Annotated in this window: 55 protein-coding genes, 1 tRNA gene and 1 pseudogene (2 of these 57 running past the window's edge); 37 read left to right on the forward strand and 20 right to left on the reverse strand. The window is 38.7% G+C overall.

Translation table 11 applies throughout. The annotated features are described in order from the left end of the window. From C7H19_RS07760 to C7H19_RS07785, 6 genes are all read left to right on the forward strand, one after another. Nucleotides 1-377, forward strand: the final stretch of a protein-coding gene (locus C7H19_RS07760) for a hybrid sensor histidine kinase/response regulator (RefSeq protein WP_106456311.1). The gene continues 760 nt to the left of window position 1, outside the view; only the last 377 of its 1,137 coding nucleotides appear in the window; the start codon falls outside the window, past its left edge; the stop codon is at nucleotides 375-377. A gap of 3 nt (nucleotides 378-380) precedes the next feature. After that, nucleotides 381-1,367, forward strand: a complete 987-nt coding sequence (holA, locus tag C7H19_RS07765) for a DNA polymerase III subunit delta (protein WP_106456312.1) — start codon at nucleotides 381-383, stop codon at nucleotides 1,365-1,367. 318 nt (nucleotides 1,368-1,685) lie between these two features. Further along, nucleotides 1,686-2,927: a lipid-A-disaccharide synthase-related protein gene (locus tag C7H19_RS07770; protein ID WP_106456313.1), complete on the forward strand. Its 1,242-nt coding sequence runs from the start codon at nucleotides 1,686-1,688 to the stop codon at nucleotides 2,925-2,927. A 64-nt stretch (nucleotides 2,928-2,991) separates the two neighbouring features. Next, nucleotides 2,992-3,064, forward strand: a tRNA-Phe gene (locus tag C7H19_RS07775). Between the two features lie 114 nt (nucleotides 3,065-3,178). Beyond that, nucleotides 3,179-3,883, forward strand: a complete 705-nt coding sequence (locus C7H19_RS07780; RefSeq protein ID WP_106456438.1) for a HEAT repeat domain-containing protein — start codon at nucleotides 3,179-3,181, stop codon at nucleotides 3,881-3,883. A 41-nt stretch (nucleotides 3,884-3,924) separates the two neighbouring features. Further along, nucleotides 3,925-4,431, forward strand: a complete 507-nt coding sequence (locus C7H19_RS07785; RefSeq protein WP_106456314.1) for a phycobiliprotein lyase — start codon at nucleotides 3,925-3,927, stop codon at nucleotides 4,429-4,431. 12 nt (nucleotides 4,432-4,443) lie between these two features. Here the strand turns inward: C7H19_RS07785 and C7H19_RS07790 are convergent, their stop codons facing one another. Continuing rightward, a complete protein-coding gene (locus C7H19_RS07790; RefSeq protein ID WP_106456315.1) occupies nucleotides 4,444-5,466 on the reverse strand; it encodes a cysteine hydrolase family protein in 1,023 nt (340 codons plus the stop codon). A gap of 219 nt (nucleotides 5,467-5,685) precedes the next feature. Here C7H19_RS07790 and C7H19_RS25300 point away from each other — a divergent pair, with 219 nt between their 5' ends. Then, nucleotides 5,686-6,975: a calcium-binding protein gene (locus C7H19_RS25300; protein ID WP_146136499.1), complete on the forward strand. Its 1,290-nt coding sequence runs from the start codon at nucleotides 5,686-5,688 to the stop codon at nucleotides 6,973-6,975. A gap of 96 nt (nucleotides 6,976-7,071) precedes the next feature. On the opposite strand, the gene C7H19_RS07800 is transcribed toward C7H19_RS25300, so the two are convergent. The 3 genes from C7H19_RS07800 to C7H19_RS07810 form a co-directional block, all read right to left on the reverse strand. Continuing rightward, entirely contained in the window at nucleotides 7,072-9,267 is a 2,196-nt protein-coding gene (locus tag C7H19_RS07800) for a lytic transglycosylase domain-containing protein (RefSeq protein WP_106456317.1), read from the reverse strand. 80 nt (nucleotides 9,268-9,347) lie between these two features. Further along, nucleotides 9,348-9,611 carry a CopG family antitoxin gene (locus C7H19_RS07805; protein ID WP_245927367.1) on the reverse strand — a complete coding sequence of 88 codons (264 nt, stop codon included), beginning with the start codon at nucleotides 9,609-9,611 and terminating at the stop codon, nucleotides 9,348-9,350. Further along, the gene (locus C7H19_RS07810; RefSeq protein ID WP_106456318.1) at nucleotides 9,596-9,880 is read right to left on the reverse strand and encodes a BrnT family toxin; all 285 of its coding nucleotides are present in this window, start codon (nucleotides 9,878-9,880) and stop codon (nucleotides 9,596-9,598) included. The genes C7H19_RS07805 and C7H19_RS07810 overlap by 16 nt, the downstream gene beginning before the upstream one ends. 126 nt (nucleotides 9,881-10,006) lie before the next feature. Between C7H19_RS07810 and trpC the strand changes: the two genes are divergently transcribed. From trpC to C7H19_RS07830, 4 genes are all read left to right on the forward strand, one after another. After that, nucleotides 10,007-10,894 (forward strand): indole-3-glycerol phosphate synthase TrpC, encoded by an 888-nt coding sequence (gene trpC / locus C7H19_RS07815; RefSeq protein ID WP_106456319.1) that lies wholly within the window; start codon nucleotides 10,007-10,009, stop codon nucleotides 10,892-10,894. A gap of 45 nt (nucleotides 10,895-10,939) precedes the next feature. After that, on the forward strand, nucleotides 10,940-11,227 hold the full coding sequence (locus C7H19_RS07820; protein WP_106456320.1) for a DUF5340 domain-containing protein: 288 nt from the start codon (nucleotides 10,940-10,942) through the stop codon (nucleotides 11,225-11,227). Between the two features lie 92 nt (nucleotides 11,228-11,319). Beyond that, the gene (locus C7H19_RS07825; protein WP_106456321.1) at nucleotides 11,320-12,465 is read left to right on the forward strand and encodes a pyridoxal-phosphate-dependent aminotransferase family protein; all 1,146 of its coding nucleotides are present in this window, start codon (nucleotides 11,320-11,322) and stop codon (nucleotides 12,463-12,465) included. Between the two features lie 74 nt (nucleotides 12,466-12,539). After that, nucleotides 12,540-13,181 (forward strand): Uma2 family endonuclease, encoded by a 642-nt coding sequence (locus C7H19_RS07830; protein ID WP_106456322.1) that lies wholly within the window; start codon nucleotides 12,540-12,542, stop codon nucleotides 13,179-13,181. 34 nt (nucleotides 13,182-13,215) lie between these two features. On the opposite strand, the gene C7H19_RS07835 is transcribed toward C7H19_RS07830, so the two are convergent. Both C7H19_RS07835 and C7H19_RS07840 read right to left on the reverse strand, forming a co-directional pair. After that, a complete protein-coding gene (locus tag C7H19_RS07835) occupies nucleotides 13,216-13,443 on the reverse strand; it encodes a BolA family protein (protein ID WP_106456440.1) in 228 nt (75 codons plus the stop codon). 83 nt (nucleotides 13,444-13,526) lie between these two features. Continuing rightward, a complete protein-coding gene (locus C7H19_RS07840; RefSeq protein WP_245927368.1) occupies nucleotides 13,527-14,153 on the reverse strand; it encodes a tetratricopeptide repeat protein in 627 nt (208 codons plus the stop codon). Between the two features lie 151 nt (nucleotides 14,154-14,304). Here C7H19_RS07840 and C7H19_RS07845 point away from each other — a divergent pair, with 151 nt between their 5' ends. Next, the gene (locus tag C7H19_RS07845; RefSeq protein ID WP_106456323.1) at nucleotides 14,305-15,396 is read left to right on the forward strand and encodes a Vgb family protein; all 1,092 of its coding nucleotides are present in this window, start codon (nucleotides 14,305-14,307) and stop codon (nucleotides 15,394-15,396) included. 52 nt (nucleotides 15,397-15,448) lie between these two features. Here C7H19_RS07845 and C7H19_RS07850 read toward each other — a convergent pair whose 3' ends face one another. Both C7H19_RS07850 and C7H19_RS07855 read right to left on the reverse strand, forming a co-directional pair. After that, nucleotides 15,449-16,513, reverse strand: coding sequence for a hypothetical protein (locus C7H19_RS07850; protein WP_106456324.1), 1,065 nt, complete (start codon nucleotides 16,511-16,513; stop codon nucleotides 15,449-15,451). Nucleotides 16,514-16,649: 136 nt separating this feature from the next. Then, nucleotides 16,650-17,546 (reverse strand): alpha/beta fold hydrolase, encoded by an 897-nt coding sequence (locus C7H19_RS07855; RefSeq protein ID WP_106456325.1) that lies wholly within the window; start codon nucleotides 17,544-17,546, stop codon nucleotides 16,650-16,652. Between the two features lie 434 nt (nucleotides 17,547-17,980). Between C7H19_RS07855 and ilvB the strand changes: the two genes are divergently transcribed. Together ilvB and C7H19_RS07865 are read left to right on the forward strand one after the other, a co-directional pair. Next, nucleotides 17,981-19,843, forward strand: coding sequence for a biosynthetic-type acetolactate synthase large subunit (ilvB, locus tag C7H19_RS07860; protein WP_106456326.1), 1,863 nt, complete (start codon nucleotides 17,981-17,983; stop codon nucleotides 19,841-19,843). 101 nt (nucleotides 19,844-19,944) lie between these two features. Beyond that, nucleotides 19,945-20,277, forward strand: coding sequence for a DUF6883 domain-containing protein (locus C7H19_RS07865; RefSeq protein WP_245927371.1), 333 nt, complete (start codon nucleotides 19,945-19,947; stop codon nucleotides 20,275-20,277). Here the strand turns inward: C7H19_RS07865 and C7H19_RS07870 are convergent. Beyond that, nucleotides 20,210-21,454, reverse strand: coding sequence for an RNA-guided endonuclease InsQ/TnpB family protein (locus C7H19_RS07870; protein ID WP_106456327.1), 1,245 nt, complete (start codon nucleotides 21,452-21,454; stop codon nucleotides 20,210-20,212). The two genes, C7H19_RS07865 and C7H19_RS07870, sit on opposite strands and share 68 nt — an antisense overlap. 174 nt (nucleotides 21,455-21,628) lie before the next feature. Between C7H19_RS07870 and C7H19_RS07875 the strand changes: the two genes are divergently transcribed. Next, nucleotides 21,629-21,847, forward strand: a complete 219-nt coding sequence (locus tag C7H19_RS07875) for a DUF4926 domain-containing protein (RefSeq protein WP_106456328.1) — start codon at nucleotides 21,629-21,631, stop codon at nucleotides 21,845-21,847. A 136-nt stretch (nucleotides 21,848-21,983) separates the two neighbouring features. Here the strand turns inward: C7H19_RS07875 and C7H19_RS07880 are convergent, their stop codons facing one another. Then, complete coding sequence (locus C7H19_RS07880) at nucleotides 21,984-23,621, reverse strand: iron uptake porin (protein ID WP_425428880.1); 1,638 nt, start codon at nucleotides 23,619-23,621, stop codon at nucleotides 21,984-21,986. A 232-nt stretch (nucleotides 23,622-23,853) separates the two neighbouring features. Beyond that, on the reverse strand, nucleotides 23,854-25,257 hold the full coding sequence (locus C7H19_RS07885) for a uracil-xanthine permease family protein (protein WP_106456330.1): 1,404 nt from the start codon (nucleotides 25,255-25,257) through the stop codon (nucleotides 23,854-23,856). Nucleotides 25,258-26,023: 766 nt separating this feature from the next. On the opposite strand from C7H19_RS07885, the gene C7H19_RS07890 reads away from it, so the two are divergent. The 5 genes from C7H19_RS07890 to C7H19_RS07910 all read left to right on the forward strand — a co-directional run bounded on the left by C7H19_RS07890 (nucleotide 26,024) and on the right by C7H19_RS07910 (nucleotide 31,076). After that, entirely contained in the window at nucleotides 26,024-26,848 is an 825-nt protein-coding gene (locus C7H19_RS07890; protein ID WP_106456331.1) for a hypothetical protein, read from the forward strand. Nucleotides 26,849-27,038: 190 nt separating this feature from the next. Further along, nucleotides 27,039-27,836, forward strand: coding sequence for a YoaK family protein (locus C7H19_RS07895; protein WP_106456332.1), 798 nt, complete (start codon nucleotides 27,039-27,041; stop codon nucleotides 27,834-27,836). Nucleotides 27,837-27,894: 58 nt separating this feature from the next. Beyond that, on the forward strand, nucleotides 27,895-28,401 hold the full coding sequence (locus C7H19_RS07900; RefSeq protein ID WP_106456333.1) for a citrate synthase family protein: 507 nt from the start codon (nucleotides 27,895-27,897) through the stop codon (nucleotides 28,399-28,401). Nucleotides 28,402-28,586: 185 nt separating this feature from the next. Continuing rightward, nucleotides 28,587-30,146, forward strand: coding sequence for a cation:proton antiporter (locus C7H19_RS07905; protein WP_106456334.1), 1,560 nt, complete (start codon nucleotides 28,587-28,589; stop codon nucleotides 30,144-30,146). Between the two features lie 132 nt (nucleotides 30,147-30,278). After that, entirely contained in the window at nucleotides 30,279-31,076 is a 798-nt protein-coding gene (locus C7H19_RS07910) for an MlaE family lipid ABC transporter permease subunit (protein ID WP_425428874.1), read from the forward strand. Here the strand turns inward: C7H19_RS07910 and C7H19_RS07915 are convergent. From C7H19_RS07915 to C7H19_RS25545, 4 genes are all read right to left on the reverse strand, one after another. Further along, entirely contained in the window at nucleotides 31,073-32,089 is a 1,017-nt protein-coding gene (locus C7H19_RS07915) for a WD40 repeat domain-containing protein (protein WP_106456336.1), read from the reverse strand. The two genes, C7H19_RS07910 and C7H19_RS07915, sit on opposite strands and share 4 nt — an antisense overlap. Beyond that, on the reverse strand, nucleotides 32,086-33,450 hold the full coding sequence (locus C7H19_RS07920) for an MlaD family protein (protein WP_106456337.1): 1,365 nt from the start codon (nucleotides 33,448-33,450) through the stop codon (nucleotides 32,086-32,088). The genes C7H19_RS07915 and C7H19_RS07920 overlap by 4 nt, the downstream gene beginning before the upstream one ends. A 42-nt stretch (nucleotides 33,451-33,492) precedes the next feature. After that, a complete protein-coding gene (locus C7H19_RS07925; RefSeq protein ID WP_106456338.1) occupies nucleotides 33,493-34,266 on the reverse strand; it encodes an ABC transporter ATP-binding protein in 774 nt (257 codons plus the stop codon). A gap of 200 nt (nucleotides 34,267-34,466) precedes the next feature. Next, nucleotides 34,467-36,005, reverse strand: a complete 1,539-nt coding sequence (locus C7H19_RS25545; protein WP_106456339.1) for a hypothetical protein — start codon at nucleotides 36,003-36,005, stop codon at nucleotides 34,467-34,469. A 243-nt stretch (nucleotides 36,006-36,248) separates the two neighbouring features. Here C7H19_RS25545 and C7H19_RS07935 point away from each other — a divergent pair, with 243 nt between their 5' ends. From C7H19_RS07935 to C7H19_RS07995, 13 genes are all read left to right on the forward strand, one after another. After that, the gene (locus C7H19_RS07935; RefSeq protein WP_106456340.1) at nucleotides 36,249-37,790 is read left to right on the forward strand and encodes a hypothetical protein; all 1,542 of its coding nucleotides are present in this window, start codon (nucleotides 36,249-36,251) and stop codon (nucleotides 37,788-37,790) included. 195 nt (nucleotides 37,791-37,985) lie between these two features. Further along, nucleotides 37,986-39,152: an FAD-dependent urate hydroxylase HpxO gene (gene hpxO, locus C7H19_RS07940; protein WP_106456341.1), complete on the forward strand. Its 1,167-nt coding sequence runs from the start codon at nucleotides 37,986-37,988 to the stop codon at nucleotides 39,150-39,152. 209 nt (nucleotides 39,153-39,361) lie between these two features. Further along, on the forward strand, nucleotides 39,362-40,777 hold the full coding sequence (locus C7H19_RS07945) for a uracil-xanthine permease family protein (RefSeq protein WP_106456342.1): 1,416 nt from the start codon (nucleotides 39,362-39,364) through the stop codon (nucleotides 40,775-40,777). A 33-nt stretch (nucleotides 40,778-40,810) separates the two neighbouring features. Next, entirely contained in the window at nucleotides 40,811-41,173 is a 363-nt protein-coding gene (uraH, locus tag C7H19_RS07950; protein ID WP_106456343.1) for a hydroxyisourate hydrolase, read from the forward strand. Between the two features lie 6 nt (nucleotides 41,174-41,179). Then, entirely contained in the window at nucleotides 41,180-41,680 is a 501-nt protein-coding gene (gene uraD, locus C7H19_RS07955) for a 2-oxo-4-hydroxy-4-carboxy-5-ureidoimidazoline decarboxylase (protein ID WP_106456344.1), read from the forward strand. A gap of 187 nt (nucleotides 41,681-41,867) precedes the next feature. Next, nucleotides 41,868-42,377 (forward strand): DinB family protein, encoded by a 510-nt coding sequence (locus C7H19_RS07960; RefSeq protein ID WP_106456345.1) that lies wholly within the window; start codon nucleotides 41,868-41,870, stop codon nucleotides 42,375-42,377. Nucleotides 42,378-42,553: 176 nt separating this feature from the next. Then, nucleotides 42,554-43,516 (forward strand): decaprenyl-phosphate phosphoribosyltransferase, encoded by a 963-nt coding sequence (locus C7H19_RS07965; RefSeq protein WP_106456346.1) that lies wholly within the window; start codon nucleotides 42,554-42,556, stop codon nucleotides 43,514-43,516. Between the two features lie 45 nt (nucleotides 43,517-43,561). Then, nucleotides 43,562-44,230: a class I SAM-dependent methyltransferase gene (locus C7H19_RS07970; RefSeq protein ID WP_106456347.1), complete on the forward strand. Its 669-nt coding sequence runs from the start codon at nucleotides 43,562-43,564 to the stop codon at nucleotides 44,228-44,230. 35 nt (nucleotides 44,231-44,265) lie between these two features. After that, entirely contained in the window at nucleotides 44,266-44,898 is a 633-nt protein-coding gene (locus C7H19_RS07975) for an HAD family hydrolase (protein ID WP_106456348.1), read from the forward strand. A gap of 78 nt (nucleotides 44,899-44,976) precedes the next feature. Beyond that, nucleotides 44,977-46,725, forward strand: coding sequence for an ArnT family glycosyltransferase (locus C7H19_RS07980; protein ID WP_106456349.1), 1,749 nt, complete (start codon nucleotides 44,977-44,979; stop codon nucleotides 46,723-46,725). A 38-nt stretch (nucleotides 46,726-46,763) separates the two neighbouring features. Continuing rightward, nucleotides 46,764-48,185 (forward strand): carotenoid oxygenase family protein, encoded by a 1,422-nt coding sequence (locus tag C7H19_RS07985; RefSeq protein WP_106456350.1) that lies wholly within the window; start codon nucleotides 46,764-46,766, stop codon nucleotides 48,183-48,185. A 24-nt stretch (nucleotides 48,186-48,209) separates the two neighbouring features. Continuing rightward, the gene (gene smpB / locus C7H19_RS07990; protein WP_106456351.1) at nucleotides 48,210-48,677 is read left to right on the forward strand and encodes an SsrA-binding protein SmpB; all 468 of its coding nucleotides are present in this window, start codon (nucleotides 48,210-48,212) and stop codon (nucleotides 48,675-48,677) included. Between the two features lie 11 nt (nucleotides 48,678-48,688). Further along, a complete protein-coding gene (locus C7H19_RS07995; protein ID WP_106456352.1) occupies nucleotides 48,689-49,159 on the forward strand; it encodes an MEKHLA domain-containing protein in 471 nt (156 codons plus the stop codon). A gap of 235 nt (nucleotides 49,160-49,394) precedes the next feature. On the opposite strand, the pseudogene thiS reads toward C7H19_RS07995, so the two are convergent. The 5 genes and pseudogenes from thiS to C7H19_RS08020 all read right to left on the reverse strand — a co-directional run. Beyond that, nucleotides 49,395-49,601, reverse strand: a pseudogene (gene thiS / locus C7H19_RS08000) (sulfur carrier protein ThiS); the annotation flags it as partial. A 65-nt stretch (nucleotides 49,602-49,666) separates the two neighbouring features. Then, nucleotides 49,667-50,179, reverse strand: coding sequence for a DUF1269 domain-containing protein (locus C7H19_RS08005; protein WP_106456353.1), 513 nt, complete (start codon nucleotides 50,177-50,179; stop codon nucleotides 49,667-49,669). A gap of 209 nt (nucleotides 50,180-50,388) precedes the next feature. Then, entirely contained in the window at nucleotides 50,389-51,408 is a 1,020-nt protein-coding gene (locus C7H19_RS08010) for a thiamine phosphate synthase (protein WP_106456354.1), read from the reverse strand. Between the two features lie 87 nt (nucleotides 51,409-51,495). After that, the gene (locus C7H19_RS08015; protein ID WP_106456355.1) at nucleotides 51,496-51,870 is read right to left on the reverse strand and encodes a cyclic nucleotide-binding domain-containing protein; all 375 of its coding nucleotides are present in this window, start codon (nucleotides 51,868-51,870) and stop codon (nucleotides 51,496-51,498) included. 33 nt (nucleotides 51,871-51,903) lie between these two features. Further along, on the reverse strand, nucleotides 51,904-52,212 hold the full coding sequence (locus C7H19_RS08020) for a hypothetical protein (RefSeq protein ID WP_106456356.1): 309 nt from the start codon (nucleotides 52,210-52,212) through the stop codon (nucleotides 51,904-51,906). Between the two features lie 225 nt (nucleotides 52,213-52,437). Between C7H19_RS08020 and C7H19_RS08025 the strand changes: the two genes are divergently transcribed. The 4 genes from C7H19_RS08025 to C7H19_RS26300 all read left to right on the forward strand — a co-directional run. Continuing rightward, nucleotides 52,438-52,623 (forward strand): PCP reductase family protein, encoded by a 186-nt coding sequence (locus C7H19_RS08025; RefSeq protein ID WP_106456357.1) that lies wholly within the window; start codon nucleotides 52,438-52,440, stop codon nucleotides 52,621-52,623. Nucleotides 52,624-52,698: 75 nt separating this feature from the next. Beyond that, nucleotides 52,699-53,901, forward strand: coding sequence for an FAD-dependent hydroxylase (locus C7H19_RS08030; RefSeq protein WP_106456358.1), 1,203 nt, complete (start codon nucleotides 52,699-52,701; stop codon nucleotides 53,899-53,901). Nucleotides 53,902-53,911: 10 nt separating this feature from the next. After that, entirely contained in the window at nucleotides 53,912-55,393 is a 1,482-nt protein-coding gene (locus C7H19_RS08035) for a helicase C-terminal domain-containing protein (protein WP_106456359.1), read from the forward strand. A 279-nt stretch (nucleotides 55,394-55,672) separates the two neighbouring features. Then, on the forward strand, nucleotides 55,673-57,671 hold the 5' portion of the coding sequence (locus C7H19_RS26300; protein WP_219907612.1) for a PAS domain-containing protein. It continues 1,922 nt past the right edge of the window; 1,999 of the gene's 3,921 nt are visible here — the first part of the coding sequence; it begins with the start codon at nucleotides 55,673-55,675; the stop codon falls past the right edge of the window.

Genomic DNA, 57,671 nt, shown 5'->3' on the forward strand with positions numbered 1-57,671 from the left:
CAGATTGTCCTTTAATTAAAGCTGATCCTCATCAAATATGGCGAGTTTATGAAAATTTATTATCGAATGCCATAAAATATAATACAACTGGATTAGAAATTACTTTGAATGCCGAAATTATCGAAAATAAATTAATCAATCAACCTTCAATGATGCGGTGTTTAGTCTCAGATAATGGCGTGGGTATGAATATTGAGCAAGCGAAGAATTTATTTACACCCTATTATCGAGGAGAAAACACACAACGCGATATAGGATTAGGTTTAGGCTTATATTTATGTCATCAAATTATTCAGGCGCATGGTGGTACAATTGAAGTAATCACTCAACCTCAAAAGGGTACACAATTTTGTTTTACTTTACCACTTTCTAATTAAAAAATGCCTACATACTTATATTGGGGAGAAGATGACTTTACCTTGTCAAAAGCAGTTCAAGAACTCCAAAAAAAAGTGTTAGATCCCAACTGGTTACAATTTAATTATGAGCAAATTGCAGGAAATCAAGCAGATAGTTTATTTCAAGCCTTAAATTTAGCAATGACACCCGTTTTTGGCATGGGCGAGCGCTTAATTTGGTTAAAAGAAACCAGTATTTTTCAAAATTGCTCGGATGATTTACTAAAAGAATTACAAAGAACTCTCCCAAATATTCCTCTTACCTCACATTTACTGTTTACCACAAGTAAAAAACCCGATGGAAGACTCAAATCATCAAAAATTGTCCAAGACTATGCTCAAATTCAGGAATTTTCTTTAATTCCACCTTGGCAAATTGAAGAAATAACCAAGCAAGTTCAAAAAATAGCTCAAGAAATAGGTGTAAAATTAACCCCAGATGCCCTACAATTTCTAGCGGAGGCAATAGGGAATAATACAAGGCAAATTTATCAAGAGTTAGAAAAATTAGCCCTTTATAGTCAGACTGTTTCTAAACCCTTAGAGAAAAAAGATCTAACTTCCTTAGTTAATATAGCCACCCAAAGCAGTTTACAATTAGCGACAACTATTCGACAAGGAGATGGCGCAAAAGCACTTTTAATTATCTCTGATTTACTTAACTGTAATGAAGTTCCTTTAAGAATTATAGCGACATTAGTCGGTCAGTTCCGCACATGGACAATCATCAAACTTTATTTAGAAGCAAATGAAAAAGATGATACAGTTATTGCTAAAGCAGCCGAAATCAATAACCCAAAACGAATTTATTTTCTTAAAAAAGAAGTCCAATCAGTTTCATCACACAAATTATTAACAAGTTTATCAATATTACTAGACCTAGAACTCAGTTTAAAACGAGGTGCCGAACCATTAGCTACACTACAAACTAAAGTTCTTGAACTGTGTCATTTATTCAAAAAATCTTAAATCCAAAGAAGAAAAAGACAGTTAGCGTACAAAAGAGGATAGCCGATTTAATAGGGTTGGTTGTCATTCTACTGCAAAGGCACGAAGATCGAAAACCTATTACATTAGAAAAATAAATTGCTTGGAACCCCCTTGCTTTCGTCTAGTCTATCCTTTAGTGAGATAGCTAACTGTTTTTTCGATTGTTCCCTAACCATCCATCATTCTCGTAAAAATTCTAGAACAGTACAACCGAAGTTTAGGATCTTAAGCAAATTCGCTGTTAGATTTCTAATTTTTTTCTTTAAAATAGCTTTATTCTAAGTTTCCTTTCTAGCGATGAAATTATTAATATTGAGCAATGGTCACGGTGAAGACGAAATAGCCGTACGCATAGCCGAACAATTACAATTACTATCAAATCAGCTTGAATTAGTAGCATTTCCCCTAGTCGGTACAGGAAAAGCTTATCACTCTCTTAATATTCCCATCCGAGGCCCTGTTCAATCCATGCCATCGGGTGGATTTATTTATATGGATGGGCGACAATTGTTAGGAGATGTTCAAAAAGGATTACTTCAACTCACCTTAGCACAACATCAAACCGTCCGTCGTTGGAGTTTAGAGGGTGGAAGAATTTTAGCAGTTGGCGATATCTTACCCGTTTTGTTAGCTTGGTTAAGTAATACAGATTATGCTTTTGTTGGAACTGCTAAATCTGAATATTACTTGCGCGATGAACAAGGATGGCTACCTCAAACATCTAGTTTAGAAAGACGTTTGGGATCATATTATTTTCCTTGGGAACGATGGTTAATGAGTCGCCCTCGGTGTAAAGCGGTTTTTCCCAGAGATACCTTAACTTCTAAGATTTTACAACAGTGGCCAATTCCCGTTTATGATTTGGGTAATCCGATGATGGATGGATTAGAAAATCAGATCAGTTCTACTGGGAATATAAGCAAAGAATCTCTTACCGTCGTTTTGTTACCGGGTTCACGTGCGCCTGAAGCCTATCGTAACTGGGAAATCATTTTACAATCCCTTGAAAATATTATTCTAGCACTCAAAGGTTATCGAATTACTTTTTTAGCTGCGATTGCGCCATCCTTATCTATTGATTCGTTTCAAGTACCACTTTTAGCCCATAATTGGCATCCGAAACCCCTAGAACAGCTACACATTTCTTTAAATGATCCTAACGCTTTAGCCTTCACCTACAATCACAAGATTAATTTAATTCTCTCGCAAAATGCTTATACAGAGTGTCTCGGTTTAGGGAATATTGCGATCGCTATGGCAGGAACGGCAACCGAACAGTTTGTCGGACTCGGTAAACCTGCCATTATTATACCTGGCGAAGGGCCACAATTTACCCTGCAATTCGCCCAAAATCAAACCCGTTTGCTCGGTTGTTCCGTGATTTTAGTCCCGCAACCTCAACAAGTTGGTCATACCTTAAAAGCTATTTTAAACGATCCCGATCGTTGGCAAGAAATCGACATCGTAGGAAAGCGTCGCATGGGAAAACCTGGTGCCGCATTACGGATCGCTCGTTTAACCTTAGAAAAATTATTTTAAAATATGGCTTGCATTTTCCAAATTTGTTTGCTATGCTAGTTAAGCATGAAAAAAGTTATGTCTCGCCGGGATAGCTCAGTTGGTAGAGCAGAGGACTGAAAATCCTCGTGTCCGGAGTTCAAATCTCCGTCCTGGCATTATTATTTTAATTGATATTAGTCTGAATAAGGCGAATGGCATTTGTATACCTTTGCTCTAAACAAAAGGCTAGAATGAGAAGAGTATTAAGAAAAATTAAAATCTCTAAACAAATGGATCAAAATAGCCTAGCCCAAATATCGGCTCAACTCGATAGCCCTAACTCCAAAGATCGTCTTTTAGCCTTAGCTTCATTAAGACATATTCCTGCTGAAGATGCTGTGCCTTTGATCAAAAAAGTTCTTTATGATGAGATACTTCCAGTTCGCTCTATGGCTGTTTTTGCCCTCGGAGTCAAACAAACCGACGAATGCTATCCTATTTTAATCAATTTGTTAGAATCCGATCCCGATTATGGTATTAGAGCAGATGCGGCGGGTGCGTTAGGATATTTAGAAGATGGGCGAGCTTTTGAACCTTTAGTTAGAGCATTCTATGAAGATACAGAATGGTTAGTACGGTTTAGTGCGGCGGTTTCTTTGGGAAATCTTAAAGATATTCGCGCTAGAGAAGTTTTACTCAAAGCTTTAGAGAGTGAGGAAACTGTACTCAAACAGGCAGCGATCGCAGCATTAGGCGAAATTAAAGCCGTTGATACTGTTGATCAGATCCTTCGGTTTGCGTCTTCTGATGATTGGTTGATCCGCCAACGACTTGCAGAAGCGTTAGGATCTTTAGAGAGTGAAAAAAGTCTATCAGCATTGAGATTTCTAGCAAAAGACGATCATTCTCAAGTCAGTGAAGCAGCAAGATTATCTTTAGAAAAATTAGAAGCCGAACTATCCGAGTTGAAAAAAGCAAGCGACCCGATGGCGTAAAATTGATTCATAGCTAGATCTAACACGAGATTACACGATTCATGGATATCAAAGAGATCATAGAACTTTGTAGCGGTAAATGGTTTTCCCAGCGAACGAGTTTTCAATCCAAAACAGAAAGCAGCAAAGCCGAGATTACAGTAGAATTTCTGGCATCTGATCACCCAGAAATCGTTAAACTCTGTGAAAAATCTCAAATTAAGCCCGAAATGACATTAGGAGGCTCTAAAACAAGTTGGGATAATTCCGTAGATTGGGGAAAACCGAAACAAACAGGACATACGTTAATAGTATGGATTCCTGAAACCAATCATACAGCCAACGGACAGATCTTGCGTTATTTAAGTCAGGGACAAATTTATACGAAAGGTCAATACAGTCTAGGGAAAGATGAAGCTTTAACCTTAAGTATAGATGAAACAAACCGTCATAGTGAAGAACGAATCTCGTTTGCAAGTCCTAATTTGAGATTACGCACGAATATAGTTAAATTATCCGATGGTACGAGTCAAATGGCTTTTTATTCGGAAATTCGCAAAGTTTCTTAGTCGTGAACTTGATTATAGTTTAAGGAAGGAAAAATCAGCGAGCTTCATATTGGAGCGCACAATATTCATGCCATTTTCTGCAAAACGTTGAAAAGCTGCGTCTGCTTGGGGTGTAAAGTCAACAACTCCAGGCACAACGACTGGAGAGGTACAATCTTCGAGCAAATAAACTTTTTTAGCTAAATTAGGATCACGAGTCATTATTTCTTTTAATAAATCTTCTATTGTCCATGCGACACAATGACTTTTTGCTTGTCCTGCAATAATTACAGCATCATAGTCTAAAACTTGTTGGAGTAGACGACTATTTTTTTGAGTAATTGGTTGTCCTTGATGATCATCTAATATTTCTGGACGAAAAACCGAATAATTTTCGGTTAATATATTTTCTCCTTTAAGTTCAAATTGGGTTTGACTTTTTCGAGCGATACTATGAAAAAAGATCGCTTCTTCTAGTGCAGAAACCAAAGCATGACCAATTCCCCCTAACATAGAATGATAAGGCCATATCGTTAAAAGATATTTTCCTTGTTCACTGATTTTCTGGACATAATGCAACGCATAATTATCTAAATTATTGCCCAAAGCAGGATTAACTCGCCAAACCTTATTTTCTACATCAGAATAGCTAATCATCGTCATCGGTTGAGGGTTTTCTCCTGCTTCATTAACCCAAAAAATCGGATGAAATATTTGTATTGCAGTGTGCGTATCCATTGTTGGAATAATTGTCGTAATCGTTTTTAGATTTCGATAAATAAACTCACACAAACGGATATTATCATCAATTGCACCTCGACCCGATCGTCCCCCAACAAATAATTCAAATTCTGGTAAACAAAATGTGTTTTGTGCATCAATGATTAATAAACAAATTCGGTTTTTATCATCGTATGCGGGTTTTATATTATATTTTTTTGCCCATTCGCTGGCTTCTCTTGCTCGTTCATGATACGGTACAGCCCAGTAATGATATACTTTCTGAGAATCAAAGAAACTAGGAATAGGTAAGAAATTATTAAGGTTTGTAGTCATATTTTTAGCTATGTAATAAAAATTAATAATTTAAAAGTCATTATTTGCACCAAAAATAAATTTTATATATTTGTTACTTTGTTTATTTTTTATGTTTCTTTTTTTAATTTAGTCATTTTTTAGTATGTGTTAATAAATGTATATTTTTTACTAAAATATAGTTTTTTTCTAGAAACTGTAAATAGAGCTAATTAAAGAGACTACAGGGAGAATACTAAAATGGCTACTATTCAAGGAAACTCAGGAAATAACAATTTAATCGGAACCACAGGAAATGATTTCATCTATGGTTACGATGGTTTAGATACTCTAACTGGTAAGGAGGGAAATGACAGACTAGAGGGCGGAAATGGCAACGACATTTTAGATGGTGGAAGTGGTGCAGATACCATGATTGGGGGAAGTGGTGATGATACTTATATTGTCGATAGTACCTCAGATGTGATCACTGAAGTTGCAGGAGGTGGCACTGATACAATAAAAACATCGATTAGCTATACTTTAGCTGAAAACTATGTCAATAATTTAATTCTCACAGGTTCAAGTAACCTTAATGGTACAGGGAATAGTTACGATAACGTCATCACAGGGAATGCGGGTAATAATACTCTAAAAGGAAATGCGGGTAAGGATACCATTAATGGAGGAAATGGAATAGATACCCTCAATGGTGGTATTGGAGATGATACTTATATTGTAGATAGTACAACAGATGTCATTGTAGAATTACCCGGGCAAGGCATTGATACAGTCATTTCATCTGTCACCTATACCTTAGACGAAAATTACGTCAATAATCTAACTCTAACAGGAGGGGGTAACCTGAGCGGCACAGGGAATAGTTATGATAACGTGATTACTGGCAATGAGGGCAATAATCTTCTAAAAGGAGGCGATGGCAATGACACTCTTACGCCAGGGCAAGGCTATGGTACTCTCTATGGTGAGAAAGGCAATGATGTTTTAAATGGAGGCCGTTATTCTTATTTTTATATGTATGGAGGTGATGGGAACGATAGTCTAACGGGTTATGGCTATAAGTATGGCGAGGCTGGTAATGATACTCTAACGGGTGATGGCTCTCAATATGGAGGCGATGGGAATGACGTTTTAAGCATTAGTAAATATAGTATGGGTTATGGAGGTGTAGGAAACGATACGCTCACTTTTTACAATGAATATTATTATGATTATTATGAAGGTGGTGATATAGGCTTCAATGCTGCCAATGAAGGAATTGACACAATTATAAACTTTGAGAGTGGAGTCAATTATATTTATGTCTCTGCAAGTGGTTTCGGTGGTGGATTAACTCAATATTCCTCTCTTACCTCGGCACAGTTCAAATATGGAACCAGTGCAACAACCTCTAGTCATCGATTTATCTACGATACAAATACAGGTTATCTACGTTTTGATGCTGATGGAAATGGTTCAGCCTCTGCATCTGTATTAGCAATTCTTCAAGGCGTACCGTCTTTAGCGTCTAGTGATTTTTATGTTAATTAACCTAAGTTTTGTTTAGGTGCATTCTTGTGTAAAAATTCTCGAATTATTTGGGCAATTAACGGTTAATTACCCAAATTTCCTGCTTAATGAGTATTATTACTCTTGACTTTTCGGAATTTGTTCTAATAATTGAGCAATTTCAGGATTATAAATTCGCTGATAATTCCAATAATTCCCGAAAACTGATTCTACATATCCTTTGGTTTCTTTAAAGGGAATATTTTCGACGAATTCATCATGATCACTCGAATTATATTTAGTAATCCATTTTGATACATTGCCAGGACCCGCATTATAACTCGCTACAGCAAACATCGAATTATTATCATAGGTTTTGTGGGTATAATCAAAATACCAAGTACCGAAATTAATATTATTGTCAGGCTTGGTTAAAGAATACTCTTTGATATTTAGATTATCGGCTACCATTTTAGCGGTGGCGGGCATCAATTGCATTAATCCAGTAGCACCGACAGGAGATTTAATATCTTTCTCAAAACGAGATTCTTGACGAATGAGAGCCGTCACTAATAAGGGATTTAATTGACGCTCTTGTGACCATTTTAGGATTAAATCATAATAAGGAAAAGGAAATAAAGCTTGCCAATATTCTAAAGTTTCTCGTAAAGCTTTCCATTGACTTTGTTCTTCTGGGGTTTCTCGTTCTTTTAATTGCCAAATCTGATTAATTGCTTCAATATTACGATTTTGATCGAGTAATAATAAACCATAAGTAAATTGTTCAGCAACAGTCAGTTTAGTAGGATCAACAATTTCCGCTTGAAAGAGTTCCCATGCTTGCTGTTTTTCCCCTAAACGATATAATTCTTTAAACGCATCTGAACCAAAAGGAGGAATCGGGCGTTGTGTTGGTTTTTGGATGGTTGGAGTCAGAGCGCGAACAGTTTCAAAATCACCCACCGGCCAACCGAGTAAATTAGCCGATCGCCACGCATAATAAGAAGATGGATAACGTCCCACCGTATGAGTAAAAGCCTCTTTAGCTTCTTTTTCTTTTCCGAGTTTCCGCGCCCATTTCCCTACCCAAAAAGCGGCTTTTGGTGCGATCGAACTATCTCCATTATTTACCGTAATGGGTTGCGCCCATGACCAAGCCTTGACAAAATCGCCATTATCTGCATATTGCCCCGCAATTTTCCAGCGTAACTCGGCGGCTTCGTCGGATGTGGCATACTGATTAATAAGGGTTTGTCTGGCTTGATTTGCTGCGGTGGCATTCCCCGAACGCGCTAAGAGATCGGCTTTTTTGAGTAAAGCTTGTGGAGCTTTGAGAGGAAATTGTTTAGCAACAAGATCTAAGTAAATTATTGCATCTTGCGTTCTCGATAAGTCAGCAAGCCTTAACAAACCGAGTGCGGTAGGGAGTGCGTCGGGGTAAAGTTTTATTAATTTTTTATAACCTAGTTTGGCTTCTTCTATTTGATTATCAATCTGGAAATAGCGAGCCATACGATAAGCTTGACGGGGACTTGGTGAAGCTTTTTGATAAGCTGCGGCGGCTTTTTTGTAGAGATTTTGATCCCAGTATCCGTCTGCGATGAGTTCCCAGTCTGAGGGGGTAAGCTGTTGGGAAAATTCTTGAACTAAACGATCTCGTGCCTGGTTAGTAAAGGGTTCGTTGGGTAGACTATTTCTAAGTAAATTTAATAATAATTGAGGTTGATTGGGATTATCTTTGAGACGTTTTAGAATAATATCATGAGTACGCGGATGACGAGGAAATTGTTTGATCGCTTGTTCCCAATATTGCGGATCGGTTTTTCCTAGATTATATAAAGCATCAGCAGCAACGGGAGAATCAGGATAACGCTCAATAATTTTTTTCCAGACTTCTTGAGATTTAGTCGGTTCGTTACTGAGTTCGTAAGCGCGACCTTGTTTTAATAAGATCTGTGGTGCAAGAACGGGATATTCTTTATCTAATCCTTGTAATAGGCGTAAAGCTGGTCCTCCTTCAAATTTTTTTAGTAAAATTGAAGCCAAAAGATAGCGGGCGCGACTACGATCTAGAGAGGATTGATTTGAATCGGCGATCTTCCTCAGTTGCGTTTCTTGTTCCTCCGCGCTTAGAGATACCAAGTTCATCACAATAGATGGCTGATTTTTTTCAGCTTCAAAGGATTTTTGAGACGTTGGATTTAACGGGGTTTGTTGTTCTAGTCTCTCTCTAATTTCTGGATTAAGAATTAAAATACTAGGAATGGCGAGTAAAAGAAGTCCTGAGCTAATGCCCATTATGAGAGAAGATTTACCTTTTAAGTTTTTCAGCATTACATCATGGTGACTAGCACTTCAGATATCCATTATCAATGATTCCGGACTTTTGGGAATTGTTTCTCACACTTCGGTGTTTATTTAGTGTGAATTTTTTCTAGAATCCATTCTCGGATCAAATGAGTGTAATCAATACCTTTTAATTGAGCAACTTTTTGTACCGCTTCTGCTTCTAAAGGTTGTAAACGGATCTGCACCACCGTTTCCCGTACAAAAACGGGTTCTGTAATTTCTTCTAATTGATCGGCAAAATCAGTTAAATCGTGAGTTTCCCAGAACTGTGCTAACTCTTGTATTGAGTCAGTTTGCGGTATTTTTTCGATATTTATCGGTTTTTCCATAATTTATATCGCCGTTTTTCTTGTTCAGTCATTGAGCGTGCTGTGACGGGATAACCTTTACCATCAGTAAATTGAATAACCACACAGAACAAATATCGTCTAGCTTCGGTTTGTCCAAGCACATAGTATACAGGGTTATCTCCTTCAGATTTGGTGCGTTGTATTAAAGCGACTCCAAAACAAGCTTCTTCCACTTCTTCGGGAATTACACCATGTCGAGCAATATGATCAATCCGATCTTGGTTCCAAATGAACTCATAAATCCTCATACTCTAATTTTACTGAAACAAAGATTGGGTTTGAAATTTTTCTTTTTTCATTTCTGCTCACTAAAACTATTGATTGAGCAATAGTTCAACTAAAATATACAACTAGACTCAAACCTGATTAAAATCATGCAAATTCGTAGACGACCACCCAATCCGACTGTTAATGTAGACACCCTAGCATACAAAGTTATTGTACCTGATGAGCAGCCCCAAAACATTCTAGAAGAAATTGTCTGGCACAAAGAAACCGAAGTCGATCTAATGCGAGAACGCTTACCTTTGATAGAATTACAAAAGAAAGTCCGAGAAACTGCCCCAGCAAAAGACTTTTTTGGCGCATTAAAGACAGGAAAGACTAAACCCGCCCTCATTGCGGAAGTAAAAAAAGCATCGCCCAGTAAAGGAATTATTAAAGAAGATTTTGATCCTGTTGCGATCGCTCTATCTTATGTTCAAGGTGGGGCAAGCTGTTTATCTGTTCTCACCGATGAAAAGTTTTTTTTGGGAAGCTTCGATAATCTTTTTTTAGTGCGCCAAGCGGTTGATTTGCCTCTATTGTGCAAAGAATTTATTATTTATCCTTATCAGATTTATTATGCCAGAACAAAAGGCGCGGATGCAGTGTTACTCATTGCTGCTATTTTAAGCGATCAAGACCTATCATATTTCGTAAAAATTGTCAAGAGCCTCGGTATGACTCCTTTAGTCGAAGTGCATACCCTAGAAGAATTAGACAGAGTTTTAGGAATTTCGGGCGTTAATTTAATTGGCATCAATAATCGTAACTTAGAAGATTTTTCAGTAGACTTACAAACAACCTGTCAATTATTGGAGAAAAGAAAAACAGAAATTGAACAAAAAGAAATTCTGATCGTCAGTGAATCTGGTTTATATAGCTCATCTGATCTACAATTAGTCCAACAAGCTGGAGCAAGTGCCGTTTTAATTGGGGAGTCACTGATTAAACAGAATAACCCAGCAGAAGCGATCGCCCTGCTATTTAAAGAGCTATAATTCTGTCGGCTGTCTTGTTTCTATCTATCCCATGTGCTTTGTTTTATGAAGCCAATTCCCTTACCGTCCCATGTGCATTATGAATTACTGCTACAGTTGTTGGAACGCAAAACCTTGGCAGCAGTAGAACAACAACCCGCGCTAAAAGAGCAAGTTCAGCAAATGATTATTAGTTTAAGAAAAGCTTTTGCTCAACAAAAGCAATTAGAAGATATTTGTAAACAAACTCAAGTTTCTTTTGAATGCCGATGGTCACTCAATAGTGTAGCGGCTCCTTTTGATGAATCGCCAAATATTCCCTCCCAAACACCTTCAAACGTCAATCATACATGACAGTCAAAAAAAATAAGAGCGAAAAATCCAGTATTTTGAGATAGGATTAATTTCTGCTCAAGTAGGCAAAAAGACGATCATAGGTAACGAATATGCAAAATAAACATATGTTAATGATACCAGGGCCAACACCTGTACCTGAACGAGTTTTGTTGGCAATGGCAAAACACCCCATCGGGCATCGGAGTAGCGATTTTAGTAAAGTAATTGGTGAACTTACCGAAAACCTAAAATGGTTACACCAAACCGAAAGCGATGTGCTGATGCTGACTGTCTCTGGTACTGGAGCAATGGAAGCAGGTATCATTAATTTTTTAAGTCCAGGCGATCGCGTTCTGGCTGCCGATAATGGAAAATTCGGCGAACGTTGGGTTAAACTATGTAAAGCATTTGGCTTAAATGTAGAAGTCATTTCATCGGAATGGGGCAAACCGCTAAAGAAAGAAGATTTTCAAGAAAAACTAGAAGCGGACAAAGAAAAAACCATCAAAGCGGTCATTATGACTCATTCGGAAACCTCTACAGGGGTCATCAATGACTTAGAAAGTATCAGTAAAATCGTCAAAGATCATGGCGAAGCTTTATTAATCGTTGATGCTGTGACCAGTCTTGGGGCGACCAATGTTCCCGTCGATAAATGGGGTATTGATGTCGTTGCATCTGGATCACAAAAAGGTTATATGATTCCCCCTGGAATGGGCTTTGTTTCCGTTAGTAAAAAAGCTTGGAAAGCCTATGAAACAGCTAAAATCCCCCGTTTTTACCTTGATTTAGGGAAATACAAAAAAGAAACCGATAAAAATAGTTCTCCCTATACCACGCCCGTTAACCTAATGTATGGTTTACAAGCCGCCTTACAGATGATGAAAGAAGAAGGGCTAGAGGCTATCTTTGAACGTCATCAGCGTTTAACTCAAGGAACCCGTGAAGCCATGAAAGCGATGGGTTTACCCCTATTTGGACCTGATCATTGTGCGAGTCCTGCTGTAACGGCTGTAGCCCCGACAATGGATGCCGAAAAGTTACGGTCTACACTCCGTAAAAAATTCGATATCGCTGTAGCAGGTGGCCAAGATCACCTCAAAGGTCAAATTTTCCGAATTGGTCATTTAGGCTTCGTTTGTGAACGCGATCTGCTGACGGTTATCGCAGCCCTAGAAGCGACATTACTCGATTTGGGCTACGAAGGTCTAAACCCTGGTGCTGGGGTTGCTGCGGCGGCTAAAGTGTTCAATTAATAGATATTTGTAGAGACGTGCTACGGTACGTCTTTACTATTTCTATAATAAAATTAATTATATTTTTTCTTTTTATGGTACTTCTTAACGATCTTCATCAACGTCTACAAGCAGATGATCCCGAAGAAAAACGCATCATTACAGGCGTTAGCTGGATGCAGTACGAAGCTTTACTAGCAGATTTAGGAGATAGTAATGCTTACAGAGTTGCTTATTTAGATGGAGTATTAGAAATTGTGGCCCCTAGTCGTCGTCATGAAAGCGGTAAAACTCGCCTTGGAACACTAATAGAATTGTATTTTTTAGAAACGGATACCGAATATTTTCCCACAGGTTCGACGACATTCCGCAAAGAGGAAAAACAAGCGGGAGGTGAACCCGATGAGAGTTATTGTATTGGTACTGACAAAGAATTCCCAGATTTAGCGGTTGAGGTTGTTATTACCAGTGGTGGAATTAATCGCTTAGAACTTTACAGACGGCTAGAAGTAAAAGAGGTTTGGTTTTGGCAAAATAATAATTTGTCTATTTATCATAAAAGAGAAGACATTCCTTTTGAGTTTGTGTCAACCTTTGGTTATGAGAAATTACAAAAAAGTGAATTATTACCCGATTTAGATATTGATCTTTTAACACAATGTCTGAGAATAACAAATCCTCTTGCTGCTGCTAAAGAATTTCGTAATCAACTACAACAAAGGTTGAAGAAAGCCTAAAATTCACTATCCTCAACCTACGATTTAATTTCTTTTATCTCTTGGCACTTTCCCAAGCTAGAGGCGTAAAGGTTTTCAGGGCTAAAGCGTGTATTGCTTCACTTGCCATTGCATCTTGTAAAGCACCATAAACCATTTGATGTTGTTTTACTCTAGTTTTCCCTTCAAAGGCTGCCGAAATAACGATCGCCTCTAAATGGTCGCCTCCTCCGGTTAAATCTCTAACCATGACTTCAGCGTCAGGTAACTGGGTTTGAATCATTGCTTCAACTTGTTTGAGGTTCACTCTTGTGTCTCCTAAAGGTAAAACCGCTCAGTACTATTATCCGTTATCTTTATGATTGCTTATTTATTGGGAGTAGAGGCCGCCGGTTCAGGATTCGTCGAAAAGGGCGCACTAACAAAACCTAATTCATAAAGCTGTTGATAACTCTTTTTCCCTAGTTCAGAGGTTGGATTTTGAGATTGTATCACTTGAATAAGTAAAGGTACGGCTAATTCTGGCTTATTTTGGGCCCGATGGACTAAAGCGAGTTGATAGGTGGCTTCATCACGCATTTGACCCGTTTGTAAAGCATTTTGACGCTGTGCTTCAACAATCTTATTATCAATTCCCGAAAAACTATTCGCTAACTGAAGATGAAAGTTAGATAATTGATTAAAAACTCGACGCGCTTGCTGTAACTTATCAACTGCTGAATCATATTTCCCCGCATTAATCGCATTTGTCGCATCTTGCATGATTTGTTGTGCGCCTTGAAAATTGAGAATACTATCACTTTGGGCTAAAGGACGCAGAGACTCGGTATTCTCTGGAGTTGATGGACTAGCCGAAGTCGGTGCAGGAGTGGGATTAGAACTGGGTTTTTTATTGGAAGATTGAGCAAATACGGGTGAAGCCGACAAAATAACCGCACAAATCAATAATAATATTTTTGTAGGATTTAAACTAGAAGGTTGGTTTGAATACATAATATAACTCGACTAACAGATATCGTTTAAAGCATTTGTTTACACTTGAGGTATCTTAACATCTAGCATATGAAGGTTTGTTTCAAATTTCAAAAAGCTTTGAGTCCTGATTACAGTAGTTCCTTATCTTTTAAAAAAGTTCCTTGATTTAATGATGTATAAATTTCTTTCTTTACCCGTTTCTGTTGTCTTAACTACACTTTCAACTCTTTGTCTAAGTGTTGCCCCAGCGAGCGCTACTTTACTTGTTGGAAATACTCAAGGAGACAATATTGTCATCTTCAATGAACAAACTGGAGCATTTCTAGGCGATTTTATAACTTCGGGTCAAGGAGGGTTAAAAGCCCCCGATAATTTACTTTATGGGCCTGATGGGGATCTCTATGTGAGTAGTGGTGATACAGTCGCTAACTCTGCGATTCTTCGTTATGATGGCTTAACTGGGGCGTTTAAAGGCGTATTTGCTTCAGGTGGCGGGCTGACACGTCCCTATGGTTCAGTTTTTGGCCCAGATGGCTATCTTTATGTTAGTAGCTTTCTCTCTGACGAAATTTTACGTTATGACGGAACAACTGGCGCATTTGTCGATGTTTTTGCTTCAGGAAACGGGCTAAGTGGAGGGGTAAACGGCCCGAATGGTTTACTATTTGATGGGGCAGGTAATCTTTATGTTACAACTGAAGGTAGCGTTAATGGAACTTTTCCTGGTTTACCGAGTCAAGTATTGCGTTTCAGTCCTGGTCAATCTTCTCCAACTGTTTTTATTGATCAACCGACCCCCTCACCCGATAGTTTTGGTTTTGTCAGTTTACTAGGTTTAGCCATTGGGCCAGATAATGACCTTTTTGTCAGTGATTTTGCCAATGATATTCGACGTTACGATCTCAGTACAGGACAATTTGTTAGTACTCTGGCGACAAATTATACTCAAACGGTTCCTAGTAATAATTTCATCGGTAGTTTGACTTTCGATGATAGCGGACTACTATACACGGTGGGTTTTGATTTTACTCAAAATAATGATGGTGCGATTCTCCGTTACGATGGTGTTACAGGATCTCCACTTCCTTCGTTTGGGAATCCAAGTTCTGTCTTTGTTCCGACTACGGATAAGCTTCGTCGTCCCATTGGGATTTTGTATACACCTAATCAATTGACTCCAGTTCCCGAACCCGCAGCAACGGCCGGTTTGTTTTTATTGGGAATGTTTTTTTTAGTTTCGCGTCAAAAAAGTAAGCAATAAATGAGCAAAGGGTGAGCGCATAGCCCACCCTAAGAAAAGAAATATTAGATTACTATTTAATCATGGGGCTTGCTGGCATTGAATTCGGCATCATCTCAGAAGGATTGCGAGAAATAATGGTTTGACCATCAACGGTGAGCATTGCTGCTTCAACAACTTGACCGTAATTATTTTTCATCCCCATTCCTTGCGCTTGAATGCGAGAACCCACTTTAGCTAGATTGCTTAACTGATTACCAACTTGGGGCGGAAGTTTCACTTGTGCGCCATTAGAAAGGATAATACCGTTAATTTCTCCACCTTGTCCGACGAGCCAATGTTTAGCGGTTCCTTCGACAGACATGGTACTGGAGTTCATGGACATTGAAGACATGGTTGGTGGCGTTGTCGGAGGTTGATCGACTACACTACGCTTAGTGGCACTATTGGTAATGCTATAAGCGCGGACTTCTTGACCAAAAGAACTAGACATCCCTGCTTGTCCCATAATCATCACTGTATCACCAGGTTTAACGGTGTTGACTAGACTACTAGACATATGAGGGGGAAATTTGACCTGAGTACCATTACTTAGCAGTACTCCTTCAACCATTCCTTCTCGATTCAGTAAATATTGTTCAACTTTTCCCTCCATGCGATCGCCCATCTTGTTGGGTTGAGTCATCTGATTAGACTGCTGTGGTTTCGTCGTCCCACCATTTTGATAAATTCTGCGATCGGTTGGATTAGTGCGGTTGCTTCCATCCGATTGTGTGGGGCGAGTGTCAGGATTCGCACCAGCAGGAGGAGTATTCTGCTCAGTTGAATTCATTTGATTCATCATCCCACCATTTTGATAAATTCTGCGATCGGTTGGATTGGTTCGATTGCTTCCATCCGATTGTGTGGGGCGAGTATCGGGATTCGCACCTGGAGGGGGAGTTGTTGGAGTAGATTCACTATTTGTATTCAGTTCATTTGTTCTGTTAGGAGTCGTGGAGCGAATTGGTTGATTTACACCTGCTTCGGGTTTCTGTTGTTTTAGATTAGCGGTAGCGGGGGGCATTTGACTAATTGCTAAACTACCTACAGCTAAAGCGAGCCAGAAATTTATAGATTGAGATTTACGATAAAGCATAACGAATATTTTTTATTTCATTTACGACAATCTCTCCTGTTGTATCCGAATTCTTTATGCAATAACCTGTATCTTGTGAGGTAAATCAATCTATGACGAATTTCTCCCTACAGTTCGATTTCAATCAAAGTTTTTATTAAATTAAAATTTTTAAATATTTCCGAATTAAACCAATCGTAACAGCCGGTAATTCTAGTTGTGGAGTTAATCCGACATCATCTATTTCTAAGAATATCTTAATTGATTCGGGATTCATGGCTGCTAGTCGTTTACCAATTTCAGGCCCTGTAAATTGAGATTTTTTACCCCAAATAATCGCCGTTGGTATGGTTAGTTGGGTAATATAAAGTGAGAGATCGAAACATAAATCGCCTCTAACAAAAGAAAGAGCCGCATCTTGAGCATTGGGTTGTTGTGCGGATTTTAAATAAGCTTCGACAATTTCTGGATACACTCGCTCAGGATGGGCAAATTGACGATTTTGTAAAAAAGATAAAATACCGTTAGCTGTAGCCACACCAGAATTATAGATCAATTGGTCTAATACAGGAATACTAACCAATTGTGCAAAAAAACTACGGCTATAATCTTCGCCAAAATCGGATAAACCCGCAGGAGTCGTTAAAATTAAGGCACTGAACAAATCAGGGCGCAAAATCGCGGCACGAATCGTAAAAGCGGCGGTTAATGAGGAGGCAATGACGAGCGCTTTTTCATTGTGGCAGGTTTTCTCGATAAACTCAATAATCGTTGTAATATAATCGTTAGCTTGATAGTTACGCTTTGGATGTTCTGAGCGACCCCAACCGATTAAATCGGGTGCTATTACTCTATAATCACTAGCAAAAGCGGGGTAAACTTTCGACCATTCATAAGCAGATGAACCCCCACCAAATCCATGTAAAAAAAGTAGAGTTGGTTTGGGGTGAGATTCTCCCTCTTCTGTCCAAGGTTCTAAAGTTGGGGTGTAATAGACCATTGTTCCAAGGGATGTGATAACTGATTCCTGTGCAACGCCGATAGGTTCAATCATAGTTTTTCAACGCCTTTGTTATTCAAGAATATACAGTCTTTTACCTTAAAAATGAGGCACGCTGTTTTAAAGTTATCGAATTATTAGTCCCAAAATTCGCCTCAAGCAATTTGCTAGTTCATGTGTACTATACTAAAAATCGGAGAATTGTAAACTTTTGTAACAAATATATTACTTATGTCAGGAAGTCATAAGAATATAGAGTACCTAGGTTTGGTTCGGTAAGGACTGATTGATCAGGTAAACGTAAGGATGTAGACAACTTTATCTGATCTAAATATAACGGTCAACCCCCTGTTATTTGTAGGGATAGATAGAATACACTAAATATCAAAAGATAACAGTTATTTGATCGGCTTTGTTGCATCTGACCTAAATATAAATAGGCCACAAACTCTAGAATTAATATTAAGTCTATTGGACGGTTGAAAAGAGTGGTTTCACAACTTTCTAAAAAAAATCCTTCATCTCAATCTAGCTCTTATGAGCGTTGTACAGGGGCTTACGCCCTCATCGATAGCCTAAAACGTCATGGGGTTAAGCATATTTTCGGCTACCCTGGCGGGGCAATTCTTCCGATTTATGATGAACTTTATCGGTTTGAAGCAAAAGGCGATATTCAGCATATTTTAGTGAGACACGAACAAGCTGCCGCTCATGCAGCCGATGGGTATGCTCGTGCGACGGGTAAAGTCGGTGTCTGCTTCGGGACATCAGGCCCTGGGGCGACAAACCTCGTTACAGGTATTGCTAACGCCCACATGGATTCAATTCCAATGGTTGTTATTACTGGGCAAGTTCCTCGTAATGCCATTGGTAGCGATGCTTTCCAAGAAACGGATATCTATGGAATAACTTTACCCATCGTCAAACATTCTTATGTAGCGCGTATTGCGAGTGATGTCTCTCGCATTATTGCAGAAGCTTTTCATATTGCAAGTACCGGACGACCTGGCCCCGTTTTAGTCGATATCCCAAAAGATGTAGGATTAGAAGTCTGTGACTATGTTCCTGTAGAGCCTGGAGATGTGAAGATTCCGGGTTATCGCCCCACCGTCAAAGGTCATTCAGGTCAAATTAACGCTGCATTAAATTTGATAGAAAATGCCGATCGTCCTCTATTATATGTCGGCGGAGGTGCGATCGCTTCAAATGCCCATGCTCAAATTCATGAACTCGCGGAACGCTTTGGGTTCCCCGTCACCACAACTTTGATGGGTATTGGTGCATTCGATGAACATCATCCCCTATCGGTTGGAATGTTGGGAATGCACGGTACAGCCTATGCTAACTTTGCCGTGAGTGAATGTGATTTACTCATTGCCGTAGGTGCGAGATTTGATGACCGAGTAACTGGGAAATTAGATGAATTTGCCTCCCGTGCTAAAGTCATTCATATTGATATTGACCCGGCGGAAGTGGGAAAAAACCGCGCCCCAGAAGTGCCAATTGTGGGAGATGTCAGACAAGTTCTTGAACAACTGCTATCAAAAGCCAGAGAATTAGACCACCCCACTAATCATCATCAGACCCAAGCTTGGTTAGAACGGATTGAACGTTGGAAAAATGACTATCCTCTAGATGTTCCCCACCATGATGATAGTATTTCTCCCCAAGAAGTAATTGTTGAGTTAAGTCAACAAGCTCCCCACGCTTACTATACAACCGATGTAGGTCAACATCAGATGTGGGCTGCTCAATTCCTGAAAAATGGCCCCCGTCGCTGGATTTCTAGTGCAGGACTCGGTACAATGGGCTTTGGTTTACCGGCAGCAATGGGAGCTAAAGTTGCTGTTCCTGATGAACAAGTGATTTGCATTAGTGGTGATTCTAGTTTTCAGATGAACCTACAAGAGCTTGCGACCCTAGCACAATATAAAATAAATGTCAAGACTGTGATTGTTAATAATGGTTGGCAAGGCATGGTTAGACAGTGGCAACAAGCTTTTTATGGTGAGCGTTATTCTTGCTCTAACATGGAAATTGGAATGCCAGACTTTGAACTATTGGCGAAAGCTTATAGCATCAAAGGTATTACCATCGAACATCGTGCCGATTTGTCGAATGCGATCGCTCAAATGTTAGCACATGATGGGCCAGTTTTACTGAATGTTCATGTCACCAAAGACGAAAACTGTTACCCGATGGTGGCGCCTGGTAAAAATAATACTCAAATGATTGGCCTACCCAAACAAAACGAAACGCAAAAAGAAGTTGATGTAACGACTTGTCATAATTGTGGTGCAACAAGTTCATCTAATCACAAGTTTTGTTCTGAGTGCGGTACGAAGCTATAAAAATTAACGCGAGAAATATGATTTACCCTCCTAATACAACATATTAGGGGGGTTATTTTAGGGATAATTTTATACGCAGAAAAAAGATTAGAAAACATGGCGTGAAACTTCCTAACCCAAACAAGACAATTATTGATAATAATAAATTAATTGGATATTCCCTAAATTTCAATCATTTTGAGGGACAACATAAAGCCCGGGTTTTCAAAGCAGCCCTTAATCTTGATTTAGATAACGTGGCTATTTTAAAACAAGCTTTGCTAGAGGCTGTCAAAAATTGCGATGCTGTAGCAGATAAACAAAATCAGTATGGTCAAAAATATATTATTGACTTTCCGCTCACTCATGCAGTTGACACTCCTCTCCCTAAAGGGAGAAGGATTCTTGGTTCACAGAGACTGCTTGCTTTGATAAAATTTCTTCCATCAAAGTAGAGGCATTCTCTCCCCAAGCTTTAGATCCCGTATGCCCTACGGTACTTAATCCTAATTTTAAAATGTTACGCGCTGCATTTTCGTCTCTGTCGAGGGTACAACCACAAGCACAGACATGAGTTCTAGTTGACAGAGATTTTTTCACAATTTCTCCACAACTTGAGCAATTTTGAGAAGTGTATTGAGGTGATACAGCAATAGTTATTTTGCCAAACTTAGTCCCAAAATACTCTACCCATTCTCTAAACTGATACCATGCAGCATCATTTATACTCTTGGCTAAACAATGATTTTTGACCAAATTCTTAATTCTTAAATCTTCGTAGGCAATTACATCGCTAGATGTTACTACGCACCTTGCCAACTTCACAGCAAAGTTTTTACGCTGCCTACTTACTTTAAGATGAGCTTTGGCTAATCTCTGCCTTGCTTTCCTGCGATTATTTGACCCTTTTTTCTTTTTAGATAGTCTTCTTTGCAGCCTTTTTAAACGCTTTTCTGACTTTCTTAAAAACTTAGGATTGTCTATCTTGTTTCCTTCATGGTCGGTGTAGAAAGAAGCTAAACCAACATCTAAGCCAATTACCTTACCTAATGGATTAACATCTTCTTTGATATCAACTGATAGAACAAATTGGCAATAATATCCATCGGCGCGTTTAATTAGTCTGACTCGTTTAATGTCGGACTCGTTAAAATGCCCTAAATCCCATGTCCCTTTTAACTTGAGGGTTCCAATCCCTTTTTTATCACTAAAATTGATAGTCTTAGGGCTTAAAAGTTTCCACCCAGTCGTTTTATATTCTACTGAACGAGAAAACTTTTTAAATTGAGGGTATCCCGTCTTGGAAAATTGCTTTACTTGGGGAGACCCCAAGACCGCATTTTCCGCTTTTTTACCCAATACTTTCTTTTTGCAATTATCAAAGAAGCGAGAAATGGAAGACCACGCTCGTTCAGCAGATGCTTGCCTTGCTTGAGAATTTAATTCCCCTGCAAATTTAAAATCATGAGCTAAAACTTTACAATAAGCAGATAAATCGTACTTATTCACACCTTGATTATCCATCCAATGCCTCAAGCATTTATTACGGATAAACTGAGCAGTGCGAATCGCGTCGTCTATTGCTTGATATTGTTGAGCTTTAGCTTTAATTTTAAACTCTAAAACAAACATTTACGCTGTAGTTATTAGTATAAATATATCATAACACAAAGCCGTCCTAAAGGACGGGGATGTTTTACCCAGTTTTTCGGTAAGACAGCTATGATTCATAGTGTATGGATAGTTAGAAATGATGAAAACTTTCCCCGTTTAGTCACTTGTTATGTCCTTTAGGAGATTAACCTAATGAAATTATTAGATATTGTAGCCCTTGTAGTGGACTTACCAGAAGTAGGATTATATCGAGGACAAGTTGGAACAATTGTCGAAGTTTATGAACTTGGAGTCTTTGAGGTCGAGTTTAGTGATACAACAGGTCGAGCCTATGCCATAGAAACATTAAAACAAGAACAGTTAATATTATTACATCATCAACTACTCAACACCGAAAAAATATGGGCTTAACTTGTTGGAAAACACTACAAAAAAATATAAATTTACTCACATTTTATATATATCAGCAACCCAAATTAAGGTTCATCAGCCAAAAAATAGGGGTTTGATTTCCAAACCCTTACAAAATTGGTAATAATAAATTTACCTAGAACGTAAACTGTGTTCGTAGGTTTCCGACAAAAACCGTGGGGTTATCATCGAAATTATTGGGGTTAAAAATCGTATAAAACGAAGGTACAACGGCAATATTTTTCGTAATTGGGTAGAAATAAGATGCTTCTATTTCATACTGTGTACCACCATTGCCCCGACCTGATAGCAAGTATCGACGGCCTGAAATATAATCTTGGGGAATCAAGAAAGACAAAACCCCTAATGTTCCTTCTTTAAACAAGTCTGGAAACGCTAAACCAGCTTGAATTGATTGAACACTAACCTGTCCACTTTCACGACTTTTATCAATGGGATAAATATAAGTCGCACCATAAGAATAGCGTCCAAAAATACCAAATCTTCTAGTAATTAGCCAATCAAAGTTAAAGACGACTGCATCACCAGGCGCATCTTTAATATTCCCACCAAAGCCATCATCAGCATAGCCATAGGGTAAAGGTTCGCCCACTGCACCGCCAACAAATCCATTGTAGGCTTTATTATTGGAGCGCATATATAAAAATCGTAGATTCATATTTTTAATCGGCGAAACCCCTATCTCAGTCGCAATAATATTAGATGGGTTGAATAAACCAACTTTAGGATTATTGGCTGTGTTATAACCAAACGCAGTATTTAAAAATTCATTGCTCTCACCTAAATAAGAAACTGTCCACTTGAGTTGTTTAGTAATATTCCATGCTAAAACAAACCCAGAACCTCGGTCAATCGGACTGACTAGGGTACTTCCGCTAGAATTAAAGCTACCTGCACCATTGACGAAAAATGTAAAGCGATTGTTATCAAAATAGCGATAGAAGTTAACACGAGGACCAATCACCACTTGTAGGGAATCAACCGGACGAAAACTATAAAATAATTCTCGAATTACGACATCATTCGCCGTTGGTGCGCCAGTTTGGTCAGTATAAGGAACCCCCCAAGAATTATAATAACCCGCCGAAACCAATTGGTTTGCAGGAGAATCGCCATTACCCGCGTTTAACTGAGTTACTAGAGCATCTTTTCCATTAAAAGAAGTCGTTAGGGTCAAAAGTGTGTAGTATGAAAGTGTGACTTGGGGTTGTTCCCGTTCGACAACCGATGGGAGATTAGTCGTCGGATTTCGTCTCGGTGGCGCAAAAGGACTACTCGCAACGCCTCGCTCTGCTTTAACGGAACCATCAACAAACGCCCCTGTTAAATTAAAGAAAGTTTGTCCTGTTAATTTAGTTGTTGTTGAGAACTGATGGTCTTCTAAATAAGCCACGCGATTTTCTAAATTTTCGATGCGAGTCCCCAAAACCGCTAATTCAGTCTCAAATTCTTTGGCGAGTCGGGTGAGTTTATCGATATCAGCTTTAGCAACTGCGATATTTTCTTGTAAAAGACGTTCGAGACTATTTATACAAGCATTTAAGCCCGCCGCAAATTCCCAACGGCTCATCGCTCGGTTTCCACGAAAAGTACGGTCAGGATAACCTACAATACAGCCATACTGTTCTACTAACGATCGTAACGCCTGATAAGCCCAGTCCGTCGGCTGAACATCTTTGAGTTGAGAAACAGAACTTACCTGAGACATCGCCTCTTTACCTAACAGTTGAGAAACCGAGGTGACATTAGACATTGCATCTTTGCCGCCGAATTCCGTCTGTGATAAATCATCCGCGTTGACCACCTTTGGAACCAGCAAACCCGCACTAAAAATACACACTACCGGAAGTAGTGAATTTTTGAATAATTCAATTTTACTCATGACACTCCTTACACCACAAAATCACTCTTAAGATAGATAGACAATTCTTACTTGTTATGTACCTTATTTTTCTATTTTACTGTATACAAACGATAATGGATTGCTATTCGACTTCAACTGGTTTCATTTCTTCTGTCTCAACAACGGTGGCTGTTTTATCTCTGGGCATGATTAGATTAAGTATCAGCGCAGATAGAGAACCCGTAGCAATACCCGACTCTAAAATGCTATGAGCAAGCTTGGGAAATTCTTCTAGGGCTTCAGGAATAAAAGTTACGCCTAAACCCGCCGCTAAAGAAACAGCCAAAATCACAAAAGAACGATTATCCATCGGCGCAGTTTTAAGAATATTAAATCCAGCTACTGCCACCGTGCCGAACATTAACATTACAGCACCGCCGAAGACTGGAGTCGGAATCGAGAGTAAAACACCACCAACTAAGGGAAATAGCCCCAAAAAAGAAAGAATCGCCGCAACATAGAAACCAACATAACGGCTACCCACACCCGTTAGCTGAATGATGCCGTTGTTTTGTGCTAAGGTCACAACTGGAAAAGTTGCACAAATCGCCGCAACTAAGGAGTTAAAACCATCGCCTAAAATTCCACCTTTCATTCTTCTAAAAAATGTCGCGCCAACAATGGGTTCACCACTCACCATCGAAGTCGCTGTAATATCACCAATGACTTCTAAGGTTAAAGCAACATAAATAATGGCAAAAGGCACAAAAGTACCAAAATCGAAAGCCAAACCAAAACGGAAAGGTTGAGGAATATTGAGTAAAGGTAAACTGCCCACTTTACTAAAATCAATGATACCCATCACCATCGACATGATGAAGCCAACCAGTAAACCAATGATAATCGAACCCATTTTGAGATACTTATTAGAACTGGCACTACAAAACGCGACGATCGCAAATACTGTACCCGATAAAGCCCAGTTATTCATACTCCCAAAGGTTCCACTAGCTTTAGCTGCACCGCCTCCAGCCATATAAAACATTCCCACTTTGATAAGACACAAACCAATTAGGGTGACGGCTGTTCCAGTCACCAAAGGGGTAAAAATCTTTTGTGTTAAATGCAAAAAACGACTCAGAATAATCGGGATAAATGAGCCAAAAAAGCAAAGCCCCAAAACTATGGCTAGTGTATTTTCTGGAGTTTTTCCCGCTTCGAGTGAAGTCCCAATAACCGCTAAAATTGGAGCAACAAACGCAAAGCTTGTTCCCTGAATACTCAGTAAACCCGAACCTATTGGGCCGACACGTCTAGCTTGAATAAAGGTTGCAATGCCAGATACAAAGAGTGACATTCCTAAAATGTAGCTAGATTGTTTGACATCTAGTCCCAAAGCACTCGTGATCAGTAAACCAGGTGTTACGATCGGAATGAAAATCGCACAAACGTGTTGCATGGCGACAAAAAGACCATCTACAAGCGGTGGCTTGTCGTTTAAACCATATAATAATTTTGGCGGGGCAGTCGATTCAATATGGCCCATCGTCGTTAATCCTCAAACTATGAAAAACAATACGATTGCTAAATTATTTAATAAATACCTTTTCTGCATACAATACTTTGTATACAAAAGCACATTAACTAAACTGATTTAACATAACAATTACTCAAGATTTGATTTCTCTTAAAAATCATCTTTATCGGCTGATTTTAGGTCATCATCAAGGTTGTAAGGTAGAAAAGCATTTAGTAAAAATGCCATTAAGCCACCTGTTGCTACACTAAATCACCAAATATTTTGTCTATTTTGATGCTTATTCGCCAAACTTTATGGGGCATAAGTAACTTCATTTTATTGTGTCATAGTATCTCCTAGATCTTCTTTCATGTCTCGAATCACTCATATCAATATTGATGAAAGTAGCATACTGAAAAAAAATAGTTGCATACTGTATACAAAACAACATTATGATATAAAACAGGATTAATCCAATCAATCAGACAGCCATTAAATTAAAAGCATTTCATGTATAAATTACATTAAATCAATGCAATAATTTCTGATCAAGAATTGAGACCATCTCAAAAGTTGAACAACGATCGCTGATTGTAGATGAATCCACCTGATTGTAAGTAGCGTGGTTTACATAATGCGAATGCTTTTGCCGTTAATTTAGACGGTTGAAGCGTAAAAGCAATCTAGTCAGGTTATTGTGTTAATTTTGTCCCACAAGAAAAAAGGAGATCAATTATTTATGCTCAAGTTTTTTCGCCATAGATATAGCATTTTCTTGTTTGTATTAATATTAATGTTGAATGTTTTATGGGGATATCCTAGTATAGCGAAAGCCGATAAAAAGCCAGTGCAACCGCTTTTATTTAAGCCGCCAGAAATAACGATCGCAAACATTTACTTAACAACTGCTGAGTCACAAAAAGGAGCGATGTCAACCATTGCCAAAACGAGCAAAACCTTATATAAAAAAAATCCTGGTTTTGATGGTTTTGTTGTGCTAGGTAGCAAAGACGGAAATAAAATCATTGTCTTATCCCAATGGCAAAATTTAGAGAGTTATCAAACTTATAATGCACAACCAGTAGAAGATTACAAAACAAAATATACTGACTACAAAAGTAAATTCAGTGACACAATTGTCGAAGATTATAAAGCCAAATACGCCGAGAAAACTTATACGTCATCTAAAAGCAAAACCAAAGAAACTGCACCCCCTCTAGAGCCTTCTAAAACCATTATCTTTGAACTGGAACAAACACAACCTAATAAGCGTGTTGCTGCTATTCGTAAAGATTCATTAATTCAATTGAGCGAATATACCATCAAAGATCCAGAAAATGAAACCAACGTTCTTGACTTTGTTGAAAAACTCATCCCAACTACGAATAATATGGAGCCATCTCCTCGCTCAGTTGTTTTACTAAGAAGTAGCGATCGTCAAGAAATAGCGTTACTTGCTAATTGGAATTGTAGCGCCGACTTAGAAGGATTAGAAACAACACCAAGCTTTGCTCAACTGCCCGAAGAATTAGGAGCAGTAGCCGATAATGAACAACATTTATATGAGGTATTAAAAATTATTACCCCACCACCGCCAGAACCAGAAACAGCAAGCTAAAATAGTTTTTGTAACTTGCATTTTTCGGGGTGCAAGCTAAATGAATAGCGAGAATAGATTCCGTTATTAACCCTAATCAAAGAAGTAGCAACTTAATCTTAGATAAAAGCAAGTTACATTTGTTACAAAAAAAACAGTCAAATTTGTTACATTTTTTCTAATTCTACTGAACTTTTGAACCGAAAAAACAATGACCATAACATTACCCAAAAGCCAAAAAGAATCCTTTAGCCTAAGTGTTTTTTTGATGAGTGATGGCCCAGCACGTTTTATTCTAAGTTGGGTAGCAGGATTCGTGGATACTGCCTCTTTTATCGTCTTATTTGCTTTATTTACAGCACACGTTACAGGAAACATTGCACTAGCTGGAGCCTCTGCTGCCTCAGATGAAAAAGATACTTTAACTCATTTGTTAATGATTCCGATTTTTATGGTAGCAGTAGCGATAACTTCAGTTGTTGCCCGCTATTGTCGGTACAAAAATTGGCCAGTTTTACCCGTTCTTTTGACGGCTGAAACAATTGGAATAGGCGTGTTTCTTTTCGTTGCTTCTACCCTTTCGCCTTCTTTGATGTTGGATGTTCAAGAAGACATTATATTTCCCATTGGTGCGGCGGGTGTTGTCGCAATGGCGATTCAGAATGCTTTAATGAAAGAAGCCATCACCTCATTTACAGGTTATTTTCCCACCACAGTCATGACGGGAAATACTACACAATTGACCTTAGATTTAGTTTTACTATTTATTGCGCCCGTGTTTCCCCTTTCAACCAAAACACCTAGCGTTGAAACCGAAGAAGCTAAGGCACGTATTGGTCGTGTTTTTCCCATTATTGCAGGATTCTTTTTAGGTGCAGGAGCCGCCGCTTATTCAGTCGGTACAATGGAATTTAATTGCTTGATTTTTCCCTTAATTGCGCTGGCAATTCTTACCTTTGCATCCTATGTAGATCACTTTCGCAAATCCGCAGTTAATGAAAAAGCTTAAGCCGCTAAAGTTTCAATTTTATTGAGCCAAGAAAAAACCATATATGAGGATATTAATCATGAAACGTTTGTTGTTAACACTCTGTTTTATTCTAACTGTTTTTTTCGGGCTAATTCCGACTAGCTATTCAATAGCACAGACAATACAGATCAAAGAACAGCCCATTATCGCCATGTTTGGTATTGGTGAAAAAACAATCACACCCGAAGACGAAGAAATACTTTATGAAAAACTAAAAAACAAATTTTTTCCAGCCGTTGAAAAAATTCTTACCCCCGAACAACGCAACCTCTTTAGACAAGCATTGGAAGAAAAAGGCAATATCCGCAAAGCTTTTAAGACAGTACCTTTGACACCTGAACAAAAAATGCAGTTAAGTCAGACAATTAAAGCGATGCCCAAAGAAGAATTTTTAGCCACTTTAACACCTGCTCAAAGAAAACACCTTTTTTTGAAAAAGAAAGAATTATTCAAGCCCACACTTGAAGAAATTAAAGACAAAATTTCTGAAGAAAAACAAGAGTTAGCCAAAATATTTTTAGGTACTGAAAAAGAAACTAAATAGTTTATATTAACCTAAAATATTCATAACATATTATTAACCCAAAAGCCATATTTACAAAAATATCCTATTTTGGGTTAATTGTTTAAAAACCAAATAAATCACAATTTTTGTGTTGTTTAACACGGTTTTTACCCTCAATTATCTACTAGGATAAAAAAGCTTAAGCTAAAATCCTATCTGCACCTATGAGCTTTTTAACAAGTACAACAGACGCAGTAATTGAAAAAGATCTAAAACAATTTTTAGTCATTCTAATGATTGCTTTAGGTGCAGCAAGTCTACCAAAGATTTTCGTATCCTTGCGTCAAGTTCCCTACACCCTATTGTTAGTGATTGTCGGTTTAGGGTTAGCACTGCTCGATGTCCGTTTGCTTCATTTGTCCCCAGGTCTAATTTTAATGGTCTTTCTACCACCTTTATTATTTGAAGCAGGGTGGAACATGAGATGGTCTGAACTCAAAAAAGAAGCCTTACCCTGTGGATTATATGCCATTGGCGGTGTTTTAATCACGATCGCTGGTGTTGGTTGGGCATTACATGAGTTAATGGACGTGCCTTGGATGTCAGCTTTATTAGTGGGTGGTTGTCTCGCTGCAACAGATTCGGCGGCAGTTTTAGCCTTATTCGGTGAATTAGGGGCTAAAAAACGGCTCAGAACGTTTTTAGAGGGGGAAAGCCTCTTTAACGATGGTGCTTCAGTAGTCGCTTATGGGGTATTAGTGGAATTAGCCCTTGATCCCAAACCCTTTAATCTTTCCGAAACAATGTTACGCTTTGTTTTGGTCAGTGGAATTGGTTTAGCCGTCGGTGGCGTGATTGGAATCTGTGTAACCTTTATCACACAACGCTACGAACTATCTTGGGTTGAGCAATCACTTTCAGTCGTCACCGCTTATGGTGCATATTTACTAGCCGAAGAACTTGGAGGTTCTGGCGTTATTGGTGTTGTGAGTGCTAGTCTAATTATCGGCAATCTCAGTCATCAGCCAATCCAAAATAAGACGCAAAAACGAGCCACAATGCTTGAATTTTGGGAATTTATCGTCTTTTTCGTCAACTCTATTTTATTCTTATTACTCGGTGATCAAATTCAAATTTATAAATTTTTTGAGAATTTAGACACAACTTTAGTGGCTTTTTTCGCCGTCATTGTCTCGCGTGGCATATCTATTTATGGCTTCAGTGCATTAACCAACTGGTTAGCCAAAACCGAAATTACTTGGCAAGAACAAACCGCCCTTTTGTGGACAGGTTTACGGGGATCAGTTTCGATCGCACTCGCTTTAAGTTTGCCCATTTTAATCATTAAACGTGATGAAATTATTGCTAATTCATTTGGTGTCGTTTGGTTAACTTTATTAGTGCAAGGTTTAACGACAAAATGGCTTTTAGACAAGCTGGATTTAGTTGAAGATCGATCGCTATACCAGCAATATTCAGAATTGATTGCTCGTCGAGATGCTTTACAGAAAATATTATCCTATATTTTGGGAAACCAAGAAAAACTTTTAATTAGTCCGCAATTGTATGAATCTCAGTTAAATTTCGTACAACAACAGTTAGAACAACTAGAAAAAGATATCGATTATCTTAGAGAGCAACATCCGCAACTACAAGCCTTTACCCTTCAACAATATCAAGAAAAATTACTATCGATTGAAGCAGAAACCTATACTAATTTCGTTAGATCTGGTTTACTCGAAAATTCTTTGCCGCCGCTTATGCAAAAAGCCTTTGATTCTTAAAAGCATTTTTTTATGTTCTCGTTTTACAGAATATAAGCGCGTATTTCCTGTTACGATGAAAAATAAAAATATCCTCTTTAAATAAATGCTTCTAGTAAGCGTGATTTTGATTTTTTTAGAAATATGAATTCTATGATCAAGTTTTTCAGTGCATCATTAGGCTCATGGTTACGGCGAACTTGGGCGGCAGTTCTTCTAACTGGGCGAGTGTTTTATTTTTTGTTTACCCGCAAACCTGATCCGCGTTTGACACTCGATCAATTAATGGAAACTGGGCCTGCTTCTCTAATCATTGCCCTGTTTACAGCTTTGGTGATTGGTATGATTTTTACCATTCAAGTAGCACGGGAGTTTCAGGCACTGGGCGCGGGGAGTCTTGTCGGTGGAATTTTAGCCCTATCCTTGGGTAGAGAACTGTGTCCTATCATGATGGCTATTGTTGTTGCGGGTCGTGTGGGTTCTGCATTTGCGGCGGAAATTGGAACGATGAAAGTCACTGAACAAATTGACGCTTTGTATATGCTCAAAACCGACCCAGTAGAATACTTAGTAATGCCTCGCTTGATCGCTTGTTGTATTATGGTACCCGCCCTCACTATCTTAGCTTTAATCGTCGGTTTAGCTGGCGGATTAGTGATTGCTCAATCCTTATATGGGATCGCGGGGTCAGTCTTCATCGATTCAATTAAAACTTTTCTCGCTGTTTGGGATCTGATCTGCGGGCCGATTAAAGGGGTAGTTTTTGGGGCATTAATTGCGATTATTGGCTGTAATTGGGGACTAACAACCGATGGAGGAGCTAAAGGCGTGGGTCAGTCTACGACAGCAGCCGTTGTTACTACACTACTCGCTATTTTCGTCGCTAACTTTCTCCTAACTTGGATCATGTTTCAAGGTTCTGGACAAGGCGCAAGCGTCATCGGATCTTAAATCACTTCCCAAATGGTAACATAACCGTTTTCATCTCCCGTCACTAACCAACGGTTATTATTACTGATGGCTATTCTGAGAATGATGTTTCCAGACAGTGTATTTAATCGTCTAAAATTTTTAAGATCCCAAATTTTGATCGTTCCGTCTTGAGAAGTACTAGCTAATATAGTACAATCAGGACTAAAAGCAATATCGGTTACAGCCAGAGAATGAGCTTGTAAGGTATTTTTGAGCAAGCCTGTTTCAACATCCCAAAATCGAATACTACCGTCATGACTGGCACTCGCTAAGGTTTTTCCGTCAGAACTAAAAATAATTCGAGAGACTGGAAAGATATTACCCGCAAAAGGTCGAATTAATTTACTGTTGCTGATTTGCCACATTTTAACTGCGCCATCATAGTCGGCACTAACAAGGGCTTTGCCATCGGGACTAAAAGCGATCGATTGAACTTGATTAGCATGAATGGCGATCGTTTTAATGTAACTTCCTGTTGCGAGATCCCAAAGTTTAACGGTACGATCCCAACTCCCTGTAGCAAGTAGTTTACCATCGGGAGAAATTGCCACCGAAGTTACAACAAAACGATGACGGATATAACTCCAGATAATTTCCGCTGTTTGACTATCCCACAAACTCACCCGTCCGTCTGCATCTCCTGTGACAAAAGTTTGACTATTTGGGCTAAATTTAATAGCCGTTACAGTTTCTTGTAAGTCGGGTTGCCTAATTGTTTTTCGTTCTTCTATACTCCATTTTTTCAAGATGCCATCGAAACTACCAGTTAGTACATTTTTATTATCAGGGCTAATTGCAATTGAGAAAATCGGATTTGCATCACCCCTGAGCAAATAAAGCCTTTTTAAGCCTTGCCAAGGGACAAAAGCAGGAGAAGGAGACGACACCGCAGTAACATTTTTAGAAGTGTTTGGCACCACAGAGGTACAACTGACTAGCCCAACTACGGCGATCGCAATATAAATTAATCGAGCAAAAAACGAGTTAATCATGGTTTAAAAGGAGTTGAGGGCTGAGTCTGCTGTTGAGATGGAGCAAAGGTCGCAATTTCGGCAGCAACTTTAGTTAAAGTTTGAGCATAAAGAGCATCTTGTTGTAATTGTTGGGTTGATGAAACCAAATTCGATAACCCTTGAATCAGACGGATTAATTCTTGTCGTAGTTGAGGATTTCCCGTTATTTCATCAACATCTGACGTAATTTTTTGTAGATTTTCAAAAGCGACTCTTGCTGAATCAAGGAGTTTTTGTAGAGTTACGACGGCTTCAGGATCGGATAAATAAGTCGAAAATTGCTTTAAATTTTTGCTTAAAATCGCTGCATTAGCGGAAACTTCATCCAAATTAGCGATTAATTGTGACTGTTCAACTTGACTTAACACAGGATCTAATCGATTAATCGTTGTTTGTAGACTATCGCTGGTTTTTTGAATACTATCGAGTGTCCCAACAATTCGAGTTTGGTTAGAAGTCAGGAAAAATCTAATTTGATCGGCTGTTTCACCCACAGAAACGAGGGTTTTTCGAGCTTCAACCAAAGTAGCATCTAAATTTCTCAGTCTGCCATTGCCCTGAAGATCTCTAATTAATACTTTAGCTTCTCGACTCAATGGCCCCACTCCTTCAAGTTCTCCAGTCAATGTATTGATATTCCCTGACACAGCATCAAGATTTCCTGACACTTGATCGATGCTTCTCAGAGATCTCATCCCTGTATTTAGCTCTTGAAGAGTTCCCGTACGCTGTATATCTTTAAGAACTGCCGTTGCTTCTCCACTCACTTGATTAAGTCTACCGAGTGTGGTAGATGTTCTTTGGGTGAGAGAACGAAAAGCCGCGACTACTTCAGGATCACTCAGCAGATTAGAAATTCTCAGTAAAGAACGGATTAAACTATTAACATCAAGAGCCGCTTGTCCTTGAAGTTTAGATCCATTACAGATAATAATTGTGGGATCACAATCAGCACCAAGGGGCGTTCCCGTAATGTTACCCGGTGGTAAAGCTTGCAAAGGTGTGATATCGATACGAGTTTCTCCTACTAAACCCGACTGTACCGCCTCAACAACTGAGTTACGAGGAATAATTTGACTAGCGGGGGAAATGCTTACCTCGACGGCGACTCCTTCAGGTTGTGGGGTAATTTCCGTGACTCGTCCGACTGTCACGCCCCGATAACCGACTGCTGTTCCGACAACCATGCTACCCACATTCGGAAAAAGAACCGTCGCCCGATAACTACGACCCCCTAAAGTAAAATCAGCCAGCCAAGCAATTAAACTAATTAAGGCAGCCCCAGACACTAAAAGCATTAAACCGACTGCACTCTGTCGCATTGTGGGCGAAACTTGCATCTTTGACACTCCTTTTAATTAACCACCTAAAATATTAATATGCTATTTAATCGGCCCTTCTATACTCCCAGTAAAAAACTGTTTAAGTAAAGGAATTTCCGAACGATAAGCATCATCGGTTGTACCTTCCCATTGGAACTTTCCTTGATAGAGAAAGACAATACGATCGGTTGTTAGCTTGATCGTGCTATGGACATGAGTAACCATGAGATAAGCACTACAAGCCTTCTGCACCGTCAGAAGTTCTCGGATCACGGTTTCAATGCGGGTCGAACCCACTGGATCTAACCCTGCTGTCGGTTCATCATAAAGTAAGATATTCAATTGATCGTCAGCTGTTTCGGGATCGCTAATAATTGCCCTTGCGAGACTGACACGCTTACGCATCCCCCCAGATATTTCTGCAGGATAGAGATCTTGAGTATTAGACATTCCCACTAAGGCTAATTTTTCAGCCGTCAATTCTTGTATTTTCTCGCGGGAAAGCTTGCTATGACGAATTAAGCTAAATCCGACATTTTCACCAACCGTTAGGGAGTCAAATAATGCGGACTGTTGAAATACTAAACCAATTCCTTGGGGAGCTTCTCCTTGTTCAATAGTTCTCTCTCGTTTTTGACCGCGTACATAAATTTCCCCAGTATCGGGAGCAATTAAACCAGCAAGAAGCTTTAAAATCGTCGATTTTCCCGTACCCGATGGGCCGATCACTCCTACCGCCTCTCCGGGAAAAACCTTTAAATCGACCTGATCTAAGATGACTTTTGAGCCAAAAGCTTTGCTCACTTTTCTCCATTCTATTAACGGCTCTTCCATCGTTGACCAACCTGATTAATGTTCGCCATGTATTGACCAGTATATAAATTGAGATAGTTTAGGTTTTCTTCTATCGAAAGTAATATCAGTTTTTTTTTAAATTTATCTAAATTGACATAAAATTTAAAGAATAAAAATTAAAATATTATGATTTTAAAGGCTGAATTTGATCGACTTGCTCAATAATACCTTTTATTCATCTACCGTACTTGAATGGTGCCGAACACATCAGGGTTATCGGTTGGTGTATTTTCGGCTTGGGTTGCCATATTACTAATAAAAACGGGTAAGCGACCGAATGACGATACTTTTGGAGCCTGATTAATATTTGCTTGTTGTTTCAAATCCTCCGTCACAATAAAAATAGCTCCCCCTTTACCCTGACCAGAATTTTCTCCAATTCCTCCACTCGCTGTATTATTTTCAAACGCCGTTTTATTTAAAATTAGATTGCCAGCGCGGACAAAAATCGCACCACCAAAACCACCACCACCGCCACCAAATCCTAATTGACCATCGCCACCGCCAAAACCGCCGTTACCCGGAATACCATTTATCTCTATATTTCCCGCCATACCACCAAAACCACCGCTACCGCCGCCACCACCAAAACCACCGTTACCACCGTTGCCACCTTTACCGCCTTTACCGCCATCTGCGATCGGTGCTTTAGCCATACCGCCTTCACCGCCTTTACCTGCATTTCCTAAACCGCCGAAACCTGCACCACCACTAAAGGCCGCCGATCCGATCCCCTGTTGTCCCCACACATCAAAACTAGCAAATACACCAGTACCACCATTTCCGCCATCGCCTCCATTACCCCCGTTACCGCCGTCTTTCCCCCCTTTACCACCATTTCCGCCATCGCCTCCGTTACCAAAACCGCCAAAACCACCGCCACCACCAAACGCGATACTACCGATCCCACCGATCCCGATCCCGTTCATTCCTGCGATCGCACCTCGATTCGCTTTAAACTTTTCATTACCGCCACTAATACGAATGCCTTCTTTATCGAGATCAATGCCATCTAAATTCGGTAAACTAATCCCATTAATCCCGACAATTCCGCCGCGATTCACATTAAATTTATTTTTATCGGCTAAAATCTGGGTTTGTACCTTAGTTGCTTGTCGTGGAATTCTTGCGGTTCCTTGCCCACCGCTCGCATGATTATTCACAAATCTAACACTACTAAGAGTAACCGTTCCACCATTAATAAACAAACCGCCACCCATTCCAGCCGCACCACCCGCGCCGTTATCTCCATCATTCCCCATCACCCGACCATCCGCGATCGTCAAATCTTTAATCGTTACTTCTCCGCTATTGACATATAACACTTGATGTGCATTGTCGCCACTTAGAAGATCATCACCGTTGCCGACAATGGTCATATTACTGTCAATCTTCGGTAAACTCTCTTTTAGTTTAATCGTGCCACTGACTTGAGATAAATCTATCAAATCATCTTCAGGGGATTGATTTGCTCTTATAATTGCCCAACGAAGCGAACCTGTACCGTCATCTGCTGTCGTGGTTACTGTCAGTTGTTTGAGAAGTCCTCGAAAACCCCCTGTTTGTTCGGGTGAAGCGGCGATTATTTTTTTGAGCGAGTTGTTACTATTAAACAAGTTATTCGCCAAAACAGAATCAGGCAAACTCAAAAAACAAAACAGGAAACAAGCGATGAGGAGAAGCGATCGAACTGATAAAAGCTTTAGATAACGATTCATGTTTAACAATACTGACCTGAAAGAGCAATGTCGCCGACGGACATCTCACAGTTGCCAACCCGTGTCCTCCTCTAACTGTACCAAAAAAGACGGATTATCGCTCCTATCAGTGGATATAAAAAGAACTAGACATCATCAACATTCCAAAAAATGAATAAAAAAATACTTCAGTAATGGGCATCCTGTGTTTACATTGATAAATAAAAACGATCAACATAACTTTTTGTTGCCGAGTCTATAATAATGAACTCATGGAACCTGTCTAAACTAAATGGGTGGATCAACCGAACATCTTTGAGTGCGCTAGAAGATGCTTATCAAGGCGCACTAGCCATCAAAAAAATTGAAGATACGCATTTTGGTGGCGATGCAATTATTCTTCAAAACGAAAAGGGTAAAACCGTATCTGACTATTTCCTTTCACAATTAGAACGTCAACTCCTGCGAATACGCTCTAGTTTACTCCGTTTTAAAGTCACTAGCTTTTTAGTCAATCGTTCCTCAAGCGTTGCACCAACTCAGATCGAACCTCAAGACACGTTTTCTAAAATTACCCTTAGTGAGCAAACCAATGAAGCACTCATTTTAGAAAAACTGGCGTTTATTGAGTCTGTTGTCGGAAAATACCGAAACTTTAATCAATCTTTTAATGAGTTCTTTTCTGAAATTTTTTCCGATAAAGTTCCCACGGTGACACCAGAGGTTTTAGGGCCTGAAAAACAAAATACAACTAACTTTCAGCCGCCACTCGCTGATCAAGATGCGGGAATCGTTCGCCCCGTTAATTCTTCTAAAAAGCTTAAATCGCTTCGAGAAAATAAACAAGGACCTGATCCAGTACGTTTGTTCGGTGGTGCAGAAAAAATAGCTAAACAGTTTAGCCCTCAATACGAACAAGAAGTCATTCAAGAACTGCGATCGCAAAGAATCCAAAATCGAATGGCGGTTCGCTGGATCATCTTGTTGTTAGTGGTTCCAATTCTTACGCAAATTTTAACCAAAAATCTAATTCTTGAACCACTTCTGGGGAATTATTTTGATGAAAATCCCACAAAAATCGAACTCAGTGTTGAAATTCAAGATGAATTTATCCATGAATTTGGTAGATTTAGAGAAACTTTAGAAATTAAAAGATTACTGGCTAAAGCGATCGTTGAAAAAGAAGAAAAAGAAGAAAAAGAACATAAATCTTTAAAAAACACTGCCAAAGAAGAAGCAGAACTAGCACAATTGCTTTTTGAAGATGTTCCTGAAGAACTTGTGCAAGATTTAGTCACTCAACAACCAGGTCAATTTAGAACTCTTTTAATTACAACTGGATGGACGGAAGTTGAACAAGAATTAGAAGAAAAAGCACTACAAGAAAAAGCACTTGATTTATGGCGAGAAGCTCGTCAAAAACAATTAGAAGGGATTAAAAATGTTTTAGCGGATTGTCTGGCACTTTTAGCCTTTGTTGTACTGGTTTACTTTGGTCGTAATCGTTTAGCTATTTTAAGAAGCTTCTCTAATCGAACTTTTCTGAGTTTAAATGACCCTTCTAAGGTTTTTCTTTTTATCCTCATTAGTGATATGTTTGTTGGGTTCCACTCGGCTGAAGGATGGGATGTGATTTTAGCGGGTTTGCTTCATCATTACGGACTTCCAGAAAGCCAAGCCTTGATCAAAGGTTTTATTGCCACTGTTCCTGTAATTATTGATTCTTGTATTAAATTCTGGATTTTTAATTACTTGACTCGTTACTCACCCTCTGCATCGGCAATTTATGAGCGCATGAATACTTAACTTTACACAAATGCTCTTAAAAAGCAAGTCTCTAAAGTCTAAATAATGCTGAACTGAAAATGTTTAGCATTAAGTATATTTAGACACTTTTTTCGGAAATCTAAATTGTATACAATTAAGATTGAATATGAAAATTTATTAATAAATAAAGCAAAGTAACGCCTTAATACATCAATCGGAGGACTAAGATCAATTATGGAAAAGCTAAAAGTAATTATTACAGGTGCAGGAATTGGGGGCTTAACAGCAGGAATCGCCCTACGTCGTGCAGGTTGTGAGGTTGAAATATACGATCGCGTTAAAGAACTACGTCCAGTTGGGGCGGGAATTTCCCTCTGGTCGAATGGTGCAAAAGTATTAACTTATCTGGGAATGGGGGAACAACTCGCAGCGATCGGCGGTACAATGAATCAAATGGCCTATCACCACAAAACAGGTCAACAACTCAATAAAATTAGCTTACTGCCTTTAATTGATTCAGTGGGTCAGCGACCTTATCCAGTAGCCCGCCGAGATTTACAGAATATGCTTTTAAAAGCTTACGGCGATGAAATTAAACTAGATCATAAGTGTGTGGGTGTAGAAGAAGATGAGACAGGTGTCACCGTATTTTTTGAAAATGGACATCAAACAAAAGGTGATGTATTAATTGCAGCAGATGGAATTCGTTCTACCGTGCGTAAATATGTTTTAGGTGTTGATGCAGATATCGAGCCAAAATATGCAGGTTATGTAAATTGGAATGGCTTAGTAAAAGCAAGTCCCGATTTAGTGGCTGAAAATACATGGGTGATTTATGTTGGTGATCATCAACGTGCTTCGATGATGCCCATTGGTGGAGATCGCTTGTATTTCTTCTTTGATGTTCCCTTAGCTAAAGGAACACCTTGTAACCCCGAACTCTTTAAAGCTGAACTGAAAGAACATTTTCAAGGTTGGGCAGAACCAGTACAAATGCTCATTGATCGTTTTAATCCCTCTGACGTTGCTCGAATTGAAATTCACGACGCAGGCCCCTTTAACCGCTATGTTCGAGGTCGTGTCGCGTTACTAGGTGATTCTGCTCATGCCACCTGTCCCGATATGGGTCAAGGAGGATGTTTAGCCCTAGAAGATGCTTTAGTTGTTGCTGATCACTTGGTCAATACTCATGCAGGTGTTGAACGCGCCCTAAGACGATATGAAGCCGAACGTATGATCCGTGCTAATGCGATCGTCCAAAAAGCTCGTAAACGGGCAGAACAAATTCACGGAAAAGATCCAGCCATCACTCAACAATGGTATCAACAATTAGCTACAGAAAAGCCTTCTGATGTCACAGATGCACTAAAAAAAGTAATTTTAGGTGGCCCACTACGCTAAAAATTTTACAGATAAACTGTAGGGGTTTAGTCTCCAAACCCTGACCAAGTCTACTATATTTTTTAAAATAGCTATATTAGTATATTTTAATACAAATTATTGGCATATTTATTATGTAAAATAAAATTTTTTCAAAAGTTATTTTATAATCAAAAAACAAAAAATATTGAATTAATATTTTTACTCACAACATCTGGAAGAAATAAAAAATGACACAATCAAATCCTAACTTACCTTTAGAAGAGGTTATAGAAGAAATTAATGAAGCCCCAAAAGTAGCGGCTGACTTAATTTATGGATTATATGATAGACCACCAGTAATAGAAGCTTTCTTTGTGGCACTTCAACACGTATTAGCATCTTTTGTTGGGATTATTACACCTCCTTTGCTAATCTGTAATGCTCTAAAACTCGATGCAGCAACGACAAGTTACATTATTAGTATGTCGCTGTTTGTATCAGGAGTTTCTACATTTATTCAGTGTAAAAAAATTGGGCCAATTGGTTCAGGTTTACTCAGCTTACAAGGAACAAGTTTTGCTTTTCTTGCCCCAGTTATTGGAGTAGGTTTAGGAGCAGTTCAAGCAGGTAGAACGCCCGAACAAGCATTAGCCTTAATTTTTGGGGTTTGTTTTTTTGGCTCGGCAATTGAAATGATTCTTAGTCGTTTTCTGCATCTAGCACAAAAAATCTTTACCCCAATTGTAACGGGTACAGTCGTCATGATCATTGGTTTAAGTCTGATTAAAACGGGGCTTTTTAGCATTGCAGGAGGAGCCGTCGCCAAAGCCAATAATACTTATGGAAGTTGGCAAAATTTAGGCTTAGGACTTCTCGTCATGGCAGTGATCATCATCATGAACATGAGTAAAAATCGTTTTATGAGAATGGGATCGATCGCCATTGGTTTAGCAGTTGGCTACATCGTCTCAATCTTTTTGGGCATTGTAGATTTTAGCGTTTTGAGCCAGCTTCCCTTGTTCACCGTACCCGTACCTTTCCGCTTCGGTATAGACTTTAATATCGCTGCTTTCGCGCCTTTTATCATCCTCTACGTCATTACTGCTATTGAAACCATTGGTGATTTAACAGCGACTTCTGCTGTCTCTAGAGAACCCGTTAAAGGTGCGACTTATATGCGTCGGATCAAAGGAGGTGTCTTAGGAGATGGCTTTAACTCAATGTTGGCAGCAATGTTTAATACTTTCCCCAATACAACCTTTAGCCAAAATAACGGTGTCATTCAAATGACTGGTGTGGGAAGTCGTTACGTGGGTTTTTATGTCGCGGGAATTTTTACGGTTTTAGGCCTAATTCCGATTGTTGGTGGTGTTTTCCAAGCCTTACCACAAGCGGTTTTAGGTGGTGCAACGATTATCATGTTTGGTATGATTGCTGTTGCGGGAATGAATATCGTTTCCTCCGTTGAGTTAGGTCGTCGTGAATTAATCATCCTCGCCACTTCTCTCGCGCTAGGATTAGGTGTGGTTTACAACGGTGATATTTTTACAGATAAACCCGCTTTATTCCAAAGTGTTTTTTCTTCTGGTATTTCTACTGGAGGTCTAACGGCAATTCTGCTTAATTTAGTGCTACCTCGACACCTCGATGATGATAAAAAGTAAATACTACTTTTAGCCAACGGAACATCCATTATAATGCCTAGTAAACTCACGACTCACATTTTAGATACGGCTCACGGTTGTCCTGCAGCAGGAGTTATGATCGAACTTTGGTCAGTTAATCTCGAAACAAACCAAAAATCTTTAGTTAAAACCGTTACAACGAATGCCGATGGAAGAACTGATGAGCCCTTATTAGCCAATGGTGAACTCAAAGCCGGAGTTTATGGATTAGTCTTTATGGTAGGGGATTATTTCAAGAAAACTAACGCAAAATTACCAGAGCCATTATTTTTAGATAGAATTCCTCTACAATTTGGTGTAGCTGATCCCAATGCTCATTATCATGTACCATTATTGGTTTCACCTTGGTCATATAGCACTTATCGGGGAAGTTAATCACAAATGAGCTATTCTTTATCTCAAATTAATCAAATGAGTCAGGAAGAGTTTGTTACTGTTTTAGGGTCAGTATTTGAACATACCCCAAGCATTGCCGAAAAAACTGGGTTAATGCGGCCTTTTTCGGATGTAAACGCACTGCATCAAGCAATGGTACAAGTCGTTCAAGAAATGAGTTCTGAAGAAAAATTAGCTTTAATTTGCGCCCATCCCGACTTAGGAACAAGAGCGAAAATGGCTGACGCATCACAGAAAGAGCAAGCCGGTGTAGGATTAGATCAATTGACTCCTGATGAATTTGATCACTTTTTGGCACTCAATCAAGTCTATCGTGATCGATTTGGTTTTCCTTTTATTATTGCCGTGAAAAATCAGACTAAAGAAAGTATTTTAGCGGCTTTTGAGGAACGATCAAATCACTCCACAGAAGCGGAAAAAGAGCAAGCTTTAAGCGAAATTTGTCAAATTGCTCGATTTCGTTTGGAAGATTTAGTTGTAAATTAAAGAATGATTTCTTTGATTGTTGGTTGTTATTTATCAATCAACTTTTTATTATTTAAAATTTGCTCAGATAGAATCCGTACTTTGTTTCACCCGGAAAGGAGATATCTTGTGATGCTAACTTTTCGCTCCTAGATCCCACATTAATGATATCTTAGGCATACGTGACCCGATCTACGAATGTCTGAAAATGCAAGGATTAGACTACATAAAGACGCTTTGTTACTATAATTCCTGGATGAATGAAAAAATCTACAGTATTTGTCAAAATATTCCTGATGCAATTCGCAAAGAAGACAAAGGAGCTTTTTTTAAATCCATTCACGGTACTCTCAATCATATTTTACTAGCCGATCGCATCTGGTTAGGGCGTTTTAAAAATCAACTCTTTAAAGTAATGTCTCTTGAGCAAGAATTATACTCAGATTTTGTAACACTTTGGCAAGAACGTCAAAGAACCGATCAAGATATCGAAGAATGGATTTATAGCTTAAGTGATACGAAACTAGCTCAACCCTTTACTTATCATAGTATTGTCAGAAAGCAGGATCACACTTATCTTTTAGGGCATTTGGTTCTACACTTTTTTAACCACCAAACCCATCATAGAGGACAAGTAACCACTCTCATTAAACAACTGGGCTACGAACCTGGTGTAACTGATTTATTGTGGCTTCCTGGTGCAGAAATTAAAGAATAGATTATATTATGTTGTAAAATTTTGATACAAAAGTATACAAAATTAAGAAGTTAAACATTATGTCTAACATCTGGACAATATACTTAGACACAAACTTAAAAAAATAAAAGTTTATCAAATCACCCGTAGTCCAAGAGTAAGGTAAGAGTAAATCCTGCCGAAATTATCAAAAATTTATGAGCCAGCAAAGGACTTCATTTATCAAACAAGTGCCAGTTAAAATACAACTTAGTTCGACAATATTTTGTTATGTAGTTGCTCTTAGACCTCGCCAGTGGACAAAAAACTTAATTGTTTTTGCCGCTCCCTTATTTGCTTTTAGCATCACCTGGCAATCATTTCTAGGTAGCTTGCTGGCTTTTATCTTATTTTGCTGTATTTCTAGTAGTTTTTATTTACTGAATGACATTGTTGATGTAGAATCCGATCGTCGTCATCCCGTTAAGTGTAAACGACCGATCGCTGCTGGATTAGTTAATATTCCAATCGCTATCGCAATGGCAGTAATTTTGTTAGTAAGTGGTTTAAGTTTTAGTTGGTTGTACTCGCCCTTTTTAGGAACACTTCTAATCATTTATGCAGTAGTGCAAATTGCTTACAACCTAAAATTAAAGCAAATTCCTATCTTAGATATAATTGCGATCGCCACAGGATTTGTTTTACGAGCTATTGCTGGAGGTGTAGCAACGGGAATTACTTTATCTATATGGTTTGTCCTGTGTACAGGAATGTTAGCTCTATTTTTAGCAGTAGAAAAGCGCAAAGCTGAACTGCGGTTATTAAAAGTTAGAGGTGGCAAAACTCGTAGCGTTTTGAAACACTACTCTCTATCCTTATTAACTCGCATGGAGAGTGTCGTAACAACTGGTGCTTTGATGACTTATGCGCTTTGGAGTTCTGGACCGCAAATTAAAGGTGCTTCAACTCCCTGGATGATGATTACCTTTCCATTTGTTTTGTATGGCATTTTTCGCTATCAATTGTTGAGTGATTCCCAAAACATACCCACCGAAAAAGAGCGCACTGAACGACCAGAAGAAATATTATTAACAGATGTGCCGATTTTATTAACTATTTTGAGTTGGTTAATTGTAATTTTGGGTATTTTATGGCTAAAACAGCAGGGATTAATTGAGTAAAATTTTAGATTTTGTTTGCATTTAAACCAAATTAATTTTTCTTATATGTCAAAATTATTAACAAATCAGAAAATTGCTTTCTTAGCATGGAATTTATATAAAGATGCACCTATTACTACTCGTCTATTAGCATCGGCACGAACTTATATTTGTCCAATGCAGCCACTTTTAGGCGAAGTTCCGAAACATTCTACTGTCCTCGACATTGGTTGTGGAAGTGGCTTATTTTTATTCCTTTTAATTGCCAATGAACAGGTTACTAAAGCTGTTGGGATTGACGCTAATGCCAAGATGTTAAATAGTACGAAACTGACCGCACATCAATTAGCTCAAAAACGTTTAGGAATTGACATTAATTTTATCGAGGCAGATAATCCTAATGACTGGCCTAATAATAATTTTTCAGTTGTGAGCATGATCGATGTCATACATCATATTCCTCCAGAAAAACAACAGGCTGTTTTTGAAGAAGCGACACAACGAGTTTGTCCTGGAGGTTACTTGCTTTACAAAGATATGTGTAAACAACCTTTTTGGCGAGCTACAGCCAATCGTCTACATGATTTAATCTTAGCTCGACAGTGGATTCATTACTGTCCAATAGACAAGATTAAACAGTGGGGTAGTGCTTGTGGTCTTACGTTAGAAAAAGAATCCTATTACTCTAAATGGGTTTACGGTCATGAAAAACTCGTTTTCAAAAAGCCTGAATAAAAAACTTTTTTAAAAATATTTAGAAAGCTACATTTATGAATATTTCTTCTGATCAATCAGAATTACCTACCCTTGCTGTATTTGATTTTGATGGTACTCTGACGCGACAAGATTCTTTGTTTCCTTTTCTACGAATGATTGTGGGTCAACGGCAATTTTGGTGGAAAATGTTGAGCTTTAGTCCAGTACTAATGGGATATGCTCTTAAATTAATTCCTAATTGGCAAGCAAAAGAAAAACTACTGACTTATTTTCTTGCTGGTTTGACCAAGGAAGAATTACAGCAATTAGGGCAACATTTTGCTAGTATTTACATTCCAAAACTTTTACGACCTGAAGCTGTTAAATGTTTTCAATGGCATCAAAAACAAGGACATAAGACTATTTTAATCAGTGCTTCTTTAGAAGTTTATCTTTTGCCTTGGGCTAAAGAAATGGGTTTTGATTTAATCCTTGGCACACAATTAGAAGTATATAATGATGTAATAACAGGACGTATTTTAGGAAAAAACTGTTACGGAACCGAAAAAATTAAGCGACTTCAAGAATTATTCGAGAATTTAAGCGATTACTGTGTATATGCCTATGGAGACCATCGAAGTGACAAAGAATTGCTGAAGATAGCCAATTATTCTTTTTATCGAACCTTTTTAGCGACAATTGATTGAGCAAACAACCTTATTATTAACACGACTCTTATTAATTTTTAAGCTCTAGTATATTTCAAAAAATACCATCAAGCTGATATGCAAAACATAATTAAAAAACCTATTTTTAAGTTTGAACAAAAATCGTCTTTTGTTAAAATCTATCTACTCCTACTGTTGTTTGCTTTCGCTTTATTGATTCGGATGACTGGTATTTTATGGGGTAATATACATTTCGATGAAAATATTGCCATGTCAGTAAAAGTATTAACAGGTCAATTAATTCCCGATCAACATTACTATCCACCTTTGCTAAATTATCTTAATGCAGGTGCTTTCGCTATTATGTACGGAATTGGTCGGCTAATAGGGGTATGGAAAGATTTAGCAGGTTTTCGCGCTCAATATTTTGAAAATATCGCGCCTTTTCTCTTTGCAGCACGTTTGGTGACTGCTTGTCTGGGTGCTGCTGCTGCACCAATTTCAGTATTAATAGCACAGCGTTTTCGACTCCCTTTGTTATGGAGTTTTTTGGTCGGTGTACTAATTGCCTTATTTCCTGTGCAAGTATTGTTATCACATATTAGTAAATCCGATGTAGGACTAAGCACAGCAGTGTTGTTAGTAGTTTGGTCTCTACTACGAAAGTTAGATCTTCCAAATTCAAAGTTTGCCGATGTATTACTTGGACTATCGATCGCATTAGCATTTAGTTTTAAGCATTCTGCATTATTTGTAGTTGCACCATTGTTCTTCGGAATGATCATCTTTATGAAAGTAAACAATCATGTTGGATGGAAACAAGTAATACAAAGTTCTGCCATTGTAGTTTTATCTAGCATAGTGTTGTGGATTCCATTAAATATAGGCATAGTTCTAGATTTTCAAAATTTTTTAGAATTTCAGAAAGTGCAAAATCAAATGTCTTACCGCTCTGATGGATTATTCCAAGGGTTGGGAAAATGGCTATCAATACAATTAGATATTTACGGTGGCGCAACAATTCCGGCTCTTTTATTATGGCTGCTTGTCCCTGTAATTCGTCGAGATAAGGAAACATTATTGATTTGGGGATCAACAGTACTTGGAATTGTGATCATTGCATCAATCACAGGCCTCCGTCAAACGCCTAGTCTGTGGCTAACCTATAGTATGCTGATTATAGTCTTGGCAGCGATCGCAGCAATAACACTGTTAACAAGGACAAATCAAGGTCGTCAATGGCGTTATGTAGGAGCAGTCGGATTAGCTGCAATGTTTATCTGGAGCAGTGTTGGCACGATTAACGTTCTTAAACAAGCACTGAGTGTTCCTGTTAATGAACAACTGAAGAAAGCTATTACGGAGCTTGTCAAACCGAACGAAACACGGATACTGGGAGCGTCTAATATTTCTAATGTTTTACCCATCGATCCTAAAGCACAGGAGGATGAATATCAAAGACACGAACGTCTGGCTAAGAAATATGGGGTAAAACTTCCTCCAAGAGCGACAGAAAAGATATTTAAAGACTTAAAATCAAATGATGGTTATTATATTCGTTCCTTTCCCTGGGCAATTGGTGGACTGGAAGTATATGATGAACAAAATACTAAAACTATTAAACCCTTTGCGTGGCCAATTCAGAAAGAGGAATGGCAACTTAAATATTGGACTGACCAAGGTTTCGAGATTTTTATTGTTGCTGATGAACAACTATATCTACAAACCAAAGTTGATGCTTATCGTCAGTTTCATCAACAAATTCATAATCAGTGTGAACTTCTCAAAATTTTAGAACCACAAAAGCCTATTTTTTGGGAATCGGAACTTAAAATTTATAAATGTAATAATAATAATAACTCCTGAAAAGGTAGAGCCAGAGTTATAAATTAGATTATTAGATTATGTTAAACATATCATCTCAAAAACCTTGGTCAAAAGCCGTTAATACCCCTGCAACAGAATTTTCTTTAACTTCTTTACCTATTCTTTCTGGTAGTATTCCTGAATTACTTAGAGGAACTCTCTATCGTAATGGACCTGGTAGACTAGAACGAGGAGGACAAAGAGTCGGTCACTGGTTTGATGGAGATGGTGCTATTTTAGGGGTTCATTTTACTAATGATGGCGCATCTGCGGTTTATCGCTACGTCCAAACTGAAGGATATCAAAAAGAAACCGAAGCTAATCAATATCTTTATCCTAATTATGGCATGACCGCGCCAGGTGCTTTTTGGAAGAGTTGGGGAAAAACTTATAAAAATAGTGCCAATACTGCAGTACTAGCCTTGAGCGATCGCCTACTTGCTTTATGGGAGGGTGGTTATCCTCATACCCTAAACTTACAAACTTTGGAAACAATAGGAACAGATGACTTATCGGGTTTAGAACAAAATGACGCTTTTTCCGCACATCCAAAAATTGATCCTGTAACTGGAGATATTTATAATTTTGGTGTGAGTGCTGGACAAAATACCTTACTTAAATTGTATCGTAGCGACAAAACGGGAAAAATTAGGCAAAAACAAGCCATACCGCTACAAGGTTTACCGCTAATACACGATTTTGTCATTGCTGGTAAATATATTGTCTTTTTTATCTCTCCAGTTAGAGTTAATTTGTTTCTTGCTTTAGCGGGTTTCAAAAGTTTTGGGGATGCTATGACATGGAAACCCAATCTTGGAACACAAATACTAATCTTTGATCGCCAAACCTTAAATTTAGTAACTCAAAATACCGTTGATTCTTGGTTTCAGTGGCACTATACTAATGGATATGTCGAGAACGATCGCTCTATTGTTATTGAATTTGTCCGCTATCAAGATTTTCAAACCAACCAATATTTAAAAGAAGTTGCGACAGGAAAAACACAAACTCTTAGCTTAGGAAAACTAACTCAAATTCGTCTTAACCCACAAACGGGTCAAATAATTAATACAAATACACTAATCGATCGCGGTTGTGAATTTCCCGTTATTCCCTCTCACCATGTGGGTAAACAGCATCAAGATACCTATTTATTGGTACATCCTGATGGTGTAGACATTCGTGAGGAGATATTAGGTATTCCCGCAAAATATAACCATGTCACCCAGACTTTAACCGTTGCTACAAGAGAAAAAAATTGTTACGCATCTGAACCCATTTTTGTATCCAACTCCGACAAACAAGGATGGGTTTTAACCATTGTTTATGACGGAAATAATCATCATAGCGAAGTCAGAATTTATGATAGCGAACATTTAGAAAATGAGCCGATTTGTCGTTTAGGACTACCGAGTGTCATTCCCCCTAGTTTTCATGGAACTTGGAAAAGCGCAACGTGAAAACAAATGCTATCCTAGATCAATATGGCAAATCAAGACGACAAAATCAAAATTATTAGTGATAACCGCCAAGCACGCTTTCTCTACGAAATTTTAGAGACATTTGAAGCAGGAGTGCAACTGGTGGGAACTGAAGTTAAGTCCATCCGTGCAGGAAAAGTCAATTTACGGGATGGATACGCTTTATTGCGAAATGGTGAAGCGTGGTTAATTAACGTTCACATTTCCCCCTATGATGCGAGTGGTGAATACTTTAATCATGATCCTCGTCGCAGTCGAAAACTGTTAATGAACCGCAAAGAGATTAATAAACTCATTGGTCAAGTGGAACAAAAAGGCTTAACTTTAGTTCCGCTTAAAATGTATTTTAAAGGAAGTTGGGTGAAAATCAGTATCGGACTAGGGAAAGGCAAAAAACTACACGACAAACGAGAAGACTTAAAGCGTCGTCAGGATCAACGAGAAATGCAACGCGCTGTCAAACGTTGGTAAAAAAGCTAAAAATGAGTGAGATTTGGCAAAAACCAGAAATAATAGATTGGACACAAAACTTACTAAATAGCTATGAAAAGCTACTAAAAAAGGCTTTGATTGCACGAAAAAGCGATTTAGAAGAACAAGCAAAAACACTTTTTTTTGCTCCTTTTGTCGTTGCTTCTCATGGAATAGAAAAAGATCCAATTTTTAATTATGGAAATCAAACTACCCTCGATCTTTGGGAAATTAGCTGGGAAAATTTATTAAAAACTCCATCCAGAAAAACAGTAAAAGATAATTTATCTGAAGCAGAACGGGCTAAGATGTTACTACAAGCTAAGGAAAAAGGATTTATTGATCATTATCAAGGCATCCGAATAACCAGTAAAGGTAAACTGTTTAAAATTAATAATGCGATCGTTTGGAATATTACTAACCATCAAGGAACTTATTTAGGGCAAGCAGCAACCTTTTCTGAATGGGAGTTTCTTTCCTAGACTAGCGGGGTAAAAAATCAGTTAAGATTTCATCAGGCTCATCTTCCCACTCATCATCTTCTTGAGTAATCACTGTTACGGGTACATACTTCGCCGATGTCGGCATTTTCTCACTACTAATATATTGACCGATCGCTTTTTGTAACAATTCTGTAACAGATATTCCTTTTTCTTTAGCCAAAGCTTGATATTGAATCATCCAAGCTTCAGGGATCAATAATTCAATATTTTCTGAACCACCGCCAACAATTGTAACAATTTCTAAGCGATCGCCATCCTGTAATTCTGTATTTTCCCAATACTGACGATGGAGAATTTCCCCGTTATATTCTACAGCGATTAAACGAGGATTAAGCCCCAACTGTTCCAACATTTTTGGTAAATCAGTTTGCTCTAAACAAGATACAGGTTTTCCATTAACTTGTAACGTAATTTCAGACATAGAAACGAAAGCATCGCATTAACTGAGTTAGGGTGAGCAAATTGGTCTTACTTGACAAAATATCTTTATTGTGTTAGGGAAGCGGGCGTAATTCCTCGATTGTTAAGAATTTCTTGAAGTTCGGCTTCTTGATCTTTAGTTAGTGAAGTCCGCAAAACTTTACCACCATAGGGGGCAACTTCTTCTAGCACTTTATCGGGAGTTACTTTTGTCACTAGGACAAAAAGTGCAGATGTACCGGGTTGGAGAGTTTCACCGAGATCTTTCATAAACTGATCATCAACGCCGATGTCGCTTAAAGCGCCTCCAATAGCGCCACTAGCTGCCCCAACTGCTGCGCCCAGTAAAGGCATAAAAAAGAGTGTACCAATCAACAAACCCCAAAAACCGCCACTTGTAGCCCCTGCTGCGGTGAGGTTAACTGCTTGTTTGAGCTTAACTTTGCCTTCCGCATCTTTGACAACGACAGCAGCGTCTTCTAGTGCGATCAGGTGTTCTTTTTGAAGTTTGGCCAAAGTTAAACGAACTTCTTCTGCCTTATATTGGTCTTCGTATGCGATCGCTATTAAATCACTCATTTGATTTTATTTCCTTGGTTTGTTAGTAGCAGGTTATTGTGTTAAGTTATACCAATTTGCTCACATTTATTTAGTGTATACTAAGTGCTGTTAATTTAGTAGCTATTTCTTTAATTTTAGAATGTTTTAATCTCTAGTATTTGCACCATTTTAGTAGTACTGTAGTCATCAAAATTGCTAAAATCTGGACGCTAAATTTAAGCTAAAATTTATTTTTTCAATAAAGAGAGAAATTGCTGTGTAATAACAGTGGGATCATCTGCTTGCATAATAGCTCGAACCACGGCGACCCGTTGCGCTCCGGCTGTGATAACATCATTAATATTACTTAAATCGATCCCCCCAATCGCAAACCAAGGAATCGGAGAATTATCGGCTGCATAACGAACGTATTCTAAACCTGCAGCAGCTTTACCGACTTTGGTAGGAGTTTCATAAACTGGCCCTACTCCAATATAATCTGCACCTTGAGCGATCGATAATTCCATTTCTTGCGGATTTGTTGTCGAACGTCCAATAATCTTACCAGAGCCTAAAATTTCTCTAGCGACAGCAATGGGTAGATCCTGTTGTCCTAAGTGTACACCATCGGCATTGACGGCGGCGGCTAAATCTACGCGATCGTTCATAATAAATAAAGCCCCATATTGATGACACAGTTGACAGAGTTTTTCTGCATTTCTGATTAATACCAGATCATCAGTACTTTTATCTCGATATTGAACCAGTTTTAACCCCGCTTGTAATGCTGCTTCTACCGTAGAAAATAGAGTTTCACTCTTAGAAGTTACTAAATAAAGTTGAATATCTTTTAGTTGTTGTTGTCCGAATTGAATCAGTAAACTGCTTTCTAGGATATAAACTTGGTAACGTATTTTTTTAAAAGCGGTTCCCATTTCTGGACTATATAACTTTCCGTATTCTTCTAATACTCGTGTTGCTTCTTGTACTCGACAGAGATTAGCTTGTAATAGATGTTCAATGCTATTGCGTTGTTCTTCTTTGGGGTGAGATAATGTTGTTCCGGTGTCTGTTGCGGTATCTCTAGCCATGCGTAATTCTGTACTATGCCAACTGGCAATTTCTTGACGCATCTCTTTACATTGTGCGGCTAATTGACGATTATCTAAACCAAAACGACACCATTCTTCAATAATACGAAGTCCTTCCCTAGCGCGGTCTAAATTCGCATCTAAAATTCTCTGAATCGCAGTTTGTGGATCTCTCATAATTAAAAAATAGGGTTTGGTTCAGTAAACAGTAAACAGTAAACAGTAAAATCAACCCAAAATACTGATTACTGATTACTGATAACTTTATAGGGTTACAATGTCTTTCAAACGTCGAAAACGATCAGAATAACTTTTCATTACTTGGAGTGCAAACATAGGTGTCTGTTGAACTGCAAACAGAAAATGTTCTCGATCCAGACAAGCTAGTTTACAATCGGTTTTAGCGATCACTGTGGTAGTTCTTAACTCATCCTGATGGACTAATGCACCCACACCAAAAATATCTCCTGGTAGAATGGTTTCGATGGCATGATCATTGATATGTACTTCTAACTCACCTTCAATGACTCCATACATAACGTGACCTTTTTGTCCAGTCTCAAAAATAACATCGCCAGCTTTAAAGCTTTGATCGGGTTGGTTCTGAAGAATTTCGATGGTTTTAATGGGCTGCAACATAGTTTCAAACCACAAACTTAAGATTATTCTAAATTATTTTTCTATCTTAGGTGGATTCAACTCTGATACCATCACTTCTGTATGGACGATTACATCAACTGTAGAGATTGCATTATTCAAAATATGATAATACTCCATTTTTTGATTAATTTCATGAAGTTGGTCGTGTAGTTCTTGCATTTTCGCTTGATCGTGAGTAACTTCTAACTCATCAGTCAGCTTACCACGTGCAATTTTATAGTATGACTGTAGATCTCGGAAATAGTTGTGTAATTCTGTAATGAGAGAAATCACAGATTGATCTTGATCGACGATCGAGAATTCTGGTTTTTTGTTTTCCATGCTGTATTGTTGTTCTCTTATGATACGTTTTCTTTGAAAGTATATAAATATTCCCACGTTATAGCTACTCTTGTATAGAGAGAAGATTTTAAGGGGTTATTCGTGACAAATATAATATTAATAGGATTTGGATTCTTTATCCCTAAACAATATCAAGAACGGTCTTTCTAAAAACTTCAACCCAAAAACGCTAGGATGGAAATAGAGATTACATTCTGATAGACGATGAAAGAACCCAAAATTACTGATATTCCCATTTGGACACTTGAAGCCCAAGCTAAACTTAAGAATATTCCTTTTTTTGTTCGATCGCAAGCTCGTCAACGTATCGAAGCTAAGGCGAGGGCTGCCGGAACTGATATTATTACTGGAGAACTTGTAGACCAAACACGTCTAGAATTCGGTCAATAGTCTTGATTCTTTATGCCAGAAATGCCAAAATAAAGAAAAGTAAAGTTTTTTAATTTTTTCTTGACAAAAAAGCAAATGTCTGCATACGAATACGATTTAGTGATTGTTGGCGGTGGTATTGTTGGAGCAACCTTAGCATCCGCTTTAAAAAATTCTGGCTTAAAAATCGCAATTATTGAAGCCCAACCATTTGATCTTGCAGCATCTAGACGGCAAGCTTATGCCCTTTCCATCCTTTCGGGAAGAATTTTGACTGGAATTGGGGTATGGGAGAAAATCGCGCCTTTTATTGGCAAATTTAGCAATATACGTTTATCGGATGCTCATCACCCTAGTATTGTTCCCTTTGCGACAGATGAGTTAGGAACAGATTATCTAGGATATGTTGGCGAACATCACATTATACTAAAAGCGTTACAAGATTTTATTCAGCACTGCGATAATATTAGCTGGATTTGTCCTGCCGAAGTGAATCAAGTCACTTATAAAGACAAGAGCGCAGTAATATCATTAAGTGTAGATGGACTCAAACAGCAACTGAAAACTAAATTAGTCATTGGTGCGGATGGGGCTAAATCTAAAATCCGTCAATGGGCTAATATTACAACGCGGGGTTGGAAATATTGGCAATCTTGTATAGCATTTACTATCAAACACCAAGCCCCCCAAAATAATACCGCGTTTGAACGATTTTGGCCGAGTGGCCCTATGGGAATTTTACCCTTACCTGATAACAGATGTCAGATCGTTTGGACAAATCCTCATGCAAAAGCGAAAGCACTACAGGAAATGGATCGCCAAGGGTTTTTAGATAAACTGAATGAATATACTCGCGGAGTATTGGGAGAAATAGAATTAGTAAGCGATCGCTATTTATTTCCTGTACAATTAATGCAGAGCGATCGTTATGTTAAATCGAGACTCGCTTTAGTCGGTGATGCTGCACATTGTTGTCATCCTGTCGGTGGACAAGGTTTAAACCTCGGTATTCGAGACGCAGCAGCATTAGCACAAGTTTTAACAGAAGCACATCAACAAGGAAAAGATATCGGAACATTAGAAGTTTTACAAAAATATGAGACTTGGCGCAAAACAGAAAATCTCGCTATTCTAGGATTTACGGATCTCCTAGATCGATTATTTTCTAATAATTGGTTGCCTGTTGTGGTGGTGCGTCGGTTAGGATTGTGGATGATGCGAAATATTCCACCCCTAAAACGGTTTTCATTGCAGTTAATGACGGGATTATTAGGAAAAACGCCCCAACTCGCACAATAAAAAAAAGATTGTGACATTACTTGAAGCTACGGTACACACTTCGTTACTCGCTTATTTGCGGGAACAAAATCCCTCAAATTGGCAACATCATCTAACGATGGCGCGAATCATTGCCCGTACCCTGCGTTTACAACGTTCTGCGGTGATCCAAACGGGAAATACAATCGCACGTTATAGTATTAGTTATCTGACTCCTGCACTTTTAGCCGATTCACCGATTATATTAGTTGTACCAAAAGAAGAACAAGAACGATTACTTAGTGTCGAAATTCCACAACTTCAAGAATGGTTACAAACGGATAAGAAAATTATAAGCAATAATCGCTGGCCTGAATCTAAATCATTTCGTGGTTTATTACTAACAACACCTGAAGACTGGTTAAATGATCGAATTAATCATCTGGGGCATTTTCCCTATGATATACCTACACTAATCGATCAAAGCGATCGTTTAGCCGAATGGACAACCCAACAATTAACAATAACTATTTCGCCCTCTGACTGGCAAACCTTACCCGCAGCAGCACAATCGATATATACTCAGTTAAATAAACTTATTCTGTCTCATCCCAAAAATCCCTATGAATGTTTTTTAGTGGATGAAACTGAAATAGCCATTTTAGAGAAGCTTCAATCTATACTCACTGATCTAGATTCTAAATCACCATTTCATCAGTATCTAGAACGCATACAAGATGAAAATAAAATTATGTGGGTATCAGTAAACCGAGAAGCAAAAGAGTTTACTTTAAATATAAGTCCTGTAGAAATAGCCAGCATCTTACAACCTATTTGGGAGAAGCAACCCGTTGTATTGATGGGAGGTTTTTTAGATAGTGAGAAAACAGCGACTATCTATCGTCAACAACTCGGTTTACCAGATGTATTATCTCTAAAATTTTCTGCAAATCAAAAAAGCGAATACATACAATTGTATATACCTGACGGTTTACCTTTACCGAATACACCGCAATTTCAAGGTATTTTATTCCAACAAATTCAAACTTTAGTTAGTCTGAGTCAAAATCGCAATGAACCGATTATTATTATTATCGAAGATGTTCCCCTAAAAGCCCAACTAGCATCTATTCTAGCGGCTGAATTTGGTTCTAGAGTTATTGTCGAAAAAAACGAAATCGCGCCTAATGGAATTTTAGTCTGTGGTTGGCAGTTTTGGCATACTTATCAAGCAAATTTTCCCATACCCCAACTGCTAATTATTGCCACATTGCCCATACCGTCGCCAGAAAATCCCCTTGTTGCTGGTAGAATTGCTTATTATAAAAATCATCGTCAAGATTGGTTTAGATTGTATTTATTACCCACTGCTTTACGAGAAATTCAACGCGCTGTTATGCCGATACGTGAGTCACAAGGGTTAGTCGCTTTATTCGATAATCGTGTGAGTTCTCGGAGTTATGGTACAAAAATACTAGATGCTTTAGAACCTTATGCAAGAATAAATTACATTGATTCTATTTTTTGGCTCTAATTATTCATGTACAAAATTAAAACATAAATAACTAATTTTATAAAAAAATCTTACATTTAACTATTTATTTATAGAATACGCCTATATCATCAAAAAAACCTTATAATACCAGCAATACAACGACTTCTTAACTAGGAGTAAATCACACGCTTCTTGATTGTTTGAAATCTGTCTGAAGGGAGATCAAGACATCTACCGTTAGGTATAAAATTAACATAAGATCTGTGGTGTGTTACAAACTCTGCTGAGGTCTGTGGCATATCTAGCGGAGAGCCAAAGATGATTAATCGCAAAACATCACACAAAAACCGCAGAAAAAACACTGGGAGTATCAGACTGCTTCCTTATGGTGTGGCATTTTTGAGCGTGACACTGGCACTGGGACTAACCCAATTGCTTTTACCGTGGATCTATCCTACAACAACGCCCATATTTTTTGTGGCCGTGATGGTGAGTGCTTGGTATGGCGGTTGGAATGCGGGGTTATTAGCTACAATTTTATCGACGCTGGCTATAAATTACTTTTTTATCGAGCCGATTAATTCTTTTGAGATTGCTAATATTGGTACAATAGCTAGGCTCAGTGCGTTTTTAATTGCAGCAGGTTTGATCAGTTCCCTAAATCAATCGCGGAGCAATGCTTTAAAAAAAAGTCAGGAAGCCCTAGAGACGTTACAGGAGACAATAGAGCGAGAACAAGAGGCGAAAGAACAGCTAGAAAAAGTGCTATCTATTACCAACGATGGGGTTTATGTCCTCGATCGCAATTGGCAGTTTACATATGTTAACGAGCGCTACTGTGAGATGATTGACATGGAGCGATCAGAGCTTTTGGGTCAGAACATTTGGGAATTATTTCCGGCTGCCGTTGGTACTGAGGCTGATCTAAAATTTCGCCTAGCCATCCGTGAACAAACACCGATCCAGTTTGATTATCTTTACGCTCCTTGGAATTGTTGGCATGACCATCGCATTTACCCTTCACCCAGTGGGCTAACTGTTTTTCTAGCTGACATCAGCGAACGCAAACAAGCAGAACTGATGCTAGTCGAACAGAAACAACTACTAGAAATGATCGCATCGGGGCGACCGCTAGATGACTGTCTTTCGGCTTTGTGTGACTCAGTATCTAAACTCAATCCAGGGACACGCGCTTGCTTTTTACTAACAGATGCTCAATGCAAGACTTTTCCGCGTTCAATAACCCCAGACTTACCCGCGTCCTTTGGTGAAGGTCTTAAGGATGCTCCGATTAATGATTTGTGTATTGGAACCTGTGGCGAGGCTGTGTATCGCGGTCAACCCATTAGCTGTACCGATATTGCGAACGACCCTCGCTGGTCGCTTGAATGGCGAGATTTATGTTTAGCTCATGGTATTTTAGCTTGTCATTCTAAACCCGTGATCGGAATCGATCAGCGACCCAAAGGGTCGCTGATGCTCTGCTTTGATGAAGCGCGAATGCCGACGGAATGGGAATATGAATTGGCTGAGTTTGGCTCTCAGGTGGCAAGCATTGCCTTTGAACGCGATCGCTCACTCCATGCCCTACGAGAGAGTGAGGAACAGTTCCGAGTTTTGGCTAATTGTGCGCCATCTTTGATCTGGGTTAACGGTATTGATGGTGGCTGTGAGTTTGTCAACCAAGCGTATCTAGATTTCTTTGGGAAAGCCTTAGAAGAGGTGCAGGGCTTTGGATGGCGACCCTATCTTCATCCTGATGACGAGGCGCGGTATGTTTCTGCCTATCTAGAAGCATTCCAAGAGCGCAAACCTTTTCGGGCGCAAGTTCGAGCCATGCAAGCCGATGGACAGTACCGATGGATCGACTCCTATGGGTTGCCTCGGTTCAGCGTTTCTGGAAACTTTCTTGGTTATGTGGGAATAAGTCCCGATATCACCGAACTTAAAGAAGCTGAAACCGCTTTAGTGAAAAGTCAGCAGAGATTACAATCGATCATTGATGCGATTCCCCATGCAGTTTGGGTACTGGGAGCCGATGGCCAATTCCATTCTAGCAATCAACAATGGCTAAATTATTACGGTATTTCCTTTGCCGAAGCAACAACCACCGCATGGAGTCAGGTTCATCCTGATGATCTTGAGACCGTTCAGCAACAATGGAAAAGGGCAATGGAAACTAGAACACCTTACGAAGCCGAATTTCGCTGGCGTTTTGCGGATGGTTCTCAACGCTGGTATCTTTGCCGTGCCGAGCCAATTTTGGATGAGTCAGGTCAAGTTGTAGAATGGCTAGGTACAAATACTGATATTACAA

This window comes from Aphanothece hegewaldii CCALA 016 (assembly GCF_003007785.1).
Lineage (GTDB): Bacteria > Cyanobacteriota > Cyanobacteriia > Cyanobacteriales > Microcystaceae > Chroococcus > Chroococcus hegewaldii.

Excerpts from the sequence above, each read along its gene's own strand:
- C7H19_RS07995 (WP_106456352.1), top strand. The coding sequence starts at position 48,689 with ATGAGTGAGATTTGGCAAAAACCAGAAATAATAGATTGGACACAAAAC.
- C7H19_RS07915 (WP_106456336.1), bottom strand. The coding sequence starts at position 32,089 with ATGATTAACTCGTTTTTTGCTCGATTAATTTATATTGCGATCGCCGTA.
- C7H19_RS07980 (WP_106456349.1), top strand. The coding sequence starts at position 44,977 with ATGCAAAACATAATTAAAAAACCTATTTTTAAGTTTGAACAAAAATCG.
- C7H19_RS07825 (WP_106456321.1), top strand. The coding sequence starts at position 11,320 with ATGCAAAATAAACATATGTTAATGATACCAGGGCCAACACCTGTACCT.
- C7H19_RS07900 (WP_106456333.1), top strand. The coding sequence starts at position 27,895 with ATGAAACGTTTGTTGTTAACACTCTGTTTTATTCTAACTGTTTTTTTC.
- C7H19_RS07975 (WP_106456348.1), top strand. The coding sequence starts at position 44,266 with ATGAATATTTCTTCTGATCAATCAGAATTACCTACCCTTGCTGTATTT.
- C7H19_RS07785 (WP_106456314.1), top strand. The coding sequence starts at position 3,925 with ATGGATATCAAAGAGATCATAGAACTTTGTAGCGGTAAATGGTTTTCC.
- C7H19_RS07840 (WP_245927368.1), bottom strand. The coding sequence starts at position 14,153 with ATGTATTCAAACCAACCTTCTAGTTTAAATCCTACAAAAATATTATTA.
- C7H19_RS07805 (WP_245927367.1), bottom strand. The coding sequence starts at position 9,611 with ATGGAAAAACCGATAAATATCGAAAAAATACCGCAAACTGACTCAATA.
- C7H19_RS07790 (WP_106456315.1), bottom strand. The coding sequence starts at position 5,466 with ATGACTACAAACCTTAATAATTTCTTACCTATTCCTAGTTTCTTTGAT.
- C7H19_RS07925 (WP_106456338.1), bottom strand. The coding sequence starts at position 34,266 with ATGGAAGAGCCGTTAATAGAATGGAGAAAAGTGAGCAAAGCTTTTGGC.
- C7H19_RS07830 (WP_106456322.1), top strand. The coding sequence starts at position 12,540 with ATGGTACTTCTTAACGATCTTCATCAACGTCTACAAGCAGATGATCCC.
- C7H19_RS07870 (WP_106456327.1), bottom strand. The coding sequence starts at position 21,454 with ATGTTTGTTTTAGAGTTTAAAATTAAAGCTAAAGCTCAACAATATCAA.
- C7H19_RS07885 (WP_106456330.1), bottom strand. The coding sequence starts at position 25,257 with ATGGGCCATATTGAATCGACTGCCCCGCCAAAATTATTATATGGTTTA.
- C7H19_RS07985 (WP_106456350.1), top strand. The coding sequence starts at position 46,764 with ATGTTAAACATATCATCTCAAAAACCTTGGTCAAAAGCCGTTAATACC.
- C7H19_RS07945 (WP_106456342.1), top strand. The coding sequence starts at position 39,362 with ATGACACAATCAAATCCTAACTTACCTTTAGAAGAGGTTATAGAAGAA.
- C7H19_RS07935 (WP_106456340.1), top strand. The coding sequence starts at position 36,249 with ATGAACTCATGGAACCTGTCTAAACTAAATGGGTGGATCAACCGAACA.
- C7H19_RS07845 (WP_106456323.1), top strand. The coding sequence starts at position 14,305 with ATGATGTATAAATTTCTTTCTTTACCCGTTTCTGTTGTCTTAACTACA.
- trpC (WP_106456319.1), top strand. The coding sequence starts at position 10,007 with ATGCAAATTCGTAGACGACCACCCAATCCGACTGTTAATGTAGACACC.
- C7H19_RS07880 (WP_425428880.1), bottom strand. The coding sequence starts at position 23,621 with ATGTCTAATGTCACCTCGGTTTCTCAACTGTTAGGTAAAGAGGCGATG.
- C7H19_RS07800 (WP_106456317.1), bottom strand. The coding sequence starts at position 9,267 with ATGCTGAAAAACTTAAAAGGTAAATCTTCTCTCATAATGGGCATTAGC.
- C7H19_RS07920 (WP_106456337.1), bottom strand. The coding sequence starts at position 33,450 with ATGCAAGTTTCGCCCACAATGCGACAGAGTGCAGTCGGTTTAATGCTT.
- C7H19_RS07810 (WP_106456318.1), bottom strand. The coding sequence starts at position 9,880 with ATGAGGATTTATGAGTTCATTTGGAACCAAGATCGGATTGATCATATT.
- C7H19_RS08015 (WP_106456355.1), bottom strand. The coding sequence starts at position 51,870 with ATGTTGCAGCCCATTAAAACCATCGAAATTCTTCAGAACCAACCCGAT.
- C7H19_RS07820 (WP_106456320.1), top strand. The coding sequence starts at position 10,940 with ATGAAGCCAATTCCCTTACCGTCCCATGTGCATTATGAATTACTGCTA.
- C7H19_RS08005 (WP_106456353.1), bottom strand. The coding sequence starts at position 50,179 with ATGAGTGATTTAATAGCGATCGCATACGAAGACCAATATAAGGCAGAA.
- C7H19_RS25545 (WP_106456339.1), bottom strand. The coding sequence starts at position 36,005 with ATGAATCGTTATCTAAAGCTTTTATCAGTTCGATCGCTTCTCCTCATC.
- C7H19_RS07850 (WP_106456324.1), bottom strand. The coding sequence starts at position 16,513 with ATGCTTTATCGTAAATCTCAATCTATAAATTTCTGGCTCGCTTTAGCT.
- C7H19_RS08025 (WP_106456357.1), top strand. The coding sequence starts at position 52,438 with ATGAAAGAACCCAAAATTACTGATATTCCCATTTGGACACTTGAAGCC.
- C7H19_RS07780 (WP_106456438.1), top strand. The coding sequence starts at position 3,179 with ATGGATCAAAATAGCCTAGCCCAAATATCGGCTCAACTCGATAGCCCT.
- holA (WP_106456312.1), top strand. The coding sequence starts at position 381 with ATGCCTACATACTTATATTGGGGAGAAGATGACTTTACCTTGTCAAAA.
- uraH (WP_106456343.1), top strand. The coding sequence starts at position 40,811 with ATGCCTAGTAAACTCACGACTCACATTTTAGATACGGCTCACGGTTGT.
- hpxO (WP_106456341.1), top strand. The coding sequence starts at position 37,986 with ATGGAAAAGCTAAAAGTAATTATTACAGGTGCAGGAATTGGGGGCTTA.
- C7H19_RS07835 (WP_106456440.1), bottom strand. The coding sequence starts at position 13,443 with ATGATTCAAACCCAGTTACCTGACGCTGAAGTCATGGTTAGAGATTTA.
- C7H19_RS07910 (WP_425428874.1), top strand. The coding sequence starts at position 30,279 with ATGATCAAGTTTTTCAGTGCATCATTAGGCTCATGGTTACGGCGAACT.
- C7H19_RS07965 (WP_106456346.1), top strand. The coding sequence starts at position 42,554 with ATGAGCCAGCAAAGGACTTCATTTATCAAACAAGTGCCAGTTAAAATA.
- smpB (WP_106456351.1), top strand. The coding sequence starts at position 48,210 with ATGGCAAATCAAGACGACAAAATCAAAATTATTAGTGATAACCGCCAA.
- C7H19_RS07875 (WP_106456328.1), top strand. The coding sequence starts at position 21,629 with ATGAAATTATTAGATATTGTAGCCCTTGTAGTGGACTTACCAGAAGTA.
- C7H19_RS08020 (WP_106456356.1), bottom strand. The coding sequence starts at position 52,212 with ATGGAAAACAAAAAACCAGAATTCTCGATCGTCGATCAAGATCAATCT.
- C7H19_RS07960 (WP_106456345.1), top strand. The coding sequence starts at position 41,868 with ATGCAAGGATTAGACTACATAAAGACGCTTTGTTACTATAATTCCTGG.
- C7H19_RS07970 (WP_106456347.1), top strand. The coding sequence starts at position 43,562 with ATGTCAAAATTATTAACAAATCAGAAAATTGCTTTCTTAGCATGGAAT.
- C7H19_RS07890 (WP_106456331.1), top strand. The coding sequence starts at position 26,024 with ATGTTGAATGTTTTATGGGGATATCCTAGTATAGCGAAAGCCGATAAA.
- C7H19_RS08030 (WP_106456358.1), top strand. The coding sequence starts at position 52,699 with ATGTCTGCATACGAATACGATTTAGTGATTGTTGGCGGTGGTATTGTT.
- C7H19_RS07905 (WP_106456334.1), top strand. The coding sequence starts at position 28,587 with ATGAGCTTTTTAACAAGTACAACAGACGCAGTAATTGAAAAAGATCTA.
- C7H19_RS07770 (WP_106456313.1), top strand. The coding sequence starts at position 1,686 with ATGAAATTATTAATATTGAGCAATGGTCACGGTGAAGACGAAATAGCC.
- C7H19_RS07895 (WP_106456332.1), top strand. The coding sequence starts at position 27,039 with ATGACCATAACATTACCCAAAAGCCAAAAAGAATCCTTTAGCCTAAGT.
- C7H19_RS07855 (WP_106456325.1), bottom strand. The coding sequence starts at position 17,546 with ATGATTGAACCTATCGGCGTTGCACAGGAATCAGTTATCACATCCCTT.
- C7H19_RS25300 (WP_146136499.1), top strand. The coding sequence starts at position 5,686 with ATGGCTACTATTCAAGGAAACTCAGGAAATAACAATTTAATCGGAACC.
- C7H19_RS08010 (WP_106456354.1), bottom strand. The coding sequence starts at position 51,408 with ATGAGAGATCCACAAACTGCGATTCAGAGAATTTTAGATGCGAATTTA.
- uraD (WP_106456344.1), top strand. The coding sequence starts at position 41,180 with ATGAGCTATTCTTTATCTCAAATTAATCAAATGAGTCAGGAAGAGTTT.